This is a genomic window from Photobacterium kasasachensis (assembly GCF_050336885.1).
GTDB lineage: Bacteria > Pseudomonadota > Gammaproteobacteria > Enterobacterales > Vibrionaceae > Photobacterium > Photobacterium kasasachensis.
This window is the reverse complement of sequence record NZ_JAKJSH010000018.1, coordinates 56569-114239: the sequence shown is the minus strand read 5'-3', so window position 1 is coordinate 114239 and position 57671 is coordinate 56569. Positions and strand designations below refer to the sequence as shown.

Annotated in this window: 38 protein-coding genes (2 of these 38 only partly in view); 31 read left to right on the top strand and 7 right to left on the bottom strand. The window is 45.3% G+C overall.

Translation table 11 applies throughout. From position 1 onward, the window contains the following. From tssC (L4D19_RS22725) to L4D19_RS22650, 16 genes are all read left to right on the top strand, one after another. Positions 1 to 936: the 3' portion of a type VI secretion system contractile sheath large subunit gene (tssC, locus tag L4D19_RS22725; RefSeq protein WP_428454377.1), read on the top strand. The gene continues 555 nt to the left of window position 1, outside the view; the window shows 936 of its 1491 coding nt (coding positions 556–1491); the start codon falls outside the window, past its left edge; the stop codon is at positions 934 to 936. 63 nt (positions 937 to 999) lie between these two features. After that, positions 1000 to 2535: a type VI secretion system contractile sheath large subunit gene (gene tssC / locus L4D19_RS22720; RefSeq protein WP_428454376.1), complete on the top strand. Its 1536-nt coding sequence runs from the start codon at positions 1000 to 1002 to the stop codon at positions 2533 to 2535. Beyond that, entirely contained in the window at positions 2532 to 3332 is an 801-nt protein-coding gene (locus L4D19_RS22715; RefSeq protein WP_428454375.1) for a type VI secretion system accessory protein TagJ, read from the top strand. Before tssC (L4D19_RS22720) ends, L4D19_RS22715 begins: the two co-directional genes overlap by 4 nt. A 13-nt stretch (positions 3333 to 3345) precedes the next feature. Continuing rightward, on the top strand, positions 3346 to 3819 hold the full coding sequence (gene tssE / locus L4D19_RS22710) for a type VI secretion system baseplate subunit TssE (protein ID WP_428454374.1): 474 nt from the start codon (positions 3346 to 3348) through the stop codon (positions 3817 to 3819). Then, positions 3819 to 5651 carry a type VI secretion system baseplate subunit TssF gene (tssF, locus tag L4D19_RS22705; RefSeq protein WP_428454373.1) on the top strand — a complete coding sequence of 611 codons (1833 nt, stop codon included), beginning with the start codon at positions 3819 to 3821 and terminating at the stop codon, positions 5649 to 5651. The genes tssE and tssF overlap by 1 nt, the downstream gene beginning before the upstream one ends. Then, positions 5648 to 6634, top strand: coding sequence for a type VI secretion system baseplate subunit TssG (gene tssG / locus L4D19_RS22700; protein WP_428454372.1), 987 nt, complete (start codon positions 5648 to 5650; stop codon positions 6632 to 6634). Before tssF ends, tssG begins: the two co-directional genes overlap by 4 nt. A gap of 35 nt (positions 6635 to 6669) precedes the next feature. Further along, on the top strand, positions 6670 to 9282 hold the full coding sequence (tssH, locus tag L4D19_RS22695; RefSeq protein WP_428454371.1) for a type VI secretion system ATPase TssH: 2613 nt from the start codon (positions 6670 to 6672) through the stop codon (positions 9280 to 9282). A 257-nt stretch (positions 9283 to 9539) separates the two neighbouring features. Further along, complete coding sequence (locus L4D19_RS22690) at positions 9540 to 10019, top strand: Hcp family type VI secretion system effector (RefSeq protein WP_075767962.1); 480 nt, start codon at positions 9540 to 9542, stop codon at positions 10017 to 10019. Between the two features lie 70 nt (positions 10020 to 10089). Next, positions 10090 to 12000 (top strand): type VI secretion system tip protein TssI/VgrG, encoded by a 1911-nt coding sequence (tssI, locus tag L4D19_RS22685; RefSeq protein ID WP_428454370.1) that lies wholly within the window; start codon positions 10090 to 10092, stop codon positions 11998 to 12000. Between the two features lie 90 nt (positions 12001 to 12090). Continuing rightward, complete coding sequence (locus L4D19_RS22680; protein ID WP_428454369.1) at positions 12091 to 12378, top strand: PAAR domain-containing protein; 288 nt, start codon at positions 12091 to 12093, stop codon at positions 12376 to 12378. A gap of 72 nt (positions 12379 to 12450) precedes the next feature. Continuing rightward, positions 12451 to 13326 (top strand): hypothetical protein, encoded by an 876-nt coding sequence (locus tag L4D19_RS22675; protein WP_428454368.1) that lies wholly within the window; start codon positions 12451 to 12453, stop codon positions 13324 to 13326. Positions 13327 to 13345: 19 nt separating this feature from the next. Beyond that, a complete protein-coding gene (locus tag L4D19_RS22670; protein WP_428454367.1) occupies positions 13346 to 17725 on the top strand; it encodes an RHS repeat-associated core domain-containing protein in 4380 nt (1459 codons plus the stop codon). A 2-nt stretch (positions 17726 to 17727) separates the two neighbouring features. Then, positions 17728 to 18123, top strand: coding sequence for a hypothetical protein (locus L4D19_RS22665; RefSeq protein WP_428454366.1), 396 nt, complete (start codon positions 17728 to 17730; stop codon positions 18121 to 18123). 33 nt (positions 18124 to 18156) lie between these two features. After that, a complete protein-coding gene (locus tag L4D19_RS22660) occupies positions 18157 to 18513 on the top strand; it encodes a hypothetical protein (RefSeq protein WP_428454365.1) in 357 nt (118 codons plus the stop codon). Positions 18514 to 18884: 371 nt separating this feature from the next. After that, on the top strand, positions 18885 to 19229 hold the full coding sequence (locus L4D19_RS22655; RefSeq protein ID WP_075767969.1) for a carboxymuconolactone decarboxylase family protein: 345 nt from the start codon (positions 18885 to 18887) through the stop codon (positions 19227 to 19229). A gap of 428 nt (positions 19230 to 19657) precedes the next feature. Next, positions 19658 to 20314, top strand: coding sequence for a hypothetical protein (locus L4D19_RS22650; RefSeq protein ID WP_428454364.1), 657 nt, complete (start codon positions 19658 to 19660; stop codon positions 20312 to 20314). 188 nt (positions 20315 to 20502) lie between these two features. Here the strand turns inward: L4D19_RS22650 and L4D19_RS22645 are convergent, their stop codons facing one another. Next, positions 20503 to 23370: a C25 family cysteine peptidase gene (locus tag L4D19_RS22645; RefSeq protein WP_428454363.1), complete on the bottom strand. Its 2868-nt coding sequence runs from the start codon at positions 23368 to 23370 to the stop codon at positions 20503 to 20505. A 663-nt stretch (positions 23371 to 24033) separates the two neighbouring features. Here L4D19_RS22645 and L4D19_RS22640 point away from each other — a divergent pair. Then, positions 24034 to 25413, top strand: a complete 1380-nt coding sequence (locus L4D19_RS22640; protein ID WP_428454362.1) for a MipA/OmpV family protein — start codon at positions 24034 to 24036, stop codon at positions 25411 to 25413. A 127-nt stretch (positions 25414 to 25540) separates the two neighbouring features. Further along, on the top strand, positions 25541 to 26155 hold the full coding sequence (locus L4D19_RS22635) for a lytic transglycosylase domain-containing protein (RefSeq protein ID WP_428454361.1): 615 nt from the start codon (positions 25541 to 25543) through the stop codon (positions 26153 to 26155). Positions 26156 to 26259: 104 nt separating this feature from the next. Here L4D19_RS22635 and L4D19_RS22630 read toward each other — a convergent pair whose 3' ends face one another. From L4D19_RS22630 to L4D19_RS22610, 5 genes are all read right to left on the bottom strand, one after another. Beyond that, positions 26260 to 26853 carry an FMN-dependent NADH-azoreductase gene (locus L4D19_RS22630; protein WP_239411477.1) on the bottom strand — a complete coding sequence of 198 codons (594 nt, stop codon included), beginning with the start codon at positions 26851 to 26853 and terminating at the stop codon, positions 26260 to 26262. Positions 26854 to 27397: 544 nt separating this feature from the next. Beyond that, positions 27398 to 28828, bottom strand: a complete 1431-nt coding sequence (gene rsmF, locus L4D19_RS22625) for a 16S rRNA (cytosine(1407)-C(5))-methyltransferase RsmF (RefSeq protein ID WP_428454360.1) — start codon at positions 28826 to 28828, stop codon at positions 27398 to 27400. Positions 28829 to 29006: 178 nt separating this feature from the next. Then, positions 29007 to 31634 carry an MlaD family protein gene (locus tag L4D19_RS22620; protein ID WP_428454359.1) on the bottom strand — a complete coding sequence of 876 codons (2628 nt, stop codon included), beginning with the start codon at positions 31632 to 31634 and terminating at the stop codon, positions 29007 to 29009. Beyond that, positions 31615 to 32811: a PqiA/YebS family transporter subunit gene (locus L4D19_RS22615; protein WP_428454358.1), complete on the bottom strand. Its 1197-nt coding sequence runs from the start codon at positions 32809 to 32811 to the stop codon at positions 31615 to 31617. The genes L4D19_RS22620 and L4D19_RS22615 overlap by 20 nt, the downstream gene beginning before the upstream one ends. Positions 32812 to 32883: 72 nt before the next feature. Then, positions 32884 to 34710 carry an ABC transporter ATP-binding protein gene (locus L4D19_RS22610; protein WP_428454357.1) on the bottom strand — a complete coding sequence of 609 codons (1827 nt, stop codon included), beginning with the start codon at positions 34708 to 34710 and terminating at the stop codon, positions 32884 to 32886. An 84-nt stretch (positions 34711 to 34794) separates the two neighbouring features. Between L4D19_RS22610 and L4D19_RS22605 the strand changes: the two genes are divergently transcribed. From L4D19_RS22605 to L4D19_RS22590, 4 genes are all read left to right on the top strand, one after another. Beyond that, on the top strand, positions 34795 to 35253 hold the full coding sequence (locus L4D19_RS22605; protein ID WP_428454356.1) for a GAF domain-containing protein: 459 nt from the start codon (positions 34795 to 34797) through the stop codon (positions 35251 to 35253). Positions 35254 to 35362: 109 nt separating this feature from the next. Next, the gene (gene proQ / locus L4D19_RS22600) at positions 35363 to 36007 is read left to right on the top strand and encodes an RNA chaperone ProQ (RefSeq protein ID WP_160657198.1); all 645 of its coding nucleotides are present in this window, start codon (positions 35363 to 35365) and stop codon (positions 36005 to 36007) included. A 17-nt stretch (positions 36008 to 36024) separates the two neighbouring features. Then, complete coding sequence (gene prc, locus L4D19_RS22595) at positions 36025 to 38025, top strand: carboxy terminal-processing peptidase (protein WP_428454355.1); 2001 nt, start codon at positions 36025 to 36027, stop codon at positions 38023 to 38025. 250 nt (positions 38026 to 38275) lie between these two features. Next, complete coding sequence (locus tag L4D19_RS22590) at positions 38276 to 38938, top strand: lipocalin family protein (RefSeq protein WP_428454354.1); 663 nt, start codon at positions 38276 to 38278, stop codon at positions 38936 to 38938. 88 nt (positions 38939 to 39026) lie between these two features. On the opposite strand, the gene pncB is transcribed toward L4D19_RS22590, so the two are convergent. Beyond that, positions 39027 to 40223, bottom strand: coding sequence for a nicotinate phosphoribosyltransferase (gene pncB / locus L4D19_RS22585; protein ID WP_428454353.1), 1197 nt, complete (start codon positions 40221 to 40223; stop codon positions 39027 to 39029). A 499-nt stretch (positions 40224 to 40722) separates the two neighbouring features. On the opposite strand from pncB, the gene pepN reads away from it, so the two are divergent. From pepN to L4D19_RS22540, 9 genes are all read left to right on the top strand, one after another. Then, on the top strand, positions 40723 to 43347 hold the full coding sequence (pepN, locus tag L4D19_RS22580) for an aminopeptidase N (RefSeq protein WP_428454352.1): 2625 nt from the start codon (positions 40723 to 40725) through the stop codon (positions 43345 to 43347). Between the two features lie 101 nt (positions 43348 to 43448). After that, the gene (locus L4D19_RS22575; protein WP_428454351.1) at positions 43449 to 43670 is read left to right on the top strand and encodes a DUF2835 domain-containing protein; all 222 of its coding nucleotides are present in this window, start codon (positions 43449 to 43451) and stop codon (positions 43668 to 43670) included. Between the two features lie 417 nt (positions 43671 to 44087). Further along, positions 44088 to 48917, top strand: a complete 4830-nt coding sequence (locus tag L4D19_RS22570) for an NAD-glutamate dehydrogenase (protein WP_428454350.1) — start codon at positions 44088 to 44090, stop codon at positions 48915 to 48917. A 257-nt stretch (positions 48918 to 49174) separates the two neighbouring features. Next, the gene (pyrD, locus tag L4D19_RS22565) at positions 49175 to 50185 is read left to right on the top strand and encodes a quinone-dependent dihydroorotate dehydrogenase (protein ID WP_428454349.1); all 1011 of its coding nucleotides are present in this window, start codon (positions 49175 to 49177) and stop codon (positions 50183 to 50185) included. 239 nt (positions 50186 to 50424) lie between these two features. After that, positions 50425 to 50964: a cell division protein ZapC gene (locus L4D19_RS22560; RefSeq protein ID WP_428454348.1), complete on the top strand. Its 540-nt coding sequence runs from the start codon at positions 50425 to 50427 to the stop codon at positions 50962 to 50964. A 1120-nt stretch (positions 50965 to 52084) separates the two neighbouring features. Continuing rightward, positions 52085 to 54223: a bifunctional 23S rRNA (guanine(2069)-N(7))-methyltransferase RlmK/23S rRNA (guanine(2445)-N(2))-methyltransferase RlmL gene (gene rlmKL, locus L4D19_RS22555; RefSeq protein ID WP_428454347.1), complete on the top strand. Its 2139-nt coding sequence runs from the start codon at positions 52085 to 52087 to the stop codon at positions 54221 to 54223. Further along, a complete protein-coding gene (locus L4D19_RS22550) occupies positions 54224 to 54472 on the top strand; it encodes a glutaredoxin family protein (protein ID WP_075767990.1) in 249 nt (82 codons plus the stop codon). Continuing rightward, the gene (uup, locus tag L4D19_RS22545) at positions 54459 to 56384 is read left to right on the top strand and encodes an ATP-binding cassette ATPase Uup (RefSeq protein ID WP_428454346.1); all 1926 of its coding nucleotides are present in this window, start codon (positions 54459 to 54461) and stop codon (positions 56382 to 56384) included. The genes L4D19_RS22550 and uup overlap by 14 nt, the downstream gene beginning before the upstream one ends. Further along, positions 56384 to 57671, top strand: partial view of a DUF3466 family protein gene (locus tag L4D19_RS22540; protein WP_428454345.1) — the 5' portion only. It continues 785 nt past the right edge of the window; 1288 of the gene's 2073 nt are visible here — the first part of the coding sequence; its start codon is at positions 56384 to 56386; its stop codon lies beyond the right edge, outside the window. Before uup ends, L4D19_RS22540 begins: the two co-directional genes overlap by 1 nt.

Sequence of the window (57671 nt, the reverse complement as noted above, 5' to 3'; positions counted from 1 at the left end):
TTTTTATCAGCAGCTTCACCGGCTTTGTTTGGTTTTGATGAGTGGACGGAGCTAACGAAGCCGCGTGATTTAGCGAAAGTATTTGAGTCGTTGGAATACACAAAATGGCGTTCATTCAGAGAAAGTGCCGATTCTCGTTTCGTTACACTAACAATGCCGAGGGTGCTGGCTCGCCTGCCATATGGTGAAGCGACGACACCGACTGAAGCATTCCGTTATGAAGAATTCGCCATTGATCCTGATTCCGGACTGGCAACAAACGCAAATCATGATGATTACTGTTGGATGAATTCGTCATATGTACTTGGTTCAAAGCTGACAGATGCATTTTCAAAGTACGGTTTCTGTACAGCCATTCGCGGTGCTGAAGGGGGGGGGCGGGTAGACAATCTCGCCTCTCATACCTTTATCAGTGATGACGGCGATCCTGATCTGAAATGTCCGACAGAAGTGGGAATCACAGACCGCCGCGAAGCTGAGCTTGGTAAGCTGGGTTTCCTACCTATTTGTCACTACAAAAATACTGATTATGCCGTGTTCTTTGGAGCACAAACATGCCAAAAGCCGGAAGTATTCAATAACCCTGATGCAACAGCCAATGCCGCTATTTCTTCACGCTTGCCCTATATGATGGCGACCTCGCGTTTTGCTCATTATCTCAAGGTGATGGCTAGGGACAAGATTGGCAGCTATATGGAAGCTGATGACGTCGAGGCTTGGTTAAATCGCTGGATCCTGTCTTATGTCAATGCCTCTGAAGGAGGCGGCCAGGAAATCAGAGCTAAGTACCCGCTGGCTGATGCCAAGGTTCAGGTGAAAGAAATTCCAGGCCAGCCAGGTGCATATAATGCGATTGCCTGGTTACGACCTTGGTTACAAATGGAAGAGCTAACAACCTCGCTAAGGTTGGTGGCGAAAATTCCGGAGATTGGGTGATAGCTGGATTGTGCAAGTCGATAATCAAATCGACTTGCCATCATTAAGGGTAAGGAGTTGAACATGAATTCAGCACTTCGCTTTATCGAGTCGAAGCAATTAACAGCTACCGCTGATAGTAAAGGGCGGCAAGATTCTGTTTGGTTTGCAGAAAGCGATGTTGTTGATCAGTTCCTGGAAAACTCTGATGACTATTGGTCTTTACGAATTTGGCTTGAAAAAGACAGTGGCTATTGGCCGTCTACAGACCGGGACAGTATGCGTCTGGTGTTACTTCGTTCGATTGAAGCGATTGATAGACGGATAAATGAACAACTGAATGCTATTTTGCATCACGATGCTTTCCAAAAATTAGAAGCTAGCTGGCGTGGTTTGTCGTACCTAACTGATCAGCAGTCTGAGTTAGATAGAGACTTAACATGCAAAGTTAAAGTTATTAACCTTAGTTGGAAAGAGCTGAGCAGAGATATTAACCGAGCGATAGAGTTTGATCAAAGCGAGTTGTTTCGTCTGATTTATAGCAATGAGTTCAACATGCCAGGTGGAGAACCTTTTGGTCTATTGGTTGGCGATTATCAGGTATCACATAAACCTAGGCCTGGAGTGCCGACTAATGATATCGACACATTAAAAGGTATTAGTCAAACAGCCGCCGCCGCTTTTGCTCCTTTTATTACCTCAACGGATCCTTCATTAATTGGGGTCGATCATTTTGCCGAACTGGCTTCTGTTAGCAACATACAGTCTCAGTTTACTCAGAGAGAGTACCAAAGCTGGCGCAGTTTGAGAGACTCTGAGGATGCGCGGTTCTTGGGACTGACCATTCCCCATATCTTAATGCGGGAGCCCTATCAACAAGATGGTTCGAGGAAAGAAGAGTTTTATTTCAAAGAGACTATTCGGAATGCACAGGCGGATCACTTGTGGGGAAACGCGTCTTTTGCTTTTGCTGCCGTGACGTTAAAAGCGTTTACAGAATCAGGCTGGTTTAGTCAAATTCGTGGATTGCAGCCTGGAATGTATAACCGAGGGCTTGTATTTAACTTACCCGTCAGTGATTTTCAGGCAACACGCCGGGTCAAACGTAATAAGCCATCGGTAGACTTACAAGTCGGAGATCGGCTGGAAAAACAGCTTTCAGATAGTGGCTTTATGCCTGTTTCTCCGGTTCCTCATACCGCTCATTTGGTTTTTTTCAGTAATGCGTCGGTTAATTTACCCCAACACTATGACTCGCCGGGCGTGCAGGTCAACGCCCGATTATCATCAATGTTGCAATACACCCTCTGTGCGTCACGTTTTGCCCATTACATAAAGGTAATGGCACGTGACAAGCTTGGCTCGTACGAGACGGCACCAAGTATTGAACACGAATTTCAGCACTGGTTATTTAACTATACGACAGCATCAGATGAGGCATCAGATGAAGTGCGTTCACGTTTCCCGTTAAATGAAGCCCGTATACAAGTTAAAGAAAAATCAGGTCAGCCCGGTCATTACTACTCGATTATTCACCTCCGGCCGCATTTTCAGCTCGATCAGATGGTTTCGAGCATCCGTTTGATAACCGAATTATCACCAAGGCAGAATCAGTTATGAATCAGTTAAATGAATTAATCCAGCAAGCAAAGTTATCCGAAGCTATTGACTTCCTGGCTGGTGAACTACAGCAAAAGCCACAGGATTTGGATCTGCGAAGCAGTTTTATTGAACTGCTATGTATAGATGGCCAATTGGAAAGGGCAGACAAACAACTGAATGTAATAATCAAGCAGCATCCTCAGTGTCTCGCTGGTGCTACAAATATCAGGCAATTGGTTAGGGCTGCACAGTCTCGTATTGACTTTTCCCAAGGTGCTGCCACAGCTTCGTTGGTGAAAGAGGCCGACGAAGCTTTTGCTTCCTTGTTAAAAATGCGGTTGGCAAGAAAAGAAAATGATATGTCTTTACTTGTTGAAAGTGCCGAGAAGTTAGAGGAAGCACGTCAGGATTCCGTCGTAACTGTTGGTGGGCAGCAACGGGAGAGGCTGCGTGATCTGGATGATAGTTTAGCTGGATTCCTCGAGCTGTTTGGGACCAATGGTGAATATTACCTGGTCCCCGTCGATGCTGTTATCCGGATGGAAATGCAGCCTGTTTCTTCACTTATTGAGCTGGTTTGGCGAAGAGTGAATATTGAGATAGAAGGTGGTCTGGTAGGAGAAGCCTTTGTTCCTATGACTTATCTCGACAGTGAAAACGAGGCCCAGAAGCTAGGAAGGGAAACAGATTGGGAAGCTGTTGGCGGGACTGAGCTATGTGTTGGCTTGGGACTGAAAATGTTTTTGTTTGGAGAGGAGGCCTTGACAATGTCCCAAATGACTTCACTTGAAAAACATGCAACGACAATGGTGTAAGTGTTCTTTCGTAATGAAACTGAATCAACAGGTATTGCCGTCATTATTGGACCGTTTATTAGACGATGCTCCAGAGCAACAAGAAGAGCGTGCTCGCCAGTTTACTCTGCGGGACTTGCGACAAAGCGTTCGTCATGATCTGGAGAACCTTCTAAATGCCAAGGTGCATTGGCACGTATGGCCCAAGTGGTATAGCGAGTTGGATCGCTCCTTATTCGCTTACGGCTTACCTGATTTCTCGGCGATGCCATTAAGTAGTTTGGATGGAAGGCAGAGACTATGCCGCATTATAGAAGAAACAATCAGGAACTTTGAGCCTAGATTTGCCGATGTCACAGTGACTGTTGTTGGAGATGAGCAACCGGTAGATCGAATATTAAGATTACGAATTCATGCTTTTTTCCACGCAAGTCCCGAACCCGAAGAGGTGACATTCGACTCTGAGGTTGAACCGGTTTGCCTGGGTATTCGAATAAAAGAGTCATAATGATGAGTGATGAGATATTAAAGTACTACAATAGAGAGCTCGCATATATTCGTCACATGGGAGCTGAGTTTGCTAAACGTTATCCCAAGGTGGCTGGTCGAATAAAGCTGAGTGACGAACATGTAGAAGATCCGCATGTCTCTAGGTTAATCGAAAGTTTTGCTCTGCTTACGGCTCAGATTCGACAAAACTTGGATGATAGTTTTCCGCAGTTGACTGAGGCTCTGATTGGGCAGTTGTTTCCTGATTACCATGCGACGATTCCGTCGATGGCTATCATAAAGATGACTACGCAGAACATCACCGATAACGGTTTTCTTCTTGCCAAGGGCAGCGCTGTTGAAAGCCGGGTAAGCGGTTATAAAACATGCCATTTTTCGACATGTTACGATACTCAGCTATGGCCTGTTGAGGTGAGTTTTGCCAGTTTTGAAAATGCACCGTTTAAAGCGCCCAACCCCAACTTTACGAAACAAGCGAAATCGGTCCTCAAGCTAACCTTGAGTGGTGAGTTCGATAATATCGAACTAAAAGTTCTGGGCATCGAAAAGTTACGTTTCTACCTAAATGGGCAAGCTCAGCTGAGCTATTTACTGTATCAACTAATTTTTAAATCTGCCGTTGGTATCTCGATTACTCCCAGAGGACAGCAGATAGCGACACAATACCTTCAGCCGCGGCATATTGCGCAAGTAGGTTTTGATGATAATCATGAAGTCGTGTCTTATCAGAAACATAGCTTTAGTGGCTATCGGTTGTTGGTTGAACATTTTTTGTTTCCGGAAAAGTTTGCTTTTTTTGAACTGGTTGATCTAGACCCTGATTGGTTCGGTGACAGTCACGAAATTGATTTGTACATCTATTTTGACGAGACAGCGGATGTACTACCCAAGCAGTTAACGGCAGATAACGTACTGCTAGGGTGTACACCAATTATTAATCTATTCGAGCAGGAACTGGAACCGGTTGCTTTAAAACCTGGCTATGAAGAATATCCATTAATACCTCGTTATGATGATGCTGATATATGCGAGGTCATTCAGTTAATGAAGGTTGAGGCGTTTGATCAGCATAATAATAGTGTGCCCGTTTCGTCTTTTTATTGTGGCGGAAATAACAACTATCTGGCTGAAAATGAATTATTTTGGACGATTCGGCGAGAGCAATCCGATTGGGCTGGTGGGCATGCTGAGCCGGGGTGCGATACTTATCTGGCTGTTGTTGAACCTAACGCAGCTCATTTTAACGTCGATGAATATGAGCATTGGCTGGTTACTGTGAAAGCGTTGTGCAGTAACAGGAACCTTCCCGTACGATTGCCCTATGGTGGCGGGCAGCCTGCAATGAGTGTGGTTCAACGAACAGATTCGTTGAAGGAGGTTCGCTGCTTGACGGCACCGACGTCGCCGGTACGCCCGAAACTTCATGAAAGTACTCGTTGGCAGTTGGCTAAGCACCTGACGCTTAATCAGTTTTCGGGAGAGGCTGGTTTGGTAACGCTGAAAGAAACCTTGAAACTGTATGACTTTGAACAATCACCGCAGAGCAAGGCGCTTGTCGAGGCGATCACCGCAATGGAAGTATCGTCAGCCAATGCAAGAGTCGTTCAGAATGGCCGGGTTGGTTTCTGCCATGGTTCAGATATCGAAATTGAATTTGAAAGTAGTGATTTGTCGGGCACGAACTTGTTTTTCTTCGGTTGTGTTCTGAGTCAATTTTTCTCACAGTTTACCGCCATAAATAGTTTTACACGTTTGGCAATTCGCATTCGCGGACAATCTCGAATTCTTCATTGCTGGCCGGCAAGAGCTGGGGGCAAAGAGTTGCTATGAAGCTAAAGAGGATAATTAACCAGTTAGATAAAGATGATTTTTACCAGTCTGTTTATACCTTGCAACGAGTTATGCAAGGGGGATCTATTCGTGATGAATTGGGAACAGATACCTTGCCCAGAAATGAGCAGATACGGTTTTCCGTTTCACAACAGCTGGGTTTTCCTGGTTCAGCTATAGAGAAAATCAACGAAAACACATCCGACGATGGTCGAACGCGAATTGATGTCAGTGTCAACAGTATGGGGCTTACGGGGCCAAGTGGCGTTCTTCCGCGCCATTATACCGAGTTACTCATCCAGCGATCGCGTCTCAAAGATGTCGCTATCCGTGATTTTTTTGATTTGTTCAATCATCGTCTCATAGCGTTGAACTATCGCGCCTGGGAAAAATACCAATTTCCGGCTCAGTATGAGCGTTCATTGTCAGGTAACTCGACACCTTCAGATGATGTGCTTCGAGCATTATCAGGCGCTACGCAGGATGCAGAAGTATCACTCGGTGGATTGTTTGCACAGCCGATCAGAAAAACCAAGAGCCTCCAGCAAATTTTGATGTTCCTAAGTGGGTGTAAGGTCATGGTTCATGAATTTGTTGGGCGATGGCTCTTTCTGGAGCATACAGAGCAAACTCGCCTTGCTTCACGTATCGAGCCGGAGGGGCAGCATGCGCAGCTGGGAGTGAGTTCGATCGTGGGTAAGCGGGTGTGGGATCTTTGTTCAGCCATAGAAATTGAGATTCAACCGAGTGAGCAGGCGAAAGCGATGGAATTGATGACCGAAGGCAGTTTGTTGTCGGTGTTAAAAAATGTCACTCGTCAGTACGTCCCAGCATCTATTCACGTCAGATGGAAGATTACGACAACGTATCGCAATTTGCCGGTGGCCTGCCTGGGGAGTCATGGTCCAGGGCTAGGGCTCGGTGGGGCGCTGATGGTAAGAATTGATTCAATGGACAAAGCATTAACCATTCCTGTTGGTTAGGTAGATATTTTATATAAAAGGAAAGGGATCCTTGTATGTCGACAATGACGTTGAAGTCTCTCGTAGACAAACTGGCACCAAATTGCAAATCCTTGCTCGAGTCGAGTGCCGCTCTGTGTAATAGCCGTAGTCATTTTAGTGTTGAGATCCAACACTGGTTAGCCGTAATGGTTGATGAGCCCAATGGTGATTTATCTCTAATTGCGGATCAGTTTGGTATTGAAATGGCTGAACTAAAAAATGAGTTGCACCAGGCATTGGAGCAATTTAAAACTGGCAATAGTAATACGCCGGGTCTATCTCCTCATCTCGTTGCGCTATTACGTTCAGCCTGGCTGGCTGCGACTATTGAGTTCGACGACCATCAAATTCAGTCCGTCCATCTGGTTTATGCACTACTAAAAGATGAAACCATGGGCACCCTGGTGGTAAGAGGTGCCGGTCAGTTGGAAAGAATCGATCCTTCTGAGTTGCTGTTTGCATGGCCGACTATTTTAGAACAAGGATCACCGGAACAAACTGCGACTCCTGACACCGTAAATTCAACACAGGGAAATGAGACTGTAAATCATCAGACGCTGGCACAATACACGATTGATCTGACGGAGCAGGCAAAAGCAGGAGGTATTGACCCAATATTAGGCCGTGATAGTGAAATCCGGCAGATGATTGATATTTTGACCCGGCGGAGGCAGAACAACCCCATCCTGACCGGAGAAGCCGGTGTGGGTAAAACGGCAGTTGTAGAAGGACTGGCCCAGCGTATTGTATTGGGTGATGTGCCGGAATCATTAAAAAATGTCTCGATTCGAGTTCTGGACTTGGCCTTGCTTCAAGCAGGTGCCGGAGTCAAGGGAGAGTTTGAAAATCGCCTGAAGAGCATAATTAAAGAAGTAAAGCAATCGCCTACTCCTATTATCTTATTCATTGATGAAGCACATACGTTAATTGGTAGCGGAGGCCAGGCGGGACAAAATGATGCAGCGAATTTAATCAAGCCAGCTCTGGCCCGAGGGGAGTTGCGCACTATCGCGGCGACAACCTGGGCTGAGTACAAGAAGTATTTTGAAAAAGATGCTGCTCTTACAAGGCGCTTTCAGGTGGTTAAAGTAGAGGAGCCTGATGAAGCAACAGCCGTTGTTATGTTACGTGGCTTGTTACCCGTTATGGAAGCCCATCATAATGTGACCATTACCGATAAGGCTCTTCATGCGGCGGTAACATTGTCTAACCGTTACATTAATGGACGTCAGCTTCCGGACAAGGCGGTCGCATTACTTGATACAGCTTGTGCCCGGGTTGCAATGAGTCAGGTGGGTACGCCGGGTAAGGTTGAAGATTTAGATCGCCAGCGTCAGCAGCTTAGTGACGAAATGGCGGTATTGGCCAAGGAAGAAATAACAGGAGACGATCACTCGGCGAGATTAGAGAGTTTAAGAAATAGGCTTATCCAAGTAGAAAGCCAGTATAACGAAATGGAAAATCAGTGGCGTGACGAGAGTAACCTGGTCCAGCAGGCAAAAGCAATGTCGACCAAGCTGGTGTCCGTTTCCGAGGCGGAATCGCTGGATTTGGAAAAGGCGCAGTTGAAGGAGATTAAGTCAGTACTTGGTGAAAACCCTGAGCCTATGGTTTTTCTTCAGGTTGATGAAGTACTGGTTGCCGAAGTGATATCGGATTGGACCGGCATTCCGTTGGGGCGGATGCAGAGTGATGAAATTAAAACCATTTTGTCGTTAAATGACAGGATGAAAGAGCGGGTTATTGGCCAAGATCATGCGTTGGATCTGATGGGGAAAGTCGTTCAAACAGCAAGAGCACAACTGAGCGATGAGCGAAAACCCGATGGCGTATTTTTATTAACCGGCCCGAGTGGTGTAGGGAAGACAGAGTCAGCACTTGCATTGGCAGAACAGGTATACGGTAGTGAAGATAACGTAACCATTATCAATATGTCTGAATTTAAAGAGGAGCATAAAGTTTCTTTGCTGGTGGGTTCACCTCCTGGCTATGTCGGGTTTGGTGAGGGAGGGATCCTTACCGAGGCAGTAAGACGTAAACCATATAGTGTGGTATTGCTCGATGAGATGGAAAAAGCGCACCCTGGTGTTCAGGACATTTTTTACCAGGTCTTCGACAAAGGTACGCTGAAAGATGGAGAAGGCCGCGATATCGACTTCAAGAATACAATCATTATTATGACCTCGAATGTCGGCACAGAAACGACGATGGCACTCTATGAAGATGAAGCAACCGCACCGGGCCCTGAAGGATTAAAGACGGCGATATATGATGAAATGATGGAGGTATTCAAGCCTGCATTTTTGGGGCGTGTAAATATTGTCCCTTATGTACCCCTTAGCACCGAGGTGCTCGAAAAAATAGTGCACCTACAGTTAGAGCGAATTGGCAAGAGGCTGAACAATAACTATAGCGCATCATTTAAATATACTGTTGATGTTGTTAATTATTTAAATAATCGTTGTTATGATCCCGGATTTGGTGCAAGAGCGATCCTAAACCACCTTCAGAATATATTGTTACCATTAATATCTAAGATTATTTTAGAAAGATTATCAATAAAAGAAAGTATCAATAACATAGTTGTTGATATTTGCGATGATACATATGACGTAAAAATTGATTAGATTTATGAGTGCCACAGGTTTAATTGCGACGTAAATCAAAGTCCAAATCATTACTTCTTAAGTCTTATTGTTTTGGGTGTGATAATTATATTTGTTCGTCATTATATTGTTTTCCAAAGAGTGTGTGTTTTAATTGTTATATTTGCAATTAAAAGTAATCTCTTTGGTTTTTAATTAAACTCATCATTATAAATGCTGATAGAGTTGAAAATAGAACCCGTTACAGGGATAAACCAGTAATGCTATAGGAGATTAGCATGCAAGCGAATACCTACCTTAAATATGCTGATATTAAGGGCGAAGCTACTGCAGAGCAGTATAAAGACTTAATTACTTTATTGTCTGTTGACTGGAGTGTTGGTCGGGAAATTACCTCATACACAGGTACAGCGCAGGATCGTGAAGCGAGTTCAACACGTCTTTATGATATGACTATTACCAAACTTCAGGATAAAGCCTCGCCAGACTTATTTAAAGAAGCGACCATTGGTAAAGGTAAACCTGCTGTTTTCCACATCACCAAGCAAGGTGAAAAAGTGGAAGAAATCATGAAAATTGAACTTACTGATGCAATGATTTCTAACTACAGTGTATCGATTCAGGATGATCGACCTGTTGAAACCATCACTATTTCTTATACTGAAATGATGATGACAGTAACGCCGACGGATGACCAAAACAATGTCCAAGCGCCGCTTGTATATGGCTATAGTGGTGTTAAAGGTCAACAGATGTAATTTAGTGAGCGTACGGGGTAGCGAAGCTATCCCGTAGCATTACAATACAGCTCCGTTTGGATTAGCAATAATGAAAAAAGCAACTCAAGATAATAATATTATCAGAATAGATACGCCTTTGGGAAAAGATGTATTACATCTTACTCAAATAGAAATACAAGAGGGAATATCTTCGCTTTTTTCTATACAAGCCCATGCTTTTACAAATGGGCAATTGATAAGTTCAAAAGAACTGATTGGTAAGCCTGCTACTATTACCTTGCTTTATAACAATGACGTAGTTGTTTCCAAGCGTTTCTTTAATGGGGTTGTGACATCAGTACGTTCGGTTGGAAGCCGAATGTCTGCAATTGCTGATGGAGATAAATACCAAGACTATATACTATCGATTAGTCCGTCACTCTCATTTTTATCACAGCGAACAAACTGTCGTATTTATCAAAAACTCAATGTTGAAGATATCATTAAGCAAGTATTATCGGAGCATGAGGTAAAAATACAAAGTGAACTAAAAAAATCATACCCAATCTATGATTATAAAGTTCAATATCATGAAACTGATCTGCAATTTGTAAATCGCTTGGTTGAACAAGAAGGTATATTTTATTTCTTTAGGCATGATGAAAGTAACCATTATGTTGTATTGGCAGATGATGTAACAGCGTACCAAGAATGCACGGAATCATTGGTTGCATTTACAACAGGAAGTCTGTCTGAGGCACATGTTCATTCATGGTCAGGTGCATTGGAAGTTGCGCCGGGTAGCAGTGTTAAGAAAGGGTATGATTTTATAACGCCCGCATCAAAGCCTTCGGGAGAGCATGTTAATTCAAGTTTAGTTGTACAACAGTCTGCTTTAGAGGTGTTTGAATATCAGGCTGGCTCTGAGTTTAATAGTCGAGCTCAAGATGTTGCCAATGTTTCTCTGGAATCCTTTCAGCGCGATACCGAGCAGTGCTCGGCAGCAAGCAACTGTCGCAGTTTCAGTGCAGGTCAGTACTTTACCTTTAAATCTCATGAAGATAAGCGAGTTGAAGGCAAGGGCTTTCTGATCACCCAACTAAATATGGAAGTCGCGATCACAAGCCAAACAGGTGCTAGCAAAAGTGCCTATCAAACCATTCGAAACCAGTTTTCATGTGTACCGAAAGAAACACTTTACAGGCCACAGCAGCTCACGCCGAAACCTCGAATATATGGTGCCCAGACGGCCTGTGTGACAGGGGATGAAGGTGATGAAATACACATCGACAAGTACGGCCGGGTAAAAGTGCTGTTTCATTGGGATCGAGAGGGTGTTGCTGATAGCACGAGCTCTTGCTGGATCCGTGTTGCTCAAAACTGGGCTGGTAACCGGTGGGGCGCATTCTTCTTTCCTCGGGTTGGCCAGGAAGTGCTGGTCGAATTTTTGGATGGTGATCCTGATCAGCCTATTATTAGCGGTGCCGTGTATAACGGCGATCAAATGCCGCCGTATGAGCTGCCTGGGAAAAAAACACAGAGTGGCGTGAAAACACGTTCGACAAAGGAAGCCGCAGAGGACAATTTCAACGAGATTCGCTTTGATGACGATAAAGGGAATGAACTGCTCGCTATCCATGCAGAGAAAGATCATCATTTAATGGTTGAAAACGACTATCAGCTGCTAATTGAAAATGATTGCCGGCACACGGTGAATAACGACCATCAATTTGTAGTCGAAAATAATAGCCAGCAAACCATTAAAAATGATTACCAGCTTCTTGTTGAAAATAACTGCAATCAAACCATAACGAATGACTACACACTGAAAGTCGACAATTGTCTTAATGCTCATATAGCTAAAGAATTGGTTATTAATGCAGGAAAGAAAATAGTACTTAAAGCTGGTGGTGCTTCACTGACACTGTCCAGCAGTGGTGCGATTGATATAAAGGGATCAAGCATAAAGGTTAATGGAAGTACTATTGCCCTAAAAGCGGGCTCTATCGCATTAAATTAGAGATTTGAGCAGAAAATTGGTTAACTGGCAATGGGTTAAGAACTTAATAGGGAGTCAGCAAGTTGATATTCATCTTGTTGTAAATAGAAGATGGGAAAACCAGCCGCTACAGTGAGTTGTTTTCATATGTGTCCTAAAACAACAGGAAAAATCCCGCATGTTGGCGGTCCGGTCGCAGCAGGTTCGGGGAATGTGTTTATTGGCGGTCTTCCAGCGGCTAGAAAGGGAGATATGTTAGTGTGCATCGGTCCACCAGACAGTATCAAAGCGGGATCATCGTCAGTATCAATTAATGGCAAACCTGCGGCGAGAATGGGGGACTCAACTGATCATGGTGGAAAAATAGTTGTTGGTAATCCTACAGTTACGATTGGGTGAACAATGCTAATTGAGATCGAGCCGCAGTGTCTCCGGATAGGAAAATATACCGACCATCAACAGGTGTTAGCCATGGATCCATCGTTGCGTCTTCAACCGCAGCTTGAGGTGATAGATAAATATAACAGTATATTGTCACTACCGATTTTGCCTTTATCTGAAGATGCTCATTTCAAACGTCAGGCGGCAGTTTTACAAGCAAGCTTATTGGATCGTGAATTTGATTGGTACGCTGCGCCAGTGTTGTTGCTTTTATCCGATCACAAAGGCAATGACGAAGAATGGTACTACCAATTATTCTCAACGCTTTGTAAAGCTATACCGGCCTTAACGAATCACTCAGAATGTTATTTATTCCCTTATGGTTGCTCTGCGATGTTATTGGCCTGGCGTCATCTTGAATATTTATTATGTGAGAAGCGACATCCTTATATTTGGGTCTTAGCTGTAGATAGCGATCCGCGCCTTAGTTCTTGTGTTGTTGGTCAGTCGCAACAGCATCATATTCAGCTAAATAGTGGTATTGCCGCTGAAAGTGTTCTTTTGGTCAAGATTCGTTTATCAGAAATTGGACTCACACGAAATTGGTTTGCAAGTGAAACACGAGATAGAGAAATAACCGAGGCCAACATTGAGCCCTTATTTAGATGTTATAGCACTGAGCACAGTAAGGGTATTCAGCAATTTTATGCCCCAAATACTGGAAGCGCTGAATTAGTTGAGAAGTGGGCAACCGCTTATCACCTGCTTCACCCATTCGTGGGATCCCGAACTCAGGTTGTAATGACTGGAGTCACAACGGGCGAATTAGGTGCATGTAGCGGCCTTTATAACCTATTGCATCTATACCGACGTTATGAGTGCGGTGAGTATTTGCACAGTACTTTGCAGCTGGAAATATCAGATAGTCAGTATTTAGGGGCTGCATCGTATACCTGGCATCAATAGTAAATCATTGTAGGATGACATGGACGAAATTAAGCAGTTACAGCTTAAAGCCAATGATGGCAAAGCATATATATTTACTGTTGCAACTAATAATTCTAGTCAAATATCGTCTCAATTCGAAACGCTTCAGTTAGCCCGGCTACATGTTGATAAATTTGCTCGCCTAAGGCCAAGGCAGGGCGGCGATTTATTGGCTGTACTTGGGATGCTTGATTTTCAGGCTGAAGTCCAAGCTAGATCCGGTAGCCATAATGCATTCGTTAAAGCGCAGGAAAGAGTCGCGAAGGCTTTATTTGAAGGGGAGCTAACAGTATTTGAAATTCCGGCTATTGACCCCGTTGTTATGCATCAACCGTCGTTGCTTGAAATTGCGGCTAAGACAACAAAGCAGGTAGGGACACAAGGGGGTAAAAAGGATAATTCCTCTGCGGGGAAAGACAGTGTTCGAGATAGCAAAGTGCCGGTCACACCTGATGAGATGGAGTATTGTGGCGATCCTGTATCGATGGCCACCGGTGAAGAAATTCTGCATTTAACGGACATTTCTCTGTCAGGAAGTTCGCCTATTCAATGGCAACGGTTATATCGTTCCAGTCTTTGCTCGGACAATGTCGGATTAGGTTATGGATGGCGAAGCAACTTCCATTACGAGTTAACCAAGTACCAGTCGGCGGATGGAGATAGTGAGCAGTGGCGCTTTATCGATAGCCAGGGCTCGGTGTTGGTGTTCGATGATGTAGATAAAGGAGCTGTGAGTTATCAATTAACCGCAGGGGCTACGCTGTATCATGATCCTCATGGCTATTATCAGCTCGTGCTAAATGATGGCCGACAGTTGCGTTTTGTCTATCAGCATCGGCGTTGGTTGCTTGAAAGGTTGCGAGAAAATGAAACCCTTCAATATCGTTTTAGCTACTCCAGCGCAGGGCGATTAACACGAATAGTTGCTAATAACTGTCAGGCACTTGAATTACGATATGATGCCGGCGGAAATCTGATTGAGGTTCAGGCTAATGCCGGGGGGACGCCTTCTGTTCTGGCACATTATCACTATAGTGCTGAAGGGGATTTATGCGAAGCAAGTAACCGCCAACAGCAGGTTGAGAGCTATCAGTATTCAGGCCACTTACTGACCCGTAGAATTCGTCCATCAGGCTTTAGTCATTACTTTAAATGGCAGGGAGTAGGCTCATCAGCCAGATGCATTGCTCAGTGGGGGGACGAAGATAATTATCGGTATAGTTTTGAGTATGAGCTTGATAAGCATACGGCAGTGAGCACCGATAGCCTGGGCAATCAATGGCGATACGAGCATAACGCTCAGGGAAAGTTGATTCGGAAGGTGTCTCCGAAAGGGCATGTTTGGCGATATTGTTATGACTCTCGCTCAAGAAAAATTGCGGAAATTACTCCTGGCGGCGAAGCAACGCAATTTTATTACAATCATTATGGCCAGCTAAGTGAGAGACAATCTCCAGACGGCAGCATAATGCGTTATGACTATAATCGAATGGGGTTAGTTAGCCGTATAGTCGATGCTGAAGGTCGTGAATGGCGTAATGATTACAACAGCTTTGGTCGACTGTTAAGCCAGTATGACCCAGCAAGTGGCACCAAGCAATTTCATTATGACCGCCATGGAAAAGTGATTTGTATTGAGCACTCGAGCGGGCATAGCCAAAGGTATTGGTGGGATGAATGTGGGCTATTGGTCGCATATCAAGGTGGTGAGGCAATAACCCGTTACAGCTATGATGAACTAGGCGAAATTAACGGTATTATCAATAGCGATGGTTGGGTGACACAGTTCAAGCGGGATCGTTCGGGAAATATAATCGAAGTCGCTGAATACCCGCAAATGAACCCAGAGCAACAACGTTGCCTTTTTATTGATTACGACTGGGCAGGTCGTCCTACATCATTCACTGACGCATTAGACAGAACATATACTCTTGTTTATCACGGCCTTGCTCAACCTGTTCAGTGTATTCGCCCTGATGGCAGTTGGTTGAAGTTTCAATATGATAAAGAACGTAACCTGACAGCTATAGAGCGTAGTGATGGTGTTTCTTACTGTCTTGAGTACGACAGTGAAGAGCAGATACAGAAGACAATTGGTTTTGATGGTCGTACTCAGGAATATCAGTATGACGGGCAGGGGCGATTAATTAGCCTAGCAGAACAAGGCGAGCGATTAGTACAGCTCAAGCGCGATAAATGCGGCCGAGTGGTTGAGCAACGTTATACTGCTTTGGGGGTATCCGAGTCTAACCATTTCCAATATGACAATATCGGGCGTTTAATCCATGCCAACAATGCCCAGCGTAGACTGAGTATCCATTATCATCGTAATGGCCAGCCAGCAAAGATATGCCAGGATAATTGGATTATCTTGCATGAATACGATGCTAACGGAAATCGTATTACTACCCGGTTACCAGATAATCATCGAATACATTATCGTTATAACGAAAAAGGCCTACTTACAGGTATCGACTGGGATCAACAACCATTGTTCCAGTGTAAACTCGATAGCAGTGCAAGAGAAGTTTGCCGTGAGCAAAGTAACGGCGTAACACTTTCGCAATCGTTTGATGTGCAGGGGCGTTTGAACCAGCAGTGTTGGAAATATGCTAGTGCCGAGCATCGTCGGCAATATCAATTCAACCAAGTGGATCAGCTTGTTGGCATACAAGATAGCGAGCAGGGTGATAGCCATTATCAGTTTGATCAACTCGATCAACTTAGCGGCAGTCAATTACCTCATCAACCAGAAAAGCTATTCACCTTCGATAGCTTTGGCAACCCACAGACTCATCTAAATGACAGCAATAGCCAACAGGGCAACAAAGAGAGCCACGTCAGCCATGACAAGCTATTGCAATGGAAAGACACCCACTATAGTTATGACCGCTTTGGCAACCAAATAAAACGCCATGCCACGCAAGGAAATGAACAGCGTCGCTTCAATGGCTTAAACCAGTTAACGAGTCTGAAAAAAGGCGGTAAATATACTCAGTATCATTACGACGCCTTAGGTCGTCGAAGTGCAAAAATCACCGAAAGCCAGCGTGTTGATTATCTGTGGGATGGCGACCAGCTCATCGGCGAGCACTGCAACGGGCAATATACCTGGTACGTGTATGAGCCAAACAGCTTCAGGCCTGCTGCCCTAATTAAGCAAGGGGAAATCTATTATTACCATCTTGATCACCTTGGTACCCCGTTAAAACTGACCGACAGCAGCGGTGAAACCGCCTGGCAGGCGGAATACAGTATTGACGGTTTGGCCTCTCCAGTGATTGAAACTATCAGTAACCCGCTGCGATTCCAGGGTCAATACTTCGACGAAGAGAGTGGCCTGCACTACAACCGCTTCCGGTATTACGATCCTGAAACAGGGCGATTTATCCATCAAGATCCGATAGGGCTACTCGGTGGTATTAATCCCTACCAATACGCGCCAAACCCTGTGCTGTGGACAGATCCGCAAGGGCTGAGTTGTAAGGAGGGTGCAGCAGTAGTTGCTGTAGCAAGAGCAGTACCTTACAAGCCTACATTAAATGTACTAAGCAATAATGTTATAAAACTGACTACACAAGCAGCAGCTAATGATGCGTTGTACACTGTTGAGAGATCATTACTAGCTGAACTAGCTCCGGCATTAAGTCGAATTGCAGCTGCAATACCTGCTTTGTTGTATAGTCCTTCAGCAGGCGGAGTGCTTGAGCAATATCAGGCTTCTGATGGAACGACTTACAGTAAATACAGCAGCGAATTGCTGTTCAAGGCTGTAGCACCTAGCGGTGAAACGTGGTTTGCAGAGAATATTCAAGACGATATTAATTACCGCACCTGGCTCGCAAATGGTGGTGATGGCACATTTGAAGATTGGCTCAGCCAAGGAAAACCTGATAGCCTAGAAGTTGCAGATGTTCCAAACAAGATCTCATTGGATGATGCGATTAGTGGATTACGAAATACTACAGGTACTGAAGCTAATCAGTTTGCTCGACAAATAGCCGAAATGTCAACCCACGTTAATCAGAATTTGAACCGCTTGGTTCTAGGAAGATGGGCTGAAAATGGAGGGTATATTGGAGAGGCAAAAACCAATGGTGGTGTATGGTATGAGACTGACTCTAGCTTCTTTTCCAAACTTACCGATGGTTTGAGTGATGCTGAAGGACGTGCAAAAGCTTGGTCTGTCAATGAGCAATTTCTTCAAGGACAACTAGAGCGCGGTGTTAGTCGAATTGACCTTTATGGTGAAACTATCAGAGAAGTGTTGATTAATAGACCAAACAGCTTCACGGCAATGGAAATTAAGTTTCTCGAAACAAATGCTAAGGATTTTGGTTATGTTAGAGATGGTAATTCTTGGATTAAGGTTGACTAATAATGGCTAGTAACTTTCAGAGAAAAGTACAACTAATCTTGGCGGAATTTTTTTCTGCTAAGGGCTTTAAATATGAAGAATCTATAGATTTTAATGAAGGTAACAAATCTATGATTGTTTATAGCTCTCCGCAATGTAAGTTAAGCTTTTATCGATCTCAAAGGGATGGCGAAGTCAATTGTTTGGTCGGTACTATTGGAGCAGACAATATAGATTTGGATAGTGGTAAATGGTTATTCTTGAGTTCATTGTTGTCTGAAGGAAAGGACTCGTCGATAGAGGAGTTGCTAGCTGCTGTTCCTGAATCGCCGAAGAGCGATGAAGAACAGCTTTGTGATATTGAGATTAAACTGAGACATAATTTTGATGAGATCGTGAAGGGACTGATTAAAATGTAGTTCCAAACGGAGTTGGTAGTAATAAATTTATAGATGAATATTATTACGTTAGATGGAAAAAAAGTTTTCGATGGTAGTGATGTTGAAACAGCAATTCTACCTGTAAATTTTGACAATCATAGATTTATTATTCCGGCAAATGAATTAAAGCCGATTTATGAGTTGGTTAGTTTTTCGAATTCTGTTAAACCAAATGAAATTTCATCATTGTTAGGTTGTAAAATCACGACGCTGGGAAAGTTGAAAGTTTTTCATGGTAGAAAGAAAGGCTTGACGTTATATTTTCATTTAAGTCAACTTGATAATAAACCAATATTATTGATATTTTCCTTGGGTGAATATCAGTTAGGTAGAGTGATGTGTTTTTTTGAATCTGCCATAGGGCTTTAAGGAGTAAGCATAGCTTCAAGTTGGTTGCGTTGGTTAACCATCAAGATCCAATAGGGCTACTAGGCGGTATTAATCCTTACCAATACGCTCCAATACTCTGCAGTGGACAGATCCGCTGGGGTTGAGTTGTAAGGAGTGGGAAGCACTAGTAGCTGTAGCAAGAGCGGTACTTTACAAGCCTGCATTAAATGTACTAAGTAATAATGTTGTATAGGCCTTCGGGATATCAGTGGGGTTGTGAGTTATTAAAGGGTAAGTCGCTCTGAATTCTCTTGATGATTTATGTTCTGGTAATATTAGTAGAGTCTTTAGAACAGCTGAAAGAACACTGTCTATACTAATGATTAACTTCATTATGAGAGGATAGAGTCATGGCAGGTAACCCTTCCAATCAATATCTTAAAATCAAAAAGCGTCATCCGGATCTACTCAATGCACTAGAGGCGCTTGGTAAGGCAACGAAGCAGGAAGGGCCACTGGATGAGAAATCAGCACAGTTGATTCAACTCGCGGCGGCAGCAGCCATTCGCTCTGAAGGCGCGGTTCATAGCCATACTAAGCGGGCACTAGAAGCGGGTGCAAGTGCCGAAGAAATACGTCATACGCTCATCCTGCTAACAAGTACACTGGGCTTTCCTTGTGTGATGGCAGCGCTGAGCTGGGCGGATGAGAAAATTGAGACTTTTCAGTCGACCGATCCTGACTGGGAAGTGTAGTTCGAAAACAAGAGACAACAAAAAACCCGCTGCATTAGCGGGTTTCAGGTGCATATCTGAAAAGAGTATGAAAAGCGCGTCGAGAGTTAGCTATTACAGGGTTCTGCTTCTCTCTCGTTGACCATGCTACAAGCCCAGAAACTTACATGGTTGCTACTCTTTCCCCTCATCTCAAAAGACCTATTGGCAGAAAGATACGCTTTCCAATATTCAGTATAGATCAGCTTTAACTGACGTCCAGCATTATGAGTGAAATAAAGCACTGTCTACTTCCTGCAGCAGCGAATATTCTTTCGTTGATCAGTTGCTAAGTCTTTGCATAATATACCTTATTTGCATAATGAGAGTTTACGCACTGAATTTAAAATCGCTCTGGTGAATGATAAGAGCTTCTGAGGCATTACGTAGTTTGTAAATAGATGAGTGGTATGATTCAACAAGAACAACAATTTAATGACGCGCTATTAGACAAACTGGTAGCACATTTTGGGGTAACAAATATTAAAAAGGATGGGGGATATATTCTACGTGATGGCAGTTTACTCAATTTGAATCGTTCTGATTTGAGTAATCGTCAGTATCATCGGGCAGTTGCGGAATTACTACCTAAAGAAATGCATGGTGCCTGTGATGAGATAACAATTGTTAACTTAATGACGGCGACAGGTATTATTCGCTATGAAGCCCGGGGGCGTGTGCATGTCGCAACAAAGCCAACTCAACCACAGCGCCGTAAGTTGTTTGAGATCATGAAATACAGCGAGCATAGTTATCGCGTATTGGTATCGGATACCAATGCCGCTACGATCGGTGACAAGAATTTTAAATCTCCGCAAGCACATGAGTTACTGCAGTATTTTGAAGGCTGTTTCAGTGGTAATCAACAGCAGTATCGGGATGATGAGTTTGGCATTAGTAAAGAGCAAGACGATATTATTTTTACTTTTCGTCCGGCACAACGTCAGATTGGGCGTTATCAGCCAAGCACTAGAACCTTTACTATAGTGCCAGAGTTCGAAGGTTCCATGGCTTTGTTTAAAGAAAAAACTGCAAAGTTACTGCAAGAGGAAAGCAATGTGGTTTGATATCAATATTTTATAAGTTATCTGATAGCTACTTAATGAAATATTGATTTTTACATGCGAGATGAGGTTTATTTAGTAGTGAAATTAACTCAGGGAGGCTATAAGTTGCCTCCCTGTTTATTTATATCAACACTATCCAATATAACGATATGATTTTATATCGATATTAAATTGCTGCCTAGTCTCATTTACTTTTGGCCATTCACAATAATGGAATGGGTTGACGATGATTTTTTTCCTTTGTCGTCAGTGACGGTTAACTTGAACTTGAGTGTGGTATTTACCTCAGGCGTCAATGCGTACGCATAGCTGCTCGACGGATAGGCCATTTTGACTTCAGGCCCTGCAATTTGGCTCCATTGATATTTGGCTATAGAACCATCCGGATCTGATGACTTTGTTCCATCAAGGGCTGCCCATTGAGAGAAAGAAGCAACCTGCTCTTTAGCGACACTTGCAATAGGTGCTTTGTTCCTATCTTCGTTTCCGGCTTTTACAATAACGGTCTGAATAGCTGAATCACTGTTTCCAGCTTCATCAGTAATTGTCAGCTTAAACTTGAGAGTGGTGCTGTAATCTGGCGTGATCGCGTAGGCATAGTTATTATCGGCATAATCAATTCGTACCTGAGGGCCTTGAATCTGTGTCCATTGATAGTGAACATTCGTGCCTTCTGCGATAACCGATTTTGTCCCATCTAACGTAACCCACTGGCGAGCAGGCGCAGTTTGAGTATCACTGACCCTGGCGGCAATACTGTTAGCGCCAACAGCTATTTTCCCTTCATAAGCTGGTGCATTATGCTCTGTTACAGTAAGAGTCATCGGCTCGCTGGATGTCAGTTCAAAGTGCGCAACACCATTTTCGTCTGTTGTCATTACATGGGATTGACCTGACGTTGATACTAACGCTACCCGTGCATCTTTTAGTCTGTTGTCTCCGCTTTGGACAACCACATCGAATGAAGCGTTGCTTCCACTAGAAAGGCTATCAGGGTAGGTGACGGTTAATGCCTGAGGGCGTTGGGTACGCAACTCTAGCTCAGGATCGCCAAACCAACTAAAGAATCGAGCCGTTGAAAGTGCTGTACCACTGGTTCCGTAATGGTTAAACAGACGGTGCTTAGCACGGTTCATTGCCATAGCCGGGCGCCAGGATACAGGATAAATATTACTGGACCAGTTGCCGTCGTAATCATCCCAGAAGCTATCCATAATCGCAGCATGCATCAAGTCGTTGTAACCCGAGTAGCTAACCCGCGCAGCACCTGTAAAGCCAATGGCACCGCCGTTGGGGTTGCGCATCCAGGATTCTGCAAAAGAATCTTTGCCGTCAAACCAGCCGGTTGCACAGTTCAGACTGAACACCACCGGTGACATGTTACCATTGGCCAGCGCACTGACTTCGGTAGCGGTATAGTGTGGGTCTGCCCAGCCGGAGCCGTTGCCATATCCATGATCTCGGTGCAGAACGAGGCCAACACCTTGGTTAATGGCATCAGATATTTGAACATGGTTGCCATTGCCTTGGTTTTTCCATGCCTGTGGAACCGGGCTTGGGGGAGTGACTCTGGCGCTACCGTAATCCCAGCCACCATATTTCAATTCTTTAGATAAATCGGCGTCCCACTGCAGGGCGGTATGGATCTGATAGCCTTTATTGAACAGGTCGCCAGGTCCACCAAAGAAGTTATAGTCAGGGCCCAGGAAGTCAGCGACTCGGTGAAGATCTTCCATGAACATCCTATCAGCAACTCTGTTACCGTCGTTGTCCTGATATTGCCCGGCAAGTAAAATATCATTATAGCGATCTGAATCGACCGGCGTTTTTTCGTAGCTTAAGGTACGAGCGACCATACTGGTTATTTGGGCTTCAGTATCGCCAGGGAAGCGACCCAGAACCAAGTCAGGATACTTATCATCACCATCAACTAACGTATATTCGAAGTCGGTATGCCATTTATGGTTCTTGCCGTGGTAGCCGTGGCCAACAATTTCCCAGCCTGGAATATCTTCGTGATCGCCAACAAACAAGACGTAAGATGTCATTGTCCCCGCGCTGTAAGCATTGGTTATGTAGTTCTTTATTTGCTCCTGCGTATTACCGGTCTCTGTGATCGTCGCAACGTGGACGTTGTAGCCTTTTTGGCGTTTCCATGCAGCAAGAGGTGCTATAGCGTCTTTGAATCGATCTGCGGTAATGATTAAGTAATCTGCCTTTTGGGCTGGTGTTAAGGTAGCATCATGTTCGGCTTGGCTTGATTCGAAAGCCGGATCCGTTGCTTGGTTTGCTTTGGTTCGAATGTCAATAACCGAGTCAGATGGAGCATCAAACCCTAGGTTGTCACTACGCTTAGATTTAGACCCGTTACTTTCAGGAAGCGTGTAGTTGACATGAAAGCGGACTTTTTTCGCGAAGCGGACAGTTTTTTCTACAGGGCTAAACTCAATCGGTCGATAAGATATAACAGCGTAACTCTTGCCACGAACACGGACAGTTTCGACAACATCCACTGGCTGTGTTTTGCTATCAGTGATCAGTCCATAAGCCGCTTCATCTTTCACGAAGGGCATGTTTTGGTCAGGACGAGTCCCATCCATTTCGACAACATCAGGGAAAGGCAGTTGAACAGGGTCAACGATGGTATCGGTATATGTTTCAGACCACTCGATATTGTCTACAACGATATTGAGCTGGGCGCCATCAGGAATACGGATTAATTGCCTATATCCGGTTAAATTCGGTTTTCCCGGTTCGGCAGGACTGCCGCCATCTGGCAATATGATGCGATCATATATATTGCCATCAGCCATCTTTACTTTAGCCATTGTTAGTGATGTTAGCTTAGCCTCAAATATTGCTCTTTTACTATCAAGTGTCATTAGCGAAAAGTATTTGCCTGGCTGTACTGATTCTACAGTAGGAGCGACATCAATGGGTTGCTCAAAGGTGATGACTCGCTCATTGAAAAGAGAAGCATCAACGTGTTCGACGGCAATTGCGGAATGTGAAAATAGCGCGAGGGTTATGAGGAGCCTCGTTTTATTCAGCTTCATTTTATTCTCCTGTATGAGTTGTGTTTAGGATAGGTAAAAGTGCTGCAAATAATGCAGTTGGATTAATATTTAAAATACTTACGTCGATTATTGACTATATTGTCTTTAATTACTTGTATAACTTTGTACTGACTTTAATTTGTCATGTTGGATAAGCAACAGATGAATCACTGCAGGGTGATTATCAATTACTATTTATTCGCACGCTTACATCTCCTTTTAAATGGATTGTGATTAAGAGTGTGAATAAATATCCTTATAAGTTATCCACTAGTTGTGTATTTAAATGACTATTATTTGTTGTTGATTGCTTTGTTATTTGTCGGTTTGCCTTTAATTGATAGGTTAATTAAATTGTTCAGATCTTATGGATGCTTTATATATACCATGAATTTAAAATTGCGCCGCAAAAAATTGCATGTGTTAGATTGGTTTGTAATACAAATTTGACATTACTCGCAGAAATATTTGTTTATGATTTTATCAGTTGTTCGTATGGTGACACTTTTAAAGGAGCTTACTCCAATCGGATCCATGTTGCTGCTATCTTTAACAGTTGTGAGGAGGGGGAAGCACTTGAGTTACAATTAAAAAATTGTACTTCATACGAATAAGTACGCTAAATTATTAAGATTAAAATGATAAATATAATGGGGACAGGGTTTGTTGAAGTATTGGATGGGGCTTATCTGTTGTATTCCGGTGATCGTTTTTGCAGGTACCTTGGCAGAGGGCGAAGATGAGCAGAGAGACGTTGTCAGGGAAAGCAATTCTAATGGATTTATCTCAGTTGATGATTTAAGGGTCAAACGGGATGGAGAGCAAATGTGGGGCATAGCCGCGGTTGTGCGTAATGCTTCAATACCCTATGCCACTGAACAGGTTGTTAAAGACTCAACGGTATCGACTTTTGTGCCGATGATGTTCTACCGCGGTGATCGCTTCTTTCTTAGCGGTACTGAGGGAGGGGTGAACCTGTTTCGCCAGGATGAGTGGGAGGTGAATGCATTAGTCCGTATGCATTTTATTGATATACCGTCTTCGTTTCAGAATCAGATTGGTGGTGACACAGGGGATATCGGGTTTCAACTTAAGTATCACTTTGATGACAACCTCTATAGCGAATTGGAGCTGTTAACGGATCCCGATGGTAGGATCAGCTCTCAGGCGTCTGTTGGTGGTATATACAGCTATGGTGACTGGCGTTTTAGGCCAGAGGCATCGTTACTTTGGAAAGAGTCCGACTATAACAGTTATTATTATGGCCTGACGCTGGAGTCTATTAATGCCGGTGCGGATTTGAAACTTGGTGCTTCAGGAAGTTACCATGTCACCTCAAATCTGTATCTTCTGGGTGGTGCTCATGCCACTTACTTTGATGGCAACATTCGTGATTCAGAAATCGTGAATTCAGATTGGCAGGGTGAGCTTTACTTGGGCTTTGGATTCTTTAATGATGCTAACAAGCCCAGAAAGTCATCTTTAAGTAACTCTCCCTACTTACGTGTGGCGCATGGGTGGGCAACGCCTTCTAATATCGGCGAAATCTTTTCTGGTAACCGGGTAAAAGATGAGTTCGATAACAAGTTAACATCACTCTTCTACGGACATCCGTTAACTGATGAGCTGTTTGGCCTCCCGCTCGATATTTACCTTACCCCGGGGTTTGTCTGGCATTGGAGCTCTGATGTTCAGAGCTCTACCCAAGAGTATGTTGTCGCAGTCAAAGCCTATTATACCGTTGAGTGGCCTGTAGAATGGCGTATTGGCGTCGCGGAAGGTTTGTCTTACGTTGACAATATAACGTATATAGAACAAAGCGAGATGGATAGGAAAGGCTATGAGCCAAGCAACTTGCTGAACTATTTAGACTTTTCATTTGATGTGAATTTAGGCGATTTATTTAACCATAAGCCATTAGACGGTGTGTGGTTAGGTTACAGCCTGCATCATCGCTCAGCCATATTCGAGAGTGCTTCACAGTTTGGACGGATTAAAGGCGGTAGTAATTACAATACAATTTATCTGCAATTCGATCTCTGATTAAAGCTGGCAGTTATCGTTCTACTAGGCAGGGCCCGGAGATTGTTTTACACTTCGGGCCGGCTAAAAGGACACTAAAGTCGATCTGTTTTTCTGGTATCTAGATGCCTGTCAGTATGGGTAAAGAATGAGACATCGCGCTTACTTAATTTTGATGCTTGCTGCACAGGCTGTTAATGCTTCACCCGATAATCAGGCTTTTCTTAACCTTACAAGTGATAATCAGGTACTGCCTTCTTCTTCGCTGGTCTTTGACAGCCCAGTCAGTGGGCTAGATTGGGGGCAGGGGCTTTTCTCCGATCATTCGGTGCAAAACAAACCTAAGTTTTATCGCACGGTATTGCGTTACTCTCAACACTACAATGTACCGGCAGATTTGGTACTTGGCATTATCAAAACCGAATCTAACTTTAATCCGATGGCTGTAAGCCACAAAGGTGCAAAGGGGTTGATGCAGTTGATGGACATGAACTCCCGTCACTGGAAGATAGACCCATTTTCGCCCGATCAGAATATTAAAGTGGGTACTGCCATGATAGCTCGCCTGTTGGAAAAGTATGACGGTAATATTGAACTAGCGCTGGCAGCTTATAATGCCGGGGAAGGTTCGGTTCGAAAGTATAAGGGTGTCCCTCCTTTTAAAGAAACACAGCAATATATTGTTAAGGTGAAGAACAGTATGAAGTCGTTTGCGTCTATAAGCCCGCCAGTGGGTTCGTTTCCATCACTTTTTCATCACTGATATGTGAGAAAGTGAATAATAACCTTAGAGTTTTTACCGATAAAAAAACGACAGGCCATGAAGTGGCCTGTCGAAAAACAGTGGAAGTTCAGGAGTGCGCCTAATTAGGCTGTTAATTGCTCAAGTTCAGATTTAGCGTCAGCGATTGCTTTAGTTGCAAATTCGTCACCCATCGCAAGGGCTTCGCCGTAAACAAACTCAACATCTGTAAGTCCAACAAAACCGAGAATCGTCTTAAGGTACGGAACCATCAAATCGGTTGCTCCGTCTTTGTGGATACCACCTCGTGTGGTAACAACAATAACTTTTTTGTCAGTTAATAAGCCTACTGGACCTGTTTCTGTATAAGAGAATGTCACACCAGCACGTGCAATTAAATCAAACCAATTTTTAAGCTGTGTTGGAATCGTGAAGTTATACATTGGCGCCGCGATAACTAGCGTATCACTTGCTTTTACTTCCTCAATCAACTGGTCAGAGAGAGCTAGTGTTTCTTTCTGGCGAGCAGTCAGGTTATCGCCACCGCGAAGGCCGCCAGCAATTTCACCATCAAGAACAGGCAGGGGATTCGCTGCTAGATCACGTTCGATAACAGAGCTAGTTTTTGTTTCCCAGGATGCGATTAAGTGATCAATTAATGCGTTTGACTGAGAATAATCGCCTAGAATGCTTGATTTCAAAACAAGTACGTTTGACATGGTAATTTCCTTTGCGCTTTGTGTTGGCTTGAGACTAACTATATTGACTGGGAGATGATGAAGATAGCGGAAAAAGTCGTCCAAGTTGTTCGAAAAACTTGAATGGCAGAAAATGCTAAATGATTATTAAAAACTTTCAATGCTTTACGGTTTCTATGGTGGTTATTTTTATCGTGTTGCTGTGTGCTTTTGGGGGTGGGGCTCAGACAGTGTTAGAAAAAATTGTGCAACATACTGAGCATAGCGTTAAAAATGCTGTACATATCTGCCTGGTAATGTGGTTTGACGGCGAAATTGCAAATTGAAGACAAAAAATAGCCCGAAACGACTCCTGTCTCGGGCTTAGGGGAATGGCTCGTGAGAGCCTTGCGCTAACTGGTTAGTAAATGGAGATCAATTACACTATCAATGGTAGTTCAAGCAGTACAATTTGCCAGTTTAAGCACTGAGAATGTCATTCGCCTCTGACACTGCTCCCATATATTATTGATGTCATTTATATTGTGCTGAAAGTGATGCTTTATCGTTCGCAGCGTAATACCAGTTAGATATCGAATAAATTGTTGTCACGGACTAATTCGCGAGGGAGGCCGTTCTTGATTCGGTTACCGACCCATTTTCCGATGCCAATAGGGTAGTCTCGATATGTGACGATGACCTCACCTTTACCAGACAGGTCTTCAGGTCGAATATCACGTCCCATAAACCATTCTTTCGCTTGTTCGGAAGTCAGTGCAATCGCGACCGTTTCATCACCGGTGGCCAGTGACATAATGGCTTCATGCTGCCAGCGGTACCCTTTCTTGTGCTGTTCAGCGAGCTTAATGCCAATGCGTTGGAAACGAATCTCACCAAGCAGGTTGCGCAGTTTCGCCGGGAACAGCCACACTTCTTTATCTCGAAGCCATACCTCGCTATCGTCAGGTAAGACGATATCAAGATCGGCTTTGATCGCTTTTGCAATAGCTTGCTGGTCTTGGCTCTTGGCAAGGCTAAACGGGAATTTGCCCATGCGCTTTTTGACTTTTGGCGATTCGACGGAATCCAGTTTTCGGATCCGGGCTACAAAGAAACCTTCGCTGTCGAAAATTTGAGGGTAAACGTGGAGGAAACCATCCTCCGTCAACGCTTTGTCTGCGCCGTCAAATAGTGTATCTAACGGTTCAAATTGTACTGCATCGCCGAAGGTATCTTTTAGATAATGGCAGACCTGTTGGTTTTCACTTAAATTCAGGGTGCAGGTTGAGTAGACCATCACACCACCAGGCTTTAGTGCCTGGAAGGCGCTGACAATAAGGTTACGTTGTACTGCTGCAATTTCTTCGACTGACTCAAGGCTCCAGTTTTCCATCGCATCATCGTCTTTACGAATAGCGCCTTCACCTGAGCATGGGGCATCAAGCAGGATAGAATCAAAAGACTCAGGTGCCCAGCCACCAAATACACAACCGTCAAAGTGGGTCAGGGATGCGTTGTACACGCCGCAACGTTGCAGGTTGGAGTGAAGCACCTTTATACGGCTAGCGGCGAGCTCGTTGGCAACCAATGCACCTTTGTTATTCATTGCGCAGGCAATCTGGGTTGTTTTTGAGCCTGGTGCCGAAGCCATGTCTAGTACGCAATCAAGCCCATCGTTGTCTTGTAGCAGTGCGGTGACAGGCATCATGGAGCTGGCTTCCTGAATGTAGAACAGTCCAGCCATATGCTCTGCAGTGTTGCCTAGAGATACTGTCTCTTCATCTTCTCGTTCTATCCAGAAACCTGTCTCGCACCAAGGAACTGGTGTCAGCGTCCAGTCTTTATCAGCGACGCGGGCCAGAAAGTCTTCCACACTGATTTTAAGCGTATTTACCCGGATGCTTCGGCGTAGTGGCGTTTTACAACAGGCAATAAACTCATCCAGATTCAGGTGTTCTGGCATGATCTGACGAATTTGCTCAATGAAGGCTTCAGGGATGTGGATATTAGGATGCAAGGGAGTATCTCGTTTAACTAGCAATGGGCCGAGATTCTATAACAAAGCCTATAAATAATCGATGATTGCAACGAGTGGGTTAGTCTGGGTCTTTGTTAAAGCGCCAATTAACGACAAAAAAAGGAGCGCAATGCGCTCCTTTTTAACTAAAATGCTTTATTTGCGAAATGCAGTCTCGCTAATGGCGCGGTATTGCGGTTCGCCATGTTTTCCATTCTGGCTTGGCTTGTTTGTTCAACAAGAAGTGGGTTTCCGGCTTGGCTATTGATGACAGCGGTTGTTTTTCTGGGGTGGCGAAAGCAATACCGCCGCGTATCAAGCTGTCGACTGTACCGGATTGCACGGATGCACCTGTTAGTCCGATAGTGACATCAAGACCGGAGACATTCCAGAACACGGTGTCGGTGCGAACAAGGTGGCTATACTCTTCTTCAACCTGGGCTTTCAGGATGACACGATCAGCCAGCTCACCTAACGAGACCTTTACAACCTGGCCGACTTGGATGTCGCGATAAAGAAGCGGAGTCCCTTCATTAATCGAGCCTCGCTCTTCACTCTCCAGAATAACCGTTAAGCCTGATTTGGCGATTTCAGCTGTTCCCAGCTCGAAGGTTTGGGAGTAATGGCCATCGCCAGGTGCCACTGCGATATAGCTGCTTAACAATGTGTCCAGGTTCTTGGCTCCGGTCAGGCTGATTTTTGGCGTAACGACCCAGAAGTAACTGTTGGACTTGGCAAGCAGTTCCGCATATTTGGGGAAGAGGCGAGCAGTGATCTTAACATTGCCCGCTGTAAAATCAGGGGTCGTCTCGATAACCTTGCCGACATTGACGCCCTGATAGCGGATGTCTGAATTGACGGAGATGGCTTTGGCATTGTCAGCGGTCATCGTAATAAGCAGGCCAAAGCCTTTAGCATCTTTGAGGCTAGGGTAGAGCTTATATCGTTTACCTGCTTTGTTTGATACACCTGCAAGTTCGTCAAAGGCAATGCCGCCTTTAATCAAGCTGCTGATTGGATCGGCTTTGATATTTACACCGTCTAGGCCGGCCTCTACTTCAACGCCTGAGCGGTTCCAGAAAACGGTATCAGCTTTGATCAGGTGGCGATATTTGTTGTCAATGGCGATAGAGATAGTGACGCCGTCACGCGATAGGGCATAGCTCTTCACTTCACCAACTTGCAGGTTTCGGTAAAGGATAGGACTGCCTTCTGAAACTGGCGGAAGCTCATCAGCAAACAAGGTTAGTTTTGCAGTGCCGTGCAGGCTTTCGGCAGCCAATTTGGCAAGTTGCTGATTCTTATACAGCGGGTAGCTTTTTTGGATCTTGGTACTACCAGCACTGGTGAAGCTGATATTTTGGCTGATCAGTTGATCGGCAGGCGGTACATTTACATCCAGGCCTTTGGAGCTAAGGCTGGCCTGAATCCCACCATCAAGGTAGAAACGACTGGCAGAGCGAACCAAGGCTGTGTGCTCCGGCATAACGATTACATCGAAACGAACGCGTTTGTCTTCAAGCTGCACTTTCTTTACCCGGCCGACTTCAATACCGCGGTGCTTAAGTTTTGTGCCGCGCTCGATACCATGACTGCTGTCGGCGTACAGAGAGAAGTTGGCAACACCAGGCTGCTGTTCCTGAAGTTCATCCTGGGTAATGGCCTTAAACTGGCGAGCTTTTTCGCCTTCGCCCGGGATCAAGGTGAGGTAGTTCCCCCGGATCAGGTTACCGATATTTTTCACGCCAGTAAGAGAGACTTCAGCTTCTTCAAGCAGCATACGAGAACCCGTCGTTAGCAAATCGCTCATACTTGGTTCTATTGCTGCATGGGCGACAATCTTTTGTCTTTCCTCGTCTAGTCGCAGTGCAGAAATTTGTCCTATCTCCAGTCCGCGATAGATGATAGGTGCACCAGTGGTGCTGATATTACTTCCGTCAGGCAGGTCAACGGTGATAGCGATGCCTCGACCTGCAGTATTCAGATCAGGATAGAGGCGGAACAGGTGGTTGGGCTCAATGGCTATACCTTCATCGGGAGAATCAAAGGCAATCGCACCGCCAATCATGGCGGACAGACTTTCAAACTGGACATCAATACCATTAAAGCCGACATTGGCGCTCATACCACTCACATTCCAGAAGCGGCTTTTGTTGGTGACCAGCTCGGCAAACTGAGGCTTGATCAGAATGTCGATCAGTACTCGTTTTCTGTTATTGCTAAGCGTGTAGTTATAGACCTCACCCACAGGGATTTTTTTATACAGCACCTGAGAGCCAATACTGACAGAACCAAGATTTGGTGCCCGCAACTGAATCTTCAGGCCTTGCCCAAGGGGGGTATCGGATGGTTGAGTATCGAGCGCTTTAAACTCATAGGCTGTTTTGCCTCCACCGGGTTGCAGAGCGATATAGTTACCAGAAACCAACGCATCGAGACCGGATATACCGGTGATTGACGCTTTAGGCTTTACTAGCCAGAAACGAGTCCCTTCTTTAAGGACCTGAACCGCTTCAGGATAGATGTCTGCTTCGGCATATATACTTTGAAGGTCGTCAGACAGGCTTACATCACGAACAATACCAACTTCCAGGCCCTGATAACGGATAGTCGTACGCCCCGCAGTTAGGCCCGCCGCATCATTGAAGTGGATTTTAATCCGTTGCCCGGCTTCATTGACGGCTTTAAAGACGAGCCAGCCAGCAAGGACAAGCGCAAGTAGCGGGAGGATCCATAAGGGAGATATTCCTCGGTCGCGCTTGATATTAACCGGTTCTGGTTGTTGATTATTTTGTCCGTTGTTCATAGTTGTCCCATATCAGGCGAGAATCTAAGCTTTCTGCTGCAAGCATAGTGAGAACCACCACAACCCCGAAGGCTATTGCTCCCGGACCGGGTGTAAAATCAAGAAGTTGGTCGCGGTCGATTAAGGCTACCATAAGGGAAATCACAAATAGATCCATCATCGACCATTTTCCTATCCACTGCACGATCCGATAGAGTTTCATACGGTGAAGGTGGTTTATCTTTCGTTTGAATTGGATGGCCAATAGTAAATAGGCCAAACCCAGAATCTTGGCGACCGGCACAACGATACTGGCAATAAAGATGATGATGGCGATGCCTGTCATATCTGTTTTTACCAGGGAGGCTACGCCAGAAAAAATCGTGTCTTCAACCCGTTTGCCGTTATTCAGAAAAATAGATATCGGGAAAAGGTTTGCAGGGAAAATGAAAACCGTCGCGGCAATTAGCAGTGCCCACGTTTTTTGAATTGAATGAGGCATGCGAAGATACAGTGGCGACGCACAACGAACGCAGGTATCTGTATGAGCCTGGGTAAGGTGACAAGTATGGCAATGGGCTTTTAGCTCATTTGGTTTGTGCTCGGTCTCTGGCTGCCAGGCTTCCCAGTAACGGTTGACACTGATGCGGGTGATTAGCAGCGACATCAGGACCTGTAACAGGATTAGCGAGTACAGCCCAGGGCCGACGTAAATATCTGCATAGTCTTGTACCTTGAAACAGGATATTGCCAGGCTGACCAGAAAGACATCAAACATCGCCCAGTATTTGAGGTGTTCGATAATCCATACGGAGGTGCGAAAGAGCTTGAATCGTCTGAACTTTAATCCGGCTTGCGCGCCGAGTACCGATAAGCAGACCAGCAGTGGTGCTATGGTACTGCAGAACAAAATGAGTACGGCGACGGCCGGAAAATTAGAGGCTAGTGTGATCGTTCCGGAAGGAAGGGATGCAGGGATCATCACTCCAAAGAGGCGAATGGTAATTAACGGGAATACATGCGCCGGAATAAAAAGGATTAAACATGTCATGGCAATGGCCAGCTCACCAGTAAAGTGAAAATGCCCGCCGCGATAAAGGCGTGTATTGCAGCGCGGGCAATAGGCACTGTGTCCCTGAAGGGCGACCTGAGGCATGACAGGTAAGTCGCAACCGGGGCAGAGTCTTGCCATTGACATGGTTGTTTAATCCTTTAAATAGATCAAAAACTAAGCAGCTTTTAATCGGGGTCGTAAAAAATGAACACTATATTATTTTACATTCAATCTGGCTACAGGTAGTTGCGCATTAACTGTTGAACTATCAGCAGATTGTACCGAACCATATAGGGTTTGATACAGGCCTTCTTCATTGACTAGCTCAGAATGAGTGCCGGTTTGGCTTACCTGGCCATCTTCGAGCACGTAGATTAAATCAGCTTCCTTAACCGCAGATAAACGGTGTGCCACAATCAGTGTGGTTCGGTTGGCTAAAAACTGATTAAGAGCAGTATGTAAAGCCGCCTCGGTGGCGGTATCCAATGCCGATGTAGCCTCATCCAAAATAACAAACTCAGGATTAGCGAGAATCATCCGGGCGATAGCCAGCCGTTGACGTTGTCCACCTGAGAGGCGAATGCCCTGACGTCCGATTTCTGTATCCAGCCCGTCGGTCAGGCGTTGGGTTACATCGGCCATTTGGGCTATCTCAAGTGCTTGCCATAGTTCCTGATCACTAAATTGTGCCCCCAGGCTAAGGTTGTGTCTCAGGGTGTCATTGAATAGCACCGGGTGCTGCAGTACAACGGCCATCTTGTTACGCAGGGCCTCGTAGCCCACATCTTCAATAGGGCAGCCATTGATAAAGATGTCGCCATGGTCCTTTTGGTAAATCCCCAATAAAAGCTGGATGAGCGTTGATTTACCGCCGCCAGACGAGCCAACAAGTGCAACACGTTTGCCGGAAGGAATCGTCAGATTAAGTCCCCGAAGGACTTCTTTGTCTTCATCATAGGCAAAATGCAGAGCACGCATATCGATTTGAAGCGATTCTCCCTCGTTGAAAGGATTGACTTTCGGGGTTGGTCGAACTTCTTCTTCTAGGGCAATCAGACCATTTAGGCGCTGCATGGCTGCAGAGGCACTGTACCAGGCAAACTGAATCCCAAGCAGTTCCTGAACTGGACCGAGCATGAACCATAGGTAGCCGAAGACAGCAAACATCTGACCAATGGTTAAGTCGCTAAATAGCACCATGAGCATTGCCATTGCCCTGAACAGCTCGAAACCAATAAGGAACAAAAGGAAAGATATCCGTCCGGCGGCTTCCGACTGCCAGGCATACTTGTCGGCATCATGTCGAATGTCGTTGGCGCTCGATTTTAGCTGAGTAAGAAAATCCCGTTCGCGATTGGCGGCCCGAAGCTGATAGATCCCATCAAGTGTTTCGACCAGGCGTTGCTGGAATTTCTCGAAAGCCTGGTTTTCTTTTTTCTTAAGGGTTTTAACTCTGTTTCCCATCATCTTGGAGGCATAGATGACAACAGGGTTGATCAACAAAATGAACAGGCCGAGTTGCCAGTTCAGCCATAGCAGAATAGCAGCAGTACCAACGACGGTCAGCAAGCCGATGAGGAAACGGCTTAAGGTATCTCCGACGAACTTATCGATAGTTTCGACATCGGTAATAAGGTGTGAAGTGATTCCGCCGCTACCTCTCTCTTCGTATTGGCGCATGCTGATCCGACCAAGTTTGTCGATGAGATGCTGACGCATTTTGTAGGTAATATCTTTGGCGACTAGCGTGAACTGGCGACTCTGGAGAATATTCAGTGCCTGGCTCCCTGCCCGCATCAAAATGACAAGGAGAAGAACAAGGAGGATGTAGGCGGTTGGTTGCTGCAATGATTCAGGCAGAAAAACGTTGAGAAATTGAATCCCGCCAGCCGGCTTGTCCAACAAAATTTCGTCAACCATCAAGGGCATCAGCAGCGGGATAGGGACACTGATTAACGTTGCGACCAGCGCGATGATATTTGCCGCTACCAGTCTGGGACGGTGATGTTTTGCTTGCTTTATCAGCCAAGACCAGTTAATCATTTGATTCGAATTGCCTTTCACAGTGATAATGATTCCTATTACTAATGAGGGTCGCCATTCTAACGGCTATAAAAGGAGTAAGCCATGGATAATAAAGCAGCATTTTACAAACGACTCACTAACCAGGCGGTTTCACTGATCGAAGGCGAGCCAGATCTCATTGCTAATATTTCTAATATTAGTGCCTTACTCTATATGGAGTTAGAAGATATTAACTGGGCTGGTTTCTACTTTCTGAAAGGTGACCAGCTTGTACTTGGTCCATTTCAGGGTAATCCGGCTTGTGTCCGTATTCCTGTCGGCCGTGGTGTATGCGGGACAGCAATTGCAGAGAATCGCGTTCAGCGTATTGCTGATGTGCACCAGTTTGAAGGACATATTGCCTGCGATGCCGCGAGCAATTCTGAGATAGTGATCCCGTTTACAGTTAAAGGGGAGCTTTATGGAGTATTGGATATTGATAGTCCAAATTTATCAAGATTTGACCAATCTGACGAGGATGGACTAGTAACTTTGGTTGAGGAACTACAAAAAAGGCTCTAATTGCATGCTTTCGGTGGTTTTTCAGCGTTAGGTAACTATAATAGCGAGACTATTTCTTTTTGATCAAAGTACTAACGGCGAGTTTCACTCGCATTTGTCAGGAAAGTCCATGGAAAACTCTGAAAAGCTAACGAACAGTAAAGAAGTGATTGCATACATTGCTGAGCGTTTCCCTAAATGTTTTACTGTTGAAGGTGAAGCAAAGCCTCTAAAAATTGGTATCTTCCAAGAGCTCGCTGAGCGTTTGAACGAAGATCCCAAAGTAAGTAAAACTCAGTTGCGTACAGCTCTGCGTCAATATACTTCTTCCTGGCGTTACCTTCATGGTGTTAAAGCCGGTGCAAGTCGTGTCGACCTTGATGGTAACGAGTGTGGCGTGTTGGAAGAAGAGCACGTAGAACACGCTAAGAAGGCACTGGAAGAGAGCAAGGCTAAAGTACGAGCTCGTCGTAAAGAGCAGGCAGAGGCGAAAGCTGCTGCAAGCAAAGATGGTGAAGCGAAAGCGAAAAAAATTCGTGCAAAATCATCTAAACCAAAGAGCACTAAGCAAAAAACGACTAAGCTAAATAAAAAGCCTGCTGAAACGACCCGTGCACTGACAGCTGATGAAGTGAAAGTTGGCAAGAACGTTAGTGTTAACATGGGTAACGGAAACATGCCGGCGACTATCGTTGAAATCAATAAAGACGATGTGCGTGTTCGTTTAAACAATGGTTTGACCATGGTAGTTAAAGCGGAGCACCTTCGTTCGTAAAGGAGAATGCTCGACGTATGAAATGTCGATTCCGTTTCTCACTGATCGCTGCTGGCATGATGCTAGCAGCTTCAGCTCAGGCCCTAGAGGCCAAGTATTCGTTAAGTGATTTGCCGCAGCTTGCTCCTGAAAAGCAGCATGCTACAGCAAGTAAAAGGATAGCTTCGCGGTTCACCCGATCGCACTACAAGCAATTCACTCTTGATGACCAATTCTCTGCCAGCGTGTTCGATCGCTATATCGAAATGCTGGACTTCAACAAAAGCTTCCTTACAGCTTCAGATATCAGGCAATTTAAAAAATGGGAATACCAGTTAGATGATCAGCTCAAACGAGGTGAGTCAACGGCTGCGTATGACATGTTTAACAAGTTGCTAGAGCGTCGTTATGATCGCTACCAGTATGCGTTGACGTTACTGGATAGAGAAATGGCTTTCGATATCGATGAAGACTTTGTTCTGGATCGATCTGAGCTTGAATGGGCAAAAGATCGTAATGAATTAAACGAGTTGTGGCGTAAGCGAGTCAAATACGATGCGCTTAACCTGAAGCTTGCGGGTAAAGAGTGGAAGGAAATCAAAGAAACACTGGATAAGCGTTACAACAATGCGTTGAAGCGCCTGACCCAGACTCATAACGAGGATGTATTCCAGATCTATATGAATGCATTTGCTCGTGAGGTTGATCCACATACCAGCTATTTGTCACCGCGTAACGCCGAACAGTTCCAGGCAGAGATGAACTTGTCTCTTGAAGGAATTGGGGCTGTGTTGCAGGTTGTCGATGACTATACCGTTATCCGTTCGCTGGTAGCTGGTGGTCCGGCATCGGCTTCCAAAAAACTTGCGGCTGGTGACCGAATCATTGGTGTTGCCCAAGACGGCAAAGATATGGTCGATGTGATCGGTTGGCGTTTGGACGATGTTGTTCAGCTAATCAAAGGCCCTAAGGGGAGTAAGGTTAAGCTGGAGATCTTGCCTGAGGGTAAGAATTCAAAAAGTTACGATGTCACTATTGTGCGCGACAAGATCCGTCTTGAAGACCGTGCTGTAAAGTCTTCGGTTAAATTCTCGCAGGGCAGAAAAGTTGGTGTGATTGAGATCCCTAGCTTCTATGTCGGCTTGTCTGAAGATACCAAGAAAGAGATCGGTAAGCTGAATGACCAGCAAGTTGACGGCATTGTTATTGACTTGCGCAACAACGGTGGTGGTGCACTGACTGAGGCGACTGCATTAACCGGGCTGTTCATTAACAGTGGCCCTGTAGTGCAGGTGCGTGATAGTTACGGTCGAGTAAAAGTTAACGGTGATTCGGATGATCGTGTTTACTTTGACAGCCCGTTGACGGTACTGGTCAACCGCTACAGTGCATCGGCGTCCGAGATTTTTGCGGCAGCTATGCAAGATTACGGTCGTGCTGTCGTACTTGGTGAGCAATCATTCGGTAAAGGTACGGTTCAACAGCACCGTTCGTTGAATCATATCTACGATTTGTTCGATAAGCCTCTTGGCCATGTGCAATATACGATTCAGAAATTCTATCGTATCAATGGCGGAAGTACGCAAAACTTGGGTGTTGTTCCTGATGTGCCGTTCCCGACTGCGATTGATCCGGCTGAAACTGGTGAGAGTGTCGAGGATAACGCGTTACCGTGGGATAGCATCAAGCCAGCAAGCTATCAGAAGATCTATAACTTCTCTGCCATGCTACCGTCACTGAAATCGAAGCACGAAGCGCGAATCAGTAAAGATATGGAATTCGGTTTTATACAGGAAGACATTAACCAGTATAAAAAAGAGAAAGATATTAATTCTATCTCGCTGAATGAAAATAAACGTATAGCCGAGCAAGAGAGAGATGAGGCAGAACGTTTGGCTCGTCTTAATAAGCGTCAAAAAGCGTTAGGCAAGAAAACATTTGCTTCTTTGGATGACATTCCAAAGGACTATGAAGCGCCAGATGCCTACCTGGACGAGGCCGTTGCAATCACGGCTGACTTGGTAAGAGTCTCTAGCTAATTAATACCACGTAATAAAACGGCACCAATCTTTTGGTGCCGTTTTTTGTTTATAACACCTCTCTGAAATATCAACCCTTTCTTTGCATCTACTGTTTTTTCTTATTAAGGACAGAATCATCAGTTATTGACTGTGTCTCATTATTGAGACTGATGGTCAAATTATGTGAGATTAATCATATTTCTAAGCGCAAAATAGTATTGCAGGCTAGGGTTTAAGAAGAACTTTATTTCGTTGTTGGGGTAGCACTATGCTTAAATCTTATCTATTTGCAATTGTCTTATCCTTTAGTTCATTTAGTTCTCACTTGTATGCCGATGATTTAACAGAGTTTGATTACCCATTGCTATTAGGTGACTGGTATTGGTTCAGTAACACTGATGATGGTGTTGATAGTGAAGGAACGAGCTATCGGGCAATGAATATAAAGTTCAAATCGTCCTATCGATTTGTAATACGATTACTCCAGGTTGACGGTACCGTTGAAGAATGGGACGGTAAATACGACATTGATGAAACAACGCTAACTTTTTTAGCAAAAGGTCAACCAGAACAACAGCATAGCTATATGTTGAGTTACAATCAGTTCCTGCTTGATGGTGCTAGGTTTACCAAGCTCGCACCTGAAAACCTTCCTGGTAATTGGCGCTCATCGCGTATATCGGGCAATGATGTCGGAGATGGTGTTTCTGAGTTATCGATTTCGTTGCGTCCAGACTTTTTATTTTCGGCCGAGGTGTCTGGATCTAATGGAAAGAAAAAAGAACATCAGGGAATATATTTTATTGAGGATGACCGCATTGTATTAATTTACGAAGACGGCCAGCATGATAGCCAGTTTTTACTTGGCTCAGATACCCTGACATTGACGAATAAGCAATTTGGAATGGAAGCAATAATGCGGAGAGAGTAGGGATCATCTGTTTGAGCGTTATTTCAGATTGAAAAAACAAGGCCTGCAAATTTGCAGGCCTTGTTTTTTAATGCTCATACTTGTTGTATTAGCTGTTTGCGATTTTAAATGCCTGTCGAAGCTGAGTCAGATAACCCTCATCGCGGCAGATACTCTTGCCTGGTTCGTCAGATATTTTAGCGACAGGTCGCCCTTCACACTCAGTCAGCTTAATAACGATGTTCAGGGTTTTTACGTCAGGAAGATCGCAGGTAAGCTGGGTACCGATACCAAAGCTAATATTGACTCTATGGGCGAAGTGCTTATAGATATTAAGCGCCTTATCAAGAGTCAGGCTGTCAGAGAAGACAAGCGTCTTTGTTTTCGGGTCAATACCAAGTGATTCGTAATGTTTGATTGCTTTTTCACCCCAGGCAATAGGGTCGGCGCTGTCATGGCGCAGTCCGGTGAAGCGTTTGGACAGGCGCAAGTCAAAATCTCGCAGGAAGGCATCCATATTGATGCAGTCAGTCAGGGCAATACCTAACGAATCAGGATATTCCTGTAGCCAGCGGTTGAGTGCCAGTTGCTGTGAGTCTGCCAGTTCACCAGATAGTTGCTGGTGTGCCTGGAACCATTCATGTGCCTGGGTGCCTACTGGTGTCAGGCCACGAGTACGAGCCAGGTGATAGTTCGACGTCCCCTTGAACTCAGGCATGTTGTCTTTTAGGAAATCAACCACTGCGTGGTGGACATCTTTGGAGAAACGTCGGCGGCTACCAAAATCAACCAGGTTAAACTGGCTTAAATCGGTACCTTCTGCTTTGCTGTAAAAGTCAGAAAGCTTTTCTTTTAGTTGCTTGATAGCGTCATCGGCTGAAGAGTTTGGATAGCACTTTGATGAGCGTACTTCACTGATAATCGCGAGCAGAGGAACTTCCCACAGGATGACGTCAATCCATTTTCCTGTGATTTTAATGGTCAGTTGCTCACCTGAGGCATCAATCTCTACCTGGTTGCTATCAAGCTTGAAGCTCTTCAAATAGTCTAAGTAGTCTGCTTTGAAGAAAGGTAGCGTCGCTAGGTAATCAAGCTCTTCCTCTGTAAAGGAAAGATCAGCAAGGCGGTTAACCTGTTCCTGGATATCATTACAGTAAGGACGGAGGTCTTCATGGCTTCGGCAGTGGAATTCTGCAGCCGCTTCAATATTCGGGTATTGATGAAAAATCGCTTGCTGCATATGAAGTTTATATGCATCTGTATCAAGCAGGGAGTTGATAACCCCAATGTGTCCTGTATCAGTCATAGCTAATGTAGTTGTCTATCACAATCCGAGAATTTTACATTATTTTGAGCCTAATTTGTCTGAAACCATTCAAAATAGACTAAAAAAATAGGGGCGTACCTTACGCCGAAACCTTGAAAACAACAAGTCCACTCACCATATTATTTTTGTAAAGAGTAATCCACTATCAATCACCCTGATAAATATGTGGGTGATACTGAGAAATTGTCAGATTGTGCTATTAAAGATTACTTATAAAAGTATAGCCAAAACGAATAACCATTTTCGAGCATGGTAGATGACAACAGCAGTGACAACCTGGCGGTTATTGATAAAGAGCGAACTACCACGCTTCATCAAACTGTCTAGTTCTTCACCAGCTGTTCTTGCTTTGCAATGAGTTTCTCATTGAACTCGGGGAGAGCCCCTTGTTTGAGAGACTTAAAGGCAGAATAATGACAGGTGTCAGCCGCTTATATAACGGCATAAATGCCCCATGCGGATAATTAAGGAAACCAATATGGCCGAACAACCAACGACAACACAGCCGACTGCAAAATATCGTGCTGATTATCAAGCTCCCGCATATACCATTACCGATATTGCCCTTGAGTTTGATCTCCATGATACGGATACACATATTGTTGCAACTAGCCAGATAAAGCGTCTTGCAGACAAGCAGGTACCGCTAGTTTTAGATGGTGATGGCCTAAAACTCGTTCGTGTCGAGGTAAATGGCGAAGCTTGGACTGATTACGCTGAAACAGAAACCGGGTTGACTATCAACGGTGTTCCAGCTGAGTTTGAGCTAACTATTGAAACGGAAGTAAACCCAGAAGCCAACACGCTGCTGGAAGGATTGTATAAGTCAGGTGGTGGCTTCTGCACCCAGTGTGAAGCGGAAGGTTTCCGCCGCATTACTTATTATCTGGATCGTCCTGATGTGCTGGCGCGCTTTACCACAAAGGTTATTGCAGACAAAGAAGCATTCCCATACCTGCTTAGCAACGGTAACCGTATTGATTCGGGCGATCTTGAAAATGGTCGTCACTGGGTACAGTGGCAAGACCCGTTCCCGAAACCAAGCTACCTGTTTGCACTGGTGGCCGGTGACTTCGATGTACTTCGTGATTCTTACACCACGATGAGTGGCCGCAATGTCGAGTTAGAGATCTTTGTCGATAAAGGCAACCTGGATCGTGCTGACTATGCGATGACGTCACTTATCAATTCGATGAAGTGGGACGAAGAGCGTTTCGGTCTTGAGTATGACCTTGATATCTATATGATTGTTGCCGTTGATTTCTTCAACATGGGAGCAATGGAAAACAAAGGCTTGAATGTCTTTAACTCTAAGTACGTTCTCGCCAACGCTGCAACTGCGACAGATACCGACTACCAGGGTATAGAAGCTGTTATCGGCCATGAGTATTTCCATAACTGGACCGGTAACCGCGTAACCTGTCGTGACTGGTTCCAATTAAGCTTGAAAGAAGGGTTAACGGTGTTCCGCGATCAGGAGTTTTCTTCTGATCTGGGCTCGCGTCCGGTTAACCGTATCAACAACGTTCGTGTTGTTCGTGGTCCGCAGTTTGCTGAAGACCGTGGCCCAATGTCTCATCCAATTCGTCCTGAAAAAGTCATTGAGATGAATAACTTCTATACGCTGACAGTGTATGAGAAGGGCAGTGAAGTTATTCGCATGATGCACACCTTGCTGGGCGAGCAGAACTTCCAGGCCGGGATGAAGCTGTACTTTGAACGTCATGACGGCACGGCAGCGACTTGTGATGACTTTGTTCAGGCAATGGAAGATGCTTCTGGTGTTGATTTATCTCGCTTCCGTCGCTGGTATAGCCAGGCCGGTACGCCGGTTGTCAATGTGGTTACAGGCTACGATGCTGACAGCAAGTGTTACCGTGTCACAGTGAAACAGCATACCCCGCCGACGGCTGGTCAGGAAGAGAAGCTTCCTCTGCATATTCCATTCGATATCGAGCTATATGACAGCCGCGGTGAGGTTGTTGAGTTACAGTGTAACGGTAAAAAAGTGCACCATGTGCTTGATGTTACAGAGGCTGAGCAAGTATTTGAGTTTGATAACGTCGAAGAAAAACCAGTTATCTCAATGCTGCGTGAATTTTCGGCACCCGTAGTACTGGAATATGATTACTCTGACGATGAGCTGGCGTTCTTGATGGTTCATGCTCGTAATGAATTTGCCCGCTGGGATGCCGGTCAGATTTTGTTGGCAAAATATATCCGTGAAAATGTTAAGCGTGTCCAGCAGGGTGAAGCATTTGAATTACCGGCTTCTGTTGTAGATGCCTTCCGTGGTGTACTGCTAGACGAGAAACTGGATCCGGCATTTATTGCCGAAATGCTGACGCTACCAAGCGAGAACGAGGTTGCAGGTTGGTACAAAACGGTTGATGTCGATGCAATCCACGCGGTAGTGAGCCAGCTTGAAGCGGTACTGGCAAGTGAAATGGAAGATGAGCTATCGGCTATCTACCAAACTCTTGCTCAGGCAGAGTACAGCATTTCCCATGAAGCGATGGCGAAGCGTGCATTGCGAAATACCTGTTTGTCTTACCTGGCTAATACTGAAAACGGCGACAAGCTTGCTGCCAAGCAGTATCAGCAATCAGATAATATGACAGATACCATGGCTGCGATGTCGGCGGCGAATAATGCAGGTCTTGCTTGCCGTGAAGCGCAAATGGCGGACTTTAGCGAGAAGTGGACACACGATGGCTTGGTTATGGACAAATGGTTCATTTTGCAGGGCAAGAACCCGGCAGAGAACGCATTGGAAAATGTTCGTAATACCATGACTCATGCTGCATTTGACCTGAAGAACCCTAACCGTACCCGTAGCCTGGTTGCTAGCTTCTGTGCGAACAACCCTGTACGTTTCCACGCGAAAGATGGTTCTGGTTATCAGTTCCTGACAGAGATCCTGACGGCACTGAACGCTAGCAACCCGCAAGTTGCTTCACGTCTGATTGAACCGTTCTTGAAGTATCGTCAGTATGACGAGCAGCGGCAGGCACTGATGCGCGCGGAACTCGAGAAACTGTCTCAGCTGGAGAACCTGGCGAAAGACCTGTTTGAGAAAGTCCATAAAGCGCTAGAACAGTAAGCTATATGTAGCGAGCTTCGAGTGACTGGTTGTAGTCGCTCGAAGCTCTACATTTGGCTTTTCCTAGTACCTTAGTCACCAGAACCAAGTTCTATATTTTTATGAAGTCATATACTTTTTCTGTCTACATCTCTTATCAGTCATACTTGAATCACTATTCCGGTGCTGCGAGTACCGTTGTGGTCGTTACCGACAATGGCTTGAAATTACAGCTTCCAGCGTCGCGGTTTCGACCATTTCTAAGTCAGCTAGGAGTAAAAGGTCGCTTCCGTATCACGGTGAATAACCAAAATCGTTTAGATACCCTGGAGCAGATAGGGTAGCAATAGTTTTTGTGTGCTACTTTTTGTTAACATTTGGCGAGAAAAGGTATTGATAAAGCCATCGTTAATACCGCGTATTCTTCAAGGGTATGCAAATAAAACTAGGTCCTGATATAAGAAAAAATAATCGTAGAAATAATTGGTTATACCAATTTACAAGATAAATAACCGCGTTAGCTGCTCTTTTCACCAATGTCAGATGTTCCATCCAGCCAAAATCTTAACCTTAGTCACATATTCGATTTTTTCTTTCCTAAACAGTGTTATTAACGTAACCAATTCGCAACAAAACGCCCTACAATAGCACTCACGGAAAGAATACCGATCCCATGCGCCTTAAGTCCCCAAATAGCACATGGGATTGATATAAAACCCTATACTAGATCGATAATAGATATAACAAATGGAGCATTTGCTATGACCGCACCTGACCCTATAGTGCCGGTACTGCTTGAGAAAGTGTATGGCTTAATCCAGGATAAGATTGAGATCCCTCAGCAGGCATTAGTAGAAGTTTTTGCTCAAAGATTACTAGGTCAACTGGCAGATGATGATCTGCTTCAACGGAATGAATCTGACTTATATGGTGCTGTACTGAGTTTGTGGCACCATCTTGCGCAAAATAAACCAGATCAAATTTCAGTACGAGTATACAATCCGTCGCTTAGTCGCTACGGCTGGCAGTCAACGCATACCGTAGTCGAAATCGTAACACCTGACCGTCCTTTCCTTGTGGACTCCGTCCGCATGACCTTAACCCGCCTTGGTATCACAAGCCACCTTATGCTAAATGGCCCGTATTTCTTTAAACGGAATGAAAGCGGTGCTATCAGCGAAGCGTGTGGTAAAGGTGGTGATCTTCAGACTCTTTTCCATATTGAAGTAGATCGTCTCAACGAAAAAGCAGAGATGAAAGCACTAAAAGAAGAACTAGAACAAGTGCTGCAGGATGTGGATTTGGTCGTTAATGATTGGCAAGGTATGCAGAGCAAAATGCAGGGCATTGTCAAAGAGTTGAAAACGGCAGAGCTACCCGTTGATAACGCGCACCGTGAAGAAGCGATTGCGTTTCTTGACTGGGTGAACAGACATAATTTTACCTTTATGGGTTATCACCAGTATGACTTGGTGCCTATTGAAGGCGACTATGAGCTGAGACCATGTGACGAGGGCGGGCTTGGGCTGCTAAGTAAATCAAAAAAGGGAAGGTCACTGAAACTTTCCGAGCTACCTGAGTCAGCACGGTTTGAGGCCCGTAAACCTGAGTTGCTTATTTTGACCAAGAGCAACGGCAAATCGAAAATCCATCGCCCGGCATATACAGACTACATCGGAATCAGGCGCTTCGATAAAGAAGGCAATGTGATTGGCGAACACCGCTTCACCGGCCTTTACGCTTCGACAGCGTACCATCAGACAGCAATGAACATTCCGCTAATCAGTAATAAAATGTCACGTATTCTTGAGGCTAGCGGCTACCCGGCAGGCTCTCACTCATGGAAAGCATTGAATAATTTGCTGGAGACTTATCCAAGAGATGAGCTGATCCAGGCTAATGAAAAAGAAATGCTGGATGTAGGTTGCGGTGTCGTACAGATGCAGGATCGCGATTTGCTGCGCTTGTTTGTTCGCCGTGATCCGTTTGGTCGTTTCTTCTCCTGTATGGTGTATGTCACCAAGGAGCGCTACAACACTGAGTTGCGAAGAAAGACCCAGGAGATCCTCAGGGACTCATTTGGATCTGATCAAAACGTTGAATTCACCACTTTCTTCTCGGAAAGTCCACTAGCGAGAACTCATTATATAGTGCGTGTCGACAATAATAATTTTGATGTAGACGTTAAAGCCATCGAACATAACCTGGTTGAAGCTGCTTCTGCGTGGGAAGATCGTCTGAGTACTTCTTTGGTTGCTAACTTCGGTGAAAGCGAAGGGACAGTACTGGCGAAAAACTATGCCCGGGCATTCCCTCGTTCTTATAAAGAGCAGATGTTGCCGGGCTCGGCGGTGGCAGATATTGAACAGCTGGAGAGCCTTAGCGAAGACAATAAGCTGGGTATGCTTTTCTACCGTCCACAGGAAGAGGCGGTTGATTCTCACTTTGTGAAACTGAAACTCTTCCATCGTGAGAAGCCGATTCACCTTTCCGATGTGATGCCAATGCTCGAGAACCTGGGCTTACGCGTCATCGGTGAATCCCCTTACCAGGTTGTAACAGCCAATGGAACGGTTTACTGGATCCTCGATTTCGCCATGTTGCACAATGCCTGTACTGGTATTGATTTGAGCGAAGCTCGTGATCGTTTCCAGGAAGCCTTTGCCGCCATTTGGCATAACGAAATTGAGAGTGATGGTTTTAACCGCTTGGTGCTTTGTGCTGGCCTAACCGGCCGTGAAATTACTATCTTGCGTAGTTTCGCACGCTATATGCGTCAGGTGGGTTTCCCGTTCAGTCAGCACTATATTGAAGAGACGCTTTCTAGTCATAGCGACTTGGCGCGAGATCTGGTTTCCTTGTTTGCCTTACGTTTCAACCCGGCGAAGAAGCATTCAGAAAAAGCCGAACAGGATCTGATTAAGAAGCTGAACAAGAAACTGGATCATGTCGAAAGTCTTGATGACGATAGGATCATTCGTCGTTACATGGACATGATCATGGCGACGCAGCGAACGAACTACTACCAGAAGGACGAGAAGGGTAATCCTAAACCTTGGCTTTCTCTTAAACTGCGTCCGTCGGAAATCCCTGAAATTCCGGCGCCGGTCCCGTTCTTCGAAATCTTTGTCTACGCGCCTGATATTGAAGGTGTTCACCTGCGGGGCGGCAAAGTGGCTCGTGGTGGTCTTCGCTGGTCAGATCGTCAGGAAGATTTCCGAACTGAAATCCTTGGTTTGGTCAAAGCACAGCAAGTTAAGAACACTGTGATCGTACCGGTAGGTGCAAAAGGTGGATTTGTTTGTAAACGCCAGCCGCAGATGTCTACCCGAGAGGAAATCTGGGCCGAAGGTCAGCGTTGTTATAAACGCTTCATCCGTGCATTGCTGGATGTGACCGATAATATTGTCGATGGTGAGCTACTACCACCAGCCAATGTTGTTCGTCATGATGAAGATGACCCGTATTTGGTTGTAGCGGCTGATAAGGGGACTGCGACATTCTCTGATTTGGCCAACTCGGTATCCGATGACTATAACTTTTGGCTGGGTGATGCCTTTGCATCTGGTGGCTCGAATGGTTACGACCACAAGAAGATGGGCATTACAGCCCGTGGTGGTTGGGAGTCTGTGAAGCGCCACTTCCGTGAATTAGGTATCAACTGTCAGACCACTGATTTCACCTGTGCCGGTGTAGGTGATATGGCTGGAGATGTGTTTGGTAATGGTATGCTACTGTCCAAACATATCCGTTTGGTCGCGGCATTTAACCATATGCATATTTTCCTGGATCCTAATCCGGACTCAGCTTCAAGCTGGGAAGAGCGAAATCGCCTGTTCAACTTACCTCGATCAAGCTGGGAAGATTATGATCAAAGCCTGATCTCTGAAGGGGGCGGGATCTTCTCACGTCGCAGCAAGTCGATCAAACTGACACCGCAGATCCAGAAACTATTGGGTACACGTAAGCAAAGCATGCCGCCTAACGAACTGATTCGTATGATTCTGCAGATGGAAGTTGACCTGCTGTGGAACGGCGGTATTGGTACCTATGTGAAAGCGCAGAGCGAAACACATACTGATGTAGGCGACCGCGCTAACGATGTGCTTCGTATCAACGGCAGTGAGCTTCGTGCCAAAGTAGTCGGCGAGGGGGGGAACTTGGGTATGACCCAGCTCGGGCGTGTTGAGTTCGCGTCCCGTGGTGGTTTGGTCAATACCGACTTTATTGATAATGTGGGCGGCGTTGACTGTTCGGATAATGAAGTCAACATCAAGATCCTTCTTAACAGCCTGGTTGCTGGTGGCGATCTGACTTACAAGCAACGTAATGAGCTGCTGGAACGCATGGAAGACGAAGTCGGCGACATTGTTTTGGACAATGCCTACTGCCAGAGTGAGTCAATTTCGGTTACCCAACAGCAGCAGGTGCAGTTGCTGAAAGAGCAGATCCGCTTCATTCATTACCTGGAGAAAGAAGGCAAGCTGGATCGTGCGCTGGAGTACCTACCTGATGACGATACACTGGCCGAACGTGAGAAGGCAGGTTCAGGTCTGACTCGTCCTGAACTGGCTGTACTGGTTGCCTATGGCAAAATGGTACTGAAAGAGGACATGGTGACTGATGAAATTGCCAATGATCCTTACCATGCGCGTTTGCTGCCAGCTTACTTCCCGCAAGAATTGCAGGAAAAGTATCGCTCTCAGATGGAAAACCACCCGCTGAAACAGCAGTTGATTGCGACATCCCTGGCGAACCAAATGTCCAATGAGATGGGGTGCAACTTTGTTACCCGCTTGCAAGAAGAAACGGGCTCAACAGTAGTCGAGATTTCGTCTGCTTATGCGGTAGGTCGTGAGATCTTCAACTTTAAGCAGTTCTTTAGCCAGATCCGAGAGCTAGATAACGTTCTCCCGGCAGAAGTACAGTATGAAATGCTTTACCGATGCCGTCGGATGTTGCGTCGTGTGACTCGCTGGATCTTGCGTAACCGTGATCGCAAGCTAGGTATCGAACAACAGATCACCTTCTATCAGCCAATTGTTCAGAAGCTGCGGGATAACCTTGAAAGTTACCTTGTAACGGAAGAGGTGCAAGAGCACAATGAACAGGCTAATAGCATGATCAAAGAGGGCGTCCCGGATGATCTTGCACATAACATCGCACGTCTGAGCAGCCTGTACTCAGCAATGGATATTGCGCAGATTGCCAAAGAGCTGGATAAAGACATCGACTTTATCTCTCGTGTGTACTTTGTTGTTGGTGCAGATCTTTCATTGCATTGGTTCCTCAAGCAGGTTCATAACCAGCCTGTTGAAAACCATTGGCAAGCATTGGCTCGCGCTTCGTTCAGGGAAGATCTTGATTGGCAGCAACGCCAGCTAACGTCTGCGGTGATTACCACATCTACCGAAGTAGAGCAGGCAGAAGAGTTGATTGAAAACTGGATGGATCAGCATAAAGCAGCCATTCACCGTTGGGATACTGTTCTTGCCGAGTTTAAGGTTGGTACAACTCATGAGTTCGCCAAGTTCTCGGTAGCATTGAGGGAACTGATGCTGCTGAATTTAAACTGTCGTCCATCATCATAAGCAGATCACCATGTTGTGATTATCATGCAACATGATTTAAAGGCCGTTCTGCTGCTAGCAGAGCGGCCTTTTTGTCAGTAGCAACGAAATCGTTTGCCTTTTTGAGGGGAGTTTAAAATTTATTTTGCCCTCTAATCCCTTGTAAACCAAAGAAGTGACTGTTTTTATAGTGAAATGTTGAAAATATCATTTGAATAAGGGTAGTAAACTGTGAATAATGTACTCCCGTTTATACGGGGCTTTTTTAAGGAGGTACAATGATTTACCGCCTCGCTCGATCTGCAATTTTCAAGCTTGACGCTGAAAAAGCACATGATCTAGCTATTCAGAACTTTTCTCGCTTTACTGGCACTCCTCTCGATCTCTTCTATCGTCAACATGTTCCTGATCGTCCCGTCGAAGTTATGGGCATCAAATTCAAAAATCCAGTTGGTTTGGCTGCAGGCCTAGATAAAAACGGCGAATGTATCGATGCATTTGGCGCGATGGGTTTCGGCTTTGTTGAAGTAGGTACCGTCACGCCACGTCCGCAGCCAGGGAATGACAAGCCACGGCTTTTCCGCGTCATTCCAGCTGAAGGTATTATCAACCGATTTGGTTTTAATAACCTTGGTGTTGATAACCTGGTTGAGAATGTGAAGAAAGCTAAGTTTGATGGTGTAATTGGCATCAACATTGGCAAGAATAAAGATACGCCAGTAGAGAAGGGCGCAGAGGATTACCTGATCTGTATGGAGAAGGTATACCCGTATGCTGGCTATATTGCGGTAAACATTTCTTCTCCGAATACACCAGGACTACGCTCGCTACAATATGGTGAAGCATTAGATGATTTGCTGTCTCAGTTGAAACAGAAACAAAAAGAGCTGGCAGAGAAGCATGGCAAGTATGTACCGCTAGCACTGAAGATCGCGCCGGATCTAGAAGATCAGGAAATTGTCCAAATCGCAGAGTCTTTGATCAAAAATGATATCGACGGCGTTATCGGCACCAATACAACCTTGGATCGCTCTTTAGTTAAAAACATGCCGCATTGTGATGAAGCTGGTGGTTTGAGTGGCCGTCCTCTGCAGAACCGCAGCACAGAAGTCATTCGCCGCCTGGCTGAAGAACTTGATGGTGCATTGCCAATCATAGGGGTAGGAGGGATCGATTCTGCTATCTCCGCTCGTGAAAAGATGATGGCAGGTGCGCAACTGGTACAGGTTTACTCTGGCTTTATCTACCACGGTCCGAAATTGGTGAAAGACATCGTTACCAATATCTAGGCAAAACGATCATTGCAGTAAAAAGTGCCTGTCGGGGGGATCCTTGGCAGGCACTTTTTTATCGCTGCTTTATATTTCAGTTTTATTAATCGTCATTTTTGTCAAACTTTCAGCTCAACCACCGCAAGATCAACCACTTATTTCCCCTTTTATTTTGTCATAGGCACAGTAAAATTCTTCTAAAGTTTTTTCTATATCGTTGGATAAGCAGTATAAAGAACTGATTTTGGAGCACTTAAATGCTGAAGCCTACTGATTCATGGACGTGGTATTACGACCATAAAGATGATTCCCTGATGTTGGATTTAGGGGAAGAAATGGTCTTCCGTGTATCCATTTCGACCAAGCACCTGGTAACGTCCGCTTTCGAGCGCACAGTTTTCACCGTGGATGATGCAACCATCTATCAGGGATTTTTAGAAAACATTGCTCAGCTAGAGCTTTCTGCGCCACGTAAAGTTGAGTTAGCATTGAATGCCGTTGCGGCGAGCCGTTTTCACAAGCCAATGATGCCAAAAAGCTGGTTCTTCGAAACACAGCAGGGTGGTTGCGAGCCTGAAAATGGTGATGTTGTTACTTTGCAAACAGAGTTTGGTGCGGCTAAGTACCTTGTTATCGAAAATAGCGGCTGTGCGAGCCTGTGCATGCTAGCAGACGTTGAGCCACTTGCCCTTACATCAACCAAAGAAATGGCCTTTTGCGACACCATTAAGGTCATGAACGACCGTATGCAAGCCTTTGTTAACGAAATGCCGGTCAATTTTGCGCTAGTAGGGTAGCAGCTGGGTAAGACTTTCGCATTATTGCGGATTTAAACTTATCCGGGCTACCTTGCTTCATCCCCGTTCTTATTTCCATCCTCCTGTGGCTCTGAACACCGCCTCAGCGGACCGTAGTGGTTTGTCAGCTCGTTATCTTATTCATCCTGGCCCTTACCTCAGAATTCATTTCACCGCTACTCAGGCCAATTACACTCAGGTCAATCACACATAACTCAATAACGACTATCTGAAAGTTCTGCAGTTAAATGCTTTCTTGAGCTATTTGATGGCGAAACCGAAATGTGGCGATAGGTAACCTCTAACTGAGCGTAGGTAAACAAGTTTATTCCTCTTCGGCAGGCTATCAATAGTTAAGTCAAAATGGTTATTTCTTGTGCGAAATAAGTGATTCCAGTCAAAAAAAATCAATTAATTAGCAATTATTTTTTGCCTCTTTTTGCCATAAAAAGACAAAAAAACACTAGTATTTTAGTACTAAATTAAAAATATCCTAGGAAGATCTTCCTCCTTTTCCTCGTTTCTGAAAGTGACCAACACTGCGATTCTTTCCATAAAGGAAATAGTTTCCAAATAGGAAAGAGTGCGCTTCGGGATAGTTGTATTAGGCTTGCCTATGTCTTGAAGTTTAACTCCATTATCATGCTGTCGACTTATTTGCCGTCTCTTGCGTGGTAAGTTTGTTGTTACAAAACAATGAGTTGAATTGTTTGTGTCTGTGAGTGAACAATTACTTACGGGTGGTTTTGATAATAATGCCACCCTGGGAAACAATGACCTGGTTAATCTTTGTTTCTGTGTGTAAACAAAGGGGTTGAGTTAATACTTACTGTCTGGCTAATCCAATAGTTGCAGCTTGTGATGAAATTGTTGGGACGTGATGTTCAGTTTTCTTGTAATGGTTAGCGGTTGTTGTTTCTCGGGTCACTTTTTAAGTCTGTGTTTGGGTGTTTTTTGCTCGTCTATTGCCTGGTAGGACGTTGCTATACAAAAGGCACTTCAACGGATGGCAAGTTTTGGTGCTTTTTTGGCTAAATAATCGAAATGAAATCCTTTTGGGCGAGGTATTTATGACGTTTTCGGTTATAATTCTGACCAACATAAGTGCGAAAAGAACTCCATGAATCAATATCTAGCTATCACTTCACGAGGACTTGAGAATCTCCTTGCAGAAGAATTAACACAACTTGGTGCAGAACAGATCCAAGTTGTCCATGCCGGCGTACGTTTCCGTGCAGAACAGTCCACAGCCTATCGCTGCTGCTTGTGGACACGTATCTCATCTCGAATTATTCAGGTACTGAGCGAATTTAATGTCCGTGATGACATGGATTTGTACCTGGGTGCTGCGGCGATCAACTGGACGAACTATTTCAATAGTGACACGCGTATCATTGTTGATTTCAACGGGACTAACCGCGAAATCCGCAACAGCCAGTACGGCGCAATGAAAGTCAAAGATGCGATTGTTGACCGCTTTACCAAAGCCGATCTTCGTCGCCCGAGTATTGACCGTGAACATCCTGAACTACGAATCCATATGCGCCTTTCTGGAGAGAAAGGGGTACTGGGGTTAGATATGGCCGGAAGCGGCTTGCACCAGCGTGGTTATCGAACTGATGCGGGTAAGGCGCCGTTACGTGAAACTCACGCTGCAGCCTTGGTGATGAAGAGTGGCTGGACGAAAGATAAGCCACTGCTAGATCCTATGTGTGGCTCAGGAACGCTGTTGATTGAAGCTGCGCTGATGGCCGCTGATATCGCACCGGGTATCAAGCGTAAGCGATGGGGCTTTGAATCTATCAAAGATTTCGACAAAGAAGCTTGGCTTGAGATCCACGCTGAAGCCAAGGTGAAAGCACGCCGTGGTCCGGCGAAAGTTGAAACCAAGTTCTTCGGTCGTGAGATGGATCGCCGTGTATTGAGCATTGCTCGCGATAATGCTGGCCGTGCCGGTGTGAAAGATCTCATTGATTTCGAGTACGCTGATGCAACTCAGCTAATCTGCCCAGAAGGTTTTGAAAATGGTGTGATCATCTGTAACCCTCCATATGGTGAGCGTCTGGGTACCACGCCAGAACTGATTTCATTGTACAGCGAGCTGGGTAATCGTCTTAAGTTGGCTTTCTCGGGTTCGACAGCAGCAATCTACTCAGCTTCTAATGAACTACTTAGTTGTCTGCGTATGCGTGCCGACAAGCAGTTCAAGTTGCGTAACGGCGCACTGGATTGTGTATTAAAGAGTTATTTGATCACCGGCGGTGCGGTTAAGCAGGTCGAAGGTGAGAAGGAAGGCACGCTTGAAGAAGCTCAGGTTGCCCCTGACTTTGCCAACCGACTGAAGAAGAACATCACCAAGCTGAAGAAGTGGGCGAAGAAAGAAGGTATCGAGTGCTATCGTATCTACGATGCTGATTTGCCAAACTACAATGCGGCAATTGATCAGTATGGCGACTATCTGGTTATTCAGGAATATGCTGCGCCGAAGTCAGTGCCGGAAGAAACCGCACGCCGTCGTATCATGGACATTCTCCGCGCCACCATTCAGGTAACAGGTGTTGATAACAGCAAAGTGATCCTGAAAGTGCGTGAGCGCCAGAAAGGCAAAAGCCAGTACCAGAAGCTGTCAAGTGCAGAGCGGCACATGACGGTGAACGAGTATGGTGTTCAGCTTAAGGTCAATCTTTACGATTATCTTGATACTGGTCTGTTTCTTGATCACCGTGTTACCCGTCGTAAGTTGGGTGAAATGGCTCAGGGTAAAGACTTCCTGAATTTATTCGCCTATACAGGCTCAGCATCAGTTCATGCGGCTTGCGGTGGGGCTAAATCAACGACAACCGTTGATATGTCAAACACTTATTTGCGTTGGGCCCAGGAGAACATGGAGCTCAATGGCCAGGTTGGCCGTCAGCATCAGTTTGTGCAGGCAGATTGTCTGCAATGGTTGCAGGAAGTGGACGAGAGTTTTGATTTGATCTTTATTGATCCACCAACATTCTCGAACTCCAAGCGGATGAACCAGAGTTTCGATGTTCAGCGTGACCACATTATGCTGATGGAAAACCTGAAGCGTATGTTGCGTCCTGAAGGGCAAATTGTTTTCTCGAACAACAAACGTCACTTCAAGATGGATTTCGACAAGCTGGAAGAACTTGGTCTTCAGGCTAAGAACATTTCTGACAAAACGCTTCCTATGGATTTTGCGCGAAACAAGCAGATCCATAACTGCTGGATAATTACACACAAGGAAGACTAAGTGCTAATTACGCTATATAGCACGGAAGGGTGTCATCTCTGTGAGCAGGCTTATAGCCTGCTCATCGACGCGGGTGTACAAGAGCACGTTCAGGTGGTGGATATCGCCTTTGATGACGTGCTCTTTTCACGTTACGGCGTCACCATCCCAGTGCTATCAATTCAACATCCCGATTCAATCTCCGAACTTGGCTGGCCATTTGATGCAGCCGAGCTTGCAGTATGGTTAAACAATAATGGCATTAATTAAAATTAGTAACGCGCAACTGGCGTATGGCGATCACGCACTCCTTGATGGTGCAGAGTTCATTCTGCAGCCAAACGAACGTGTTTGTCTGGTTGGCCGCAATGGTGCGGGTAAATCGACCCTGATGAAGGTCATCGATGGTGAGGTGTTGCTTGATGACGGTAGCATTCAACGTCAGTCAGAACTTACAGTGTCACGTCTTGAACAGGATCCTCCACGTAACGCAGAAGGAACGGTATTTGACTATGTGGCTGAAGGGCTTGCCGAAATTGGTCAGGTGCTTCGTGAATATCACCATTTGCTGGATCTCATCTCAAGCGACCCGTCTGAATCGAACATCAATAAGCTGGCGCGAGCTCAAGGTAAAATTGACCATGCCGATGCCTGGCAGTTCGACAACAAAATTGCCTCGGTTCTAGAGCACCTCCAGTTAGAGCCTGGAACGTTGCTAAAAGACCTTTCTGGCGGCTGGCAGCGTAAAGCCGCATTGGCACGTGCTTTGGTGTGTGACCCTGATATTCTTCTTCTCGATGAGCCGACTAACCACCTGGATGTCTCAACCATTGAGTGGCTGGAAGGCTTCCTGAAAGAGTTCCGTGGTTCGATTGTCTTCATTTCCCACGACCGTGCATTTATTCGTTCGATGTCAACGCGCATTATCGATCTTGACCGCGGTAAGCTTGCTTCTTTTCCGGGTGATTACGACAAGTATCTCGATGCCAAAGAAGAGATGCTGCGTATCGAGGCGGAACAAAATGCCGAGTTCGACAAAAAGCTTGCCCAGGAAGAAGTTTGGATCCGTCAAGGCATCAAAGCGCGACGTACCCGTAATGAAGGTCGTGTCCGTGCGTTGAAGCAACTACGCCGTGAACGTAGTGAGCGCCGAGAAGTCGTTGGTAAAGCGGACATGCAGCTTCAGGAAGCCAACCGCTCGGGTAAAATCGTGTTCGAAGCTGAGCACATTTCCTATAGCTATGGCGACAAGCCAATTATCAAAGACTTTAGCTTTAATGTGATGCGTGGTGACCGTATTGCGCTGATTGGCCCTAATGGCTGTGGTAAGAGTACCTTGCTAAAAGTCATGCTAGGGCAGCTGGAGGCGTCACAGGGTCACTTCCATTGTGGTACTAAAATCGAAGCGGCATATTTTGACCAGTATCGTGAAGTGCTTGATCCTGAAAAAACGGTCATGGATAACCTGGCAGATGGTAAGCAGGAAGTAACGGTAAATGGTCGTACTCGCCATGCGCTGGGCTATCTTCAGGACTTCTTGTTCCACCCGCGTCGCGCCCGTACACCGGTAAAAGCCTTGTCGGGTGGGGAAAAGAACCGTCTGCTGCTGGCAAAATTGTTCCTTAAGCCAAATAATTTATTGGTACTCGATGAACCAACAAACGATTTAGATATCGAAACGTTGGAACTTTTGGAAGAAATACTTGCCAATTATCAGGGGACATTACTTTTAGTTAGTCACGATCGTCAATTTGTTGATAACACAGCAACAACGAGCTGGCTTTTCGAAGGTAACGGTGTCATTGATGAATACGTCGGTGGTTACCATGATGCCCAAGAACAACGTGCAAACTCGCTGACACAAATTGCGAAGGCGCAGGCAGAACAGATTGAAGCTGCCAAGAAGAAAGAAGAGAACAAACAGCGTCAGGAAACACGTTCACGCTCAGGTAAGAAGCTGTCATACAAGCTTCAGAAAGAGCTTGATGACCTGCCGAAAAAAATCGAAGAACTGGAAAATGAAATTGCGCAGCTGCAGGAGTCAATCAATGATCCTGCGTTCTTCCAGGATGTGAATAATGATACTCAGGCAACTCTGGGCCGCTTAGCGGAAGCTGAAGAAGAGTTTGAGCAAGCATTTGAACGCTGGGAAGAGCTAGAGGCAATGCAGAAGGAATCCTAATGCAACATAAGACGTTAAAGTTATCGACACTGGCAGTACTTATAGCCAGTGTTACTCATGCAAATGCAGCTGTTTATCAGGTTGTAGAAGTAGACGGTGCCAGCAGTGGTGTCGGCTCGCTTCAGTATTACAGCAAGAACACTTCTGATGTTCAGAGCCGTGTTGAATTCTATGCTCAGGGTGTTGTGAGCTCAGGCTCAGAAAACTGCTTTACCCAAAATTGTGACGCTTCTACTTATGCCATCTTCGGCGAAAGCCGTTTGGGTAGCGACGGAATTAATTATCGAGATGAAGTGCCGTTCATCAGTGATAACCGTCAGGAATCTAATGATTACTTTAGCCTGCGTTCATACTGTATCAACAACCTTGGTTTTAATACCTGTGATGACTGGGCAAATACCGCTTATTATGGTCTGAATTTCAATGAAGAAAATGTTCAGGATGGAAGCGGTTTTGGCGGTCTTCATCGTGAACATGTTGCCTGGAACGAGAACTTCTACTCCAATGCTTTCCCGCTGACGGAGGCCACTGCTGGCGCGTTATCACGAGTCTCTACTTTCGCTGAAGATGCATCCAGTTATGAGCCGGCAACAGTTGCAGCACTGGGTACTAAAGTTTCCACTCATGAAACAACCAATGGCGTTGTTAACCGTATTGGTCAGTTCTCTGGTAACGATTTTCAGCTAGGTATCACTAGCTCGGCTTATTTTGAAAGCAATAACCGTTATGCTCGCCAGTTTAATAAGCGTGGTTTTGTTAATGCCGGTGCGACACCGACTAAATCGGTCTTGAATCCGGTATTGACCTCCGAAGCGTTGGTTACTCAGATGGGACAGACTCTGGCCTGGGATGCGGTGGAATACAACGGTCAGTTATTGGTTGTTGGTAGTGCGTCATTCAGTACCAGTAAGCTATCAGACGATAATAAGCTTCCGTCAGATTCCGATGCTAAAGATCGCTTGTCACTCAATGATGCTACATTTGAGAATTGTGCGACTACTGCCAGTGATGTGAACAACTTGTTTACCACAAAGGAATGTCAGTTCTCGGTATTTGCCAATGATGCAGCTTTCTGGACAGTTGACAATACAGGTGCAGCCTCTGCAAATGCAAAACCACTGGCTGAGCGAGTTGATAGCCAGAACAGAACTTACCCGGCGCTTGATCCTGACAATGATCAAATTCGTTCTTTCCAGGCATCAGCACGTGCTGTAGCCTTGGTCGGCGGCCAGCCGGTGGTTGCTGGTTTCTCGACAGACTCTATCGACAATAACTCGGTAAATACGA

Coding starts and splice junctions, on each gene's coding strand:
- tssC (WP_428454376.1), top strand. CDS start 1,000: ATGAATTCAGCACTTCGCTTTATCGAGTCGAAGCAATTAACAGCTACC.
- L4D19_RS22715 (WP_428454375.1), top strand. CDS start 2,532: ATGAATCAGTTAAATGAATTAATCCAGCAAGCAAAGTTATCCGAAGCT.
- tssE (WP_428454374.1), top strand. CDS start 3,346: ATGAAACTGAATCAACAGGTATTGCCGTCATTATTGGACCGTTTATTA.
- tssF (WP_428454373.1), top strand. CDS start 3,819: ATGATGAGTGATGAGATATTAAAGTACTACAATAGAGAGCTCGCATAT.
- tssG (WP_428454372.1), top strand. CDS start 5,648: ATGAAGCTAAAGAGGATAATTAACCAGTTAGATAAAGATGATTTTTAC.
- tssH (WP_428454371.1), top strand. CDS start 6,670: ATGTCGACAATGACGTTGAAGTCTCTCGTAGACAAACTGGCACCAAAT.
- L4D19_RS22690 (WP_075767962.1), top strand. CDS start 9,540: ATGCAAGCGAATACCTACCTTAAATATGCTGATATTAAGGGCGAAGCT.
- tssI (WP_428454370.1), top strand. CDS start 10,090: ATGAAAAAAGCAACTCAAGATAATAATATTATCAGAATAGATACGCCT.
- L4D19_RS22680 (WP_428454369.1), top strand. CDS start 12,091: ATGGGAAAACCAGCCGCTACAGTGAGTTGTTTTCATATGTGTCCTAAA.
- L4D19_RS22675 (WP_428454368.1), top strand. CDS start 12,451: ATGGATCCATCGTTGCGTCTTCAACCGCAGCTTGAGGTGATAGATAAA.
- L4D19_RS22670 (WP_428454367.1), top strand. CDS start 13,346: ATGGACGAAATTAAGCAGTTACAGCTTAAAGCCAATGATGGCAAAGCA.
- L4D19_RS22665 (WP_428454366.1), top strand. CDS start 17,728: ATGGCTAGTAACTTTCAGAGAAAAGTACAACTAATCTTGGCGGAATTT.
- L4D19_RS22660 (WP_428454365.1), top strand. CDS start 18,157: ATGAATATTATTACGTTAGATGGAAAAAAAGTTTTCGATGGTAGTGAT.
- L4D19_RS22655 (WP_075767969.1), top strand. CDS start 18,885: ATGGCAGGTAACCCTTCCAATCAATATCTTAAAATCAAAAAGCGTCAT.
- L4D19_RS22650 (WP_428454364.1), top strand. CDS start 19,658: ATGATTCAACAAGAACAACAATTTAATGACGCGCTATTAGACAAACTG.
- L4D19_RS22645 (WP_428454363.1), bottom strand. CDS start 23,370: ATGAAGCTGAATAAAACGAGGCTCCTCATAACCCTCGCGCTATTTTCA.
- L4D19_RS22635 (WP_428454361.1), top strand. CDS start 25,541: ATGAGACATCGCGCTTACTTAATTTTGATGCTTGCTGCACAGGCTGTT.
- L4D19_RS22630 (WP_239411477.1), bottom strand. CDS start 26,853: ATGTCAAACGTACTTGTTTTGAAATCAAGCATTCTAGGCGATTATTCT.
- L4D19_RS22620 (WP_428454359.1), bottom strand. CDS start 31,634: ATGAACAACGGACAAAATAATCAACAACCAGAACCGGTTAATATCAAG.
- L4D19_RS22615 (WP_428454358.1), bottom strand. CDS start 32,811: ATGTCAATGGCAAGACTCTGCCCCGGTTGCGACTTACCTGTCATGCCT.
- L4D19_RS22610 (WP_428454357.1), bottom strand. CDS start 34,710: ATGATTAACTGGTCTTGGCTGATAAAGCAAGCAAAACATCACCGTCCC.
- L4D19_RS22605 (WP_428454356.1), top strand. CDS start 34,795: ATGGATAATAAAGCAGCATTTTACAAACGACTCACTAACCAGGCGGTT.
- proQ (WP_160657198.1), top strand. CDS start 35,363: ATGGAAAACTCTGAAAAGCTAACGAACAGTAAAGAAGTGATTGCATAC.
- prc (WP_428454355.1), top strand. CDS start 36,025: ATGAAATGTCGATTCCGTTTCTCACTGATCGCTGCTGGCATGATGCTA.
- L4D19_RS22590 (WP_428454354.1), top strand. CDS start 38,276: ATGCTTAAATCTTATCTATTTGCAATTGTCTTATCCTTTAGTTCATTT.
- pncB (WP_428454353.1), bottom strand. CDS start 40,223: ATGACTGATACAGGACACATTGGGGTTATCAACTCCCTGCTTGATACA.
- pepN (WP_428454352.1), top strand. CDS start 40,723: ATGGCCGAACAACCAACGACAACACAGCCGACTGCAAAATATCGTGCT.
- L4D19_RS22575 (WP_428454351.1), top strand. CDS start 43,449: ATGAAGTCATATACTTTTTCTGTCTACATCTCTTATCAGTCATACTTG.
- L4D19_RS22570 (WP_428454350.1), top strand. CDS start 44,088: ATGACCGCACCTGACCCTATAGTGCCGGTACTGCTTGAGAAAGTGTAT.
- pyrD (WP_428454349.1), top strand. CDS start 49,175: ATGATTTACCGCCTCGCTCGATCTGCAATTTTCAAGCTTGACGCTGAA.
- L4D19_RS22560 (WP_428454348.1), top strand. CDS start 50,425: ATGCTGAAGCCTACTGATTCATGGACGTGGTATTACGACCATAAAGAT.
- rlmKL (WP_428454347.1), top strand. CDS start 52,085: ATGAATCAATATCTAGCTATCACTTCACGAGGACTTGAGAATCTCCTT.
- uup (WP_428454346.1), top strand. CDS start 54,459: ATGGCATTAATTAAAATTAGTAACGCGCAACTGGCGTATGGCGATCAC.